Origin of the sequence: Pseudomonas sp. FW305-25 (genome assembly GCF_017351415.1) — a bacterium.
Classification (GTDB): Bacteria; Pseudomonadota; Gammaproteobacteria; order Pseudomonadales; family Pseudomonadaceae; genus Aquipseudomonas; species Aquipseudomonas chlororaphis.
The window spans coordinates 55,391-112,388 of record NZ_JACNDE010000004.1; the positions used below are offsets into that span (position 1 = coordinate 55,391).

Genomic DNA, 56,998 nt, shown 5'->3' on the forward strand with positions numbered 1-56,998 from the left:
CAGCCCAGGGAAATATCGAAGGCCGCGACGTGGGTCGGCAGGCCCAGCTTGTCCTGGACGATGGCGGCGGTGTGCGGCAGGCCTTCTTCGTCGCCGTTCTGGGTGACGACGATCAGCGCGTCGATCGACTCGCGCGACAATTGCGGGTTGTTGGCGAACAGCGCATTGACTGCTTCGACACACAGGTCCGAGGTTTCCTGCGTGGCGTCTTTACGCGGCAGGAAGGCCGAACCGATCTTGCCCAGGATGAACTCTTCATCCTTCTCGAATTTTGCACCTTGTGCGTAATTGTCTACGCCGGCTACAGGCACGTAGCTCGCAATGCTCTTTATGCCAATCATTACGGCTTCCCAATAATAAACAGCTGAATACCCCGACCACCGGACCGGGGCTGCCGACAAACAGACATCCTGGCGCCCCTGACAGGCGACAGCGGGAAGAATAAAAGGCTATCACTGCGCCGTTTACCGGCCAGGCGCCATCTCCCCGATCAATACAATACAGTGAAGATGCGCGTTATGACTCGCAGGTCACGCTATTTTGCCGAATCTGCCCTACAAACGGCTATTCGACAAATGCCCAATCCAGTGCGGTACCGCGCTTGAGGGCCTGGCGCGCGCAACGCCCGAGGACCGCATCGATGTGTTTGGGGGCCAGCCCCAGGCCCGGACGGATGGCCCTGACGTTATCGCTGCTGAACACCTCCCCCGCCGACATATCGCGGGTGACATAGAGGGAACGACGGTACAACACCGACTGCCGCTCGGCCTCGGTCGCGCCGTAACGCACCTGGCCCAGGGCCTGCCAGGCACGTTCGGTTTCCAGCACCAGGCTGTGCAGCTCCGCCGGTTCCAGGGAAAAACTCGCATCCACCCCGCCGGCGGCGCGGTCGAGGGTGAAGTGTTTCTCCACCACAGTGGCGCCCAGCGCCACGGCGGCCACGGAAACCCCGACACCCATGGAGTGGTCGGACAAACCGACCTCGCAGCCGAACAGCTGGCGCAGATGGGGAATGGTCAGGATGTTGCTGTTTTCCGGCGAAGCCGGGTAGGTGCTGGTGCATTTGAGCAGCACCAGATCCTTGCAGCCGGCCTCCCGGGCGGCGCGCACGCTTTCGTCCAGCTCGGCGATGCTGGCCATGCCGGTGGAAATGATCAGCGGCTTGCCGGTGGCCGCGACCCGACGGATCAGCGGCAGGTCGGTGTTTTCGAAACTGGCGATCTTGTAGGCCGGCACGTCGAGGCTTTCGAGGAAGTCCACCGCGCTCTCATCGAACGGCGTGGAGAACGCCAGCATCCCCAGTTCCCTGGCGCGGGCGAAGATCGGCGCGTGCCACTGCCAGGGGGTGTGGGCCTTTTCATACAGGGCATACAGCGAAGAGCCGGCCCAGAGACTGGCCGGATCCTTGATGAAGAACTCGCCGTGGTCCAGGTCCAGGGTCATGGTGTCGGCGGTATAGGTCTGCAACTTCAAGGCATGGGCGCCGGCCTTGGCCGCGGCCTCGACGATCTGCAGGGCAACGTCCAGCGACTGGTTATGGTTGCCGCTCATCTCGGCAATGATGAACGGCGGCGAGCCGGCGCCGATCGAGCGCGAGCCGATCTTGAAACTAGTCATTGGGGTTTTCCTTCGATTCACGCGTAAATTCGCCAATGGCCGGTCCATCACCGGCACAAGGCAATGGGTTGCCAGTCATCTCGAACAGGGCTGCCGCCACCCGCGATGCACCCTGCCCGTCCACCAGCTGCCGGGAGCGCTGCGCCAGGCTCTGGCGCAACGGGTAATCGCCAACGAGCGCTGCGACCGCCTGGCGGATCTGCTCGACACTCACCTGCTCGCTGGGCCCCAGGTAGACATGCACGCCCGCCTCGGCCAGCAGCCGGGCATTGGCCTCTTGATTGCCGGCCACGCTGATGCACAGGGTCGGCAGGCCCAGGGCGGCGCGCTCCCAACTGGTGCCGCCACCGGCGCCGATAAACAAGTCCGCCTCGGCCATCAAGCGGGAAAAATCGCTGACATAGGCGTGCAAACGCCAATGCCCGCGACCGGCCGCCAGTTCCTGCATCTGCGCCCAGGCCGGGTTGCCGGCCCCGGCGACAAAATCCACCCGCAGGTCGTCGAACGCACTCAAGGCCAGCATCGCCTTGTGGGTCTGGCTGGCCGCATCGAAACCGCCGAAATTCACCAGCACCCGACGCGCTTGCTCGCGAATGGCGATCGGCGGACAACGGAACTCCTCGCGCAGCAAGGCGAAGTGCGGCCCCAGCAGCGCCCGGCACTCGGCGTCGATCAGGCCGGCATAGGCCTGGGGCGTGCCGCTGAAGTTCTGGTCGAGCAACAGATCGACCCCGTGCCGCCGGTTGGCCAGGTCATCGATGGCGGCAATCCGTGGCGCCCATTGCCGCGCCGCCTGCTGCCACTGCCGGTCGAGGCCGTAGTGATCGACCAGCACCCAATCGAATCGCGGCTGATCCTGCAACGCTGCCCGCAAGGCGGTGATATCCGCCTGCCAGGGCAGCGGCGCCTCAATGTCCTGCGCGCATTCCCCCGAATAACTCGCCGGCAGGGCGAACGTCTGAAAACCCAGTCCGGCCAGGCGGTCCAATGGCTGCCCGGGCAAGCTTCGGCAAGCGAAAGCCACTGTGGCGCCCTGCTCGCGCAAGGCCCAGGCCAAGGTCAGGCAGCGGGCGATATGGCCGCTGCCAATGGCCGGTGAGGCGTCGGCCCGGATCAGCACTCTCACTCCAGCTCTCCACCGGCTTTCAGCGCCCTGTAGAGATATTGCGCGCGCAACCAGTCTTCTTCGGTGTCGATGTCCTGGACCAGATGGCGCGGCAGGATCACCGGCAGGCTGAGCGAGGAAAACATCAGGTCGCCGCGCAACCAGGCCTCACTGCGCCCCCAATAGAACTGCCCGGCGTCCTGATAGGCCGTCGGCAGGTCCTGAGAGCGGGTACCGCTGAACTCCGGGTGGAGCGCCGTCAACGAGCCTTGGTCATCGAAGACCAGGGCCCGCTGCACCGGGAAGGCAAAGCTGCAAATGGAAAAGGCAAACGACTTTCCAGGATGAGCATCCAGCGCTACGAAACCCTGGCGCAAGTAACGTGCCTGCAACAAGGGGGCGGTGGCGTAGATGCAGCAGGCGTAATCGAACACCTCGCCGCGCTCTTGCAATACATTCAAGGCATGCACGATCACAGGTGCCGTGCCGATGAAATCGTTTGCCAGCTCCGCCGGCCGCATAAAGGGCACTGTAGCGCCGCAAGCCTGGGCCAGTTCTGCGATTTCCGGATCGTCGGTACTGACCAGTACCTGATCGAATAACCCCGACGCCTGCGCCGTGGCTATCGATCGCGCAAGCATTGGCACACCATTGAAAGGTTTGAGGTTTTTGTTCGCTATACGCTTGCTGCCGCCTCGGGCGGGAATGATCGCGATGGCACTCAAGACTCGACATGCTCCAGAACAAGCTGGCGTAATTGCTCCACCACATACTCCTGCTGTCCATCGTCCAGCGCTGGAAACAGCGGCAGGCTGATGGCCTCGGCGTAGTAGCGTTCAGCTTCGGGAAAGTCACCCGCGGCAAACCCCAGGTCACGGTAGTACGGATGCAGATGCACCGGAATGTAATGCAAGTTGACCCCTATCCCGGCCTCGCGCAACGCCTCGAATACCGCGCGATGGGAACGACGGATACGCTCGGGCTGCAAGCGCACCACATACAGGTGCCACGACGACTGCGCCTGCTCCTGAGCCTGCGGCAGCGTCACCGGCAGATCGGCCAGCAGACGGTCATAACGGGCGGCTAGTTGTTGGCGCCGGGCGAGGAAACCATCGAGCTTGTCCAGTTGGGACAGCCCCAACGCCGCCTGCAGGTCGGTGATACGGTAATTGAACCCCAACTCGATCTGCTGGTAGTACCAGGAACTGTGGCAGGGCTCGGTCATCTGCGCCGGATCGCGGGTCATGCCGTGGCTGCGTAAACGCCGCAGGCGATTGGCCAGTTGTGGACTGTTGGTCATCACCATGCCGCCCTCGGCGCTGGTGATGATTTTCACCGGGTGGAAACTGAATACCGTCATTGCGGCGAACTCGCCACAACCCACCGGGCGTCCGGCATAGGACGCACCCACAGCGTGGGCAGCATCCTCGATCAGTACGAAGCCATAACGCTGCGCCAGTTCCGCCATCGTCCGCATGTCGCAGCTTTGTCCGGAGAACGCCACCGCCACCACCACCTTGGGCAGTCTGCCCGTGCGCTCGGCGGCCTCAAGCTTGTGCGCCAATGCCCGGGCATCCATGTTCCAGGTGTGCGGGTCGATATCGACGAAGTCCACCTCGGCGCCGCAATAACGTCCGCAGTTGGCCGAGGCGAGGAAGGTATTGGGCGTGGTCCACAGCCGGTCCCCCGGCCCCAGACCGGCGGCCAGGCAGGCGATGTGCAAGGCCGCCGTGGCATTGCACACCGCCACGCCATGGCCGGCCTCGCAGCGAGCGGCCATGGCCTGCTCGAAGCGCTCGATGGTCGGTCCCTGGGTCAGCCAATCGGACCGTAGTACCGCCACCACCGCGTCGATGTCCGCCTGGTCGATACTCTGGCGTGCGTAGGGAATCATACTGACAACCCGACACGCAGCCCGGCAATCCGGCCCACCGAAAGGAAATGCGGGTCGCGCACGGACATCACCCGCTTGGGTTGGTATTGCTCCAGCAGACTCCGGATGAAATTGCGCCCGTGGCAACCGGTGCCGCCGGAGATGAGAATCGATTTACCGTTGAACATGCTTTGAATCCTTTTACCTGTCAGCCAGGCTTATGCAATCAGTTGCGCCCAGTCGACACTGGCAGGAGCGCCAGGAGTGAAGCCCTTGCCGGTCCGGCTCAGGTTCTGGTTGTAGGCCACATCGTGTTCGAAGCGCGCCTGCCATTTGTCACGCAGCGCCGCCGCGACCTGGGTATCGTCCGCCAGGATGCCCGGATGGAGGATCTGCACCTGCGGGGTCCAGACCGTCAATAGGCCGGCATCGGCCACTTTCAGGCACAGGTCGACATCAGCGAATGCCTCGGCGAAGTGTTCTTCGTCCAGGCCACCGACGGCGTTGTAGACCTCCTTGCGAATCATCAGGCAGGCGCCGGAGACCGCCGAATAGTTCTGCTCGGCGAGCAAGCCGTTCAGGTAGCCGCTGGCGCCTTTCGGCTCACCGGCGAACGCCGCCCCCAGATGCCCGTTCAACCCGAGAACCAGGCCAGCCGAGGTGGTCGCGCCCTTGGCGTCGACCAGGCGCGCGCCGACAATCCCCACCTCCGGCCGCTGCGCCTGATTGAGCAGGCTCTCCATCCAGTCGGCATTGACCACTTCGCCGTCGGCCGCCAGCAGCACCAGGTATTCGCCCCGGGCCTCCTGGCTCGCCGCATTGTACAGCGCCGAGGCGCTCAGGCGCCGCGGGCTGCGCAGCACGCGGATACGATCGCCCTTCTGCTCCAGGCTGGCGAGCCAGCTGGCCAACTCTTCGGACTGGCTATGGTTGTCGGCGATGACCACTTCGTAGCGCTGGTAGCGCGTGCGTTGCAGCACGCTGACCAGGCAACGCTGCAGCTGCTCCAGGTTGTCCTCGCTGCGCAGGATGATCGAGGCCAGCGGACGCTCGGCATGGCCGTAGTTGATCTGGTAGACCCCAGGCTGCGCCGCGCTGACCTGGGCCCGGTAGCCACGGTTGCCCAGATGACGGGTCAACGCCTGGCTTTGTTGGGTGTTCTCCTCCACCTCCGCGGCCTGGCCGATCAACAGCGGCTCGGCCAGATGGGCCAGGCCGGCCAGCCCGCCGTCTTCGATCAGGCGCAGCAGCAGGTCGTACTCCATGGCCTGTGGAAAGGCTGCCGAATAACCGCCGGCAGCCACCAGTACATCACGGCGAATCAGCCAGTGGCCGGCCATCAGGTCCGGCACGCTTTGTAGCAGGTCGAGGTTGACGCCCGGGCGGAACACATCCTTCAGCGTGCCATCGGCGCCGTAGTGGATTTCATCCATGGCCACCGCGCGGCAACCTTCGGCGTCGAGCAGTTCCAGGCTGGCGCGCAACAGGCCGCTGGCGGTGAAACGCTCGCCGGCACGGGCCAGGAGCAACCAGTCACGGGAGGACTGCGCCGCGACCTGGTTGATGCGCTCCACATAGTTGCTGGTGCTGACCTTGACGAAATGCACGGTGTCCTGGGCGGTGGTGGTCGCCGGCAGGTCGCCCGTGGTGAAGACCACCACCTGGAAGGACCGACAATGGCCGTTGACCAGGCTGTCGAAGGTCGCCTGCAGCTTGACCATGTCCGCGTCGAGGTCGAGCAGCAGGATGCCGAAGCTCGGACCACCGTTGTGCCGGGCCAGGTGCTCGTTGATCGCCTTGAGCTGCTGCGCCTCGGGGTTGCGCGCCTCCAGCCATTTCAGCAGGCGCCCCGAAGGCATGTTCTCCAGCAGCCCCGGGCTGTCCTGGAAAGGCAGCGACGCCAGGCGCTCGGCCCAGGCCTGCAATTTGCGGGCATCGTTCTGCTCCTGCAGGTCCAGCCCCTCGCAAGCCTGCAGCGAGGCCGCCAGACGCTGGACCACCTCAAGGTTGAACAGGTTGCACGACAGCGCCTCCCACAGGCGGCTGCGCAGGGTACGGTCGGTGTCGTTGGGTTGTACCTGCATCAGTTCCTGCTGCTTGAGCAGCACGCTTTCGAGCTCCTGCAGTTGCAGGCGGCCGGCCGGCATCCCATGCATGAGGAATTCGAACTCGGTCAACAAGTCGAACATCGGCTTGTTGTAGAACGGCATCTCGACGAACTGCTCCGGGCCGAACGAACGCACCGGCTCGGCCCCCGGCTCGGCCCCCGGCTCGACCCAGGCCGAACGGAAAATCATCTTGCCGTTGAGCGAGCGCCCGGTGAGCAGGCACTCGGCCATGGCCCTGAAGCTGTCCAGGGCAAGCTGCTTGGCCTGTTGCGGCCCCTGGGCGCTCAAGCCGGTGGGCAACGACGCCAGGAACCCGGCGAACGCCTCGCGCTGGGCCACCGACTTGGCGTCGCCGTAGGTCAGCACCGTCAACACATCGGTGTTGTGCTCCGAGGCGTTGTAGTTGACCTCCCGCACGGCGAACGGGATCGGCAGGATCCGTGCCTTGGCCGAGGCCAGCAGGAAGAAGGTATGGCCGATTTCCTGCCATTCGAAGCTGGTCCCCGGCGGCAGCAGGCTGTACCACTGTTGCAGCAGGTCGGTGCGGGTCACCGCGTAGAACGGCGGCAGGAAATGGCTCATGAACGCCATGACCCGCTCGCCGGCATCTTCCGAGGCGTAGTCCTCGATCACCCGGCAATCGCGCCGGTAGTAGTTCACCTCGGCGGCGCGGGCCAGGTACATCATCCCGTAGCCATGGCACAGGCCGTAGTCGGGGTTGGCTTCGAGAAACTCCACCGACTCGGTCAGCGCGCCATGGAGCAGGAAGTCGTCGTCGGCGGCAAATACCATGTACGGCGTGGTCACCTGCCCGACACCGTAGGTGAGCTTGTCCTGCAGGCCCTTGTAGGTGTACTGCGGCAGATGCCGGTAGTCGACCTGGGGGAACTGCTCGGCCAGGCTTTCGTCGGCGTACTGCGAAGAGTCCAGCACCAGGATCTTGCAGGGGTAGGTGCTGTAGTACTGCAAGGTACGGCGCAAGAACGCCTTGCGATTGTGGGACATCACCACCAGCGTGAAACGCCCGCTCAACGGTGCGCTAGTGTTTTGAGCCTTGTCTTGAACCTGCATCAGTGTTTCCCCACAACCGGCAAAGTGCTGTTACCTGCAAACCATTGAATTCAACGAACGCGACGCAGATAGCCATCCGGCGCCACGGTGATCAGCAGCTTGTTCTGCATCTGGTAGTCGATCTCGAAGTCGCGATTCTCTTCCAGGTAGGCCCAGACCGCGGTTTTCGGGTTGTCGCCCGGGCCCCATGGACGGTCCGGGAAGAAGTCCGCCGGCATGTCCTCGACCACGGTGTCCATCACCACGCAGTAGCTGTCCACCGACACCAGCGGCGCGTACAAACGCAGCTCCTCGAGCACGTGCTCGTGGGTGTGGTTGGAGTCGAGTACCAGAATCACTTTTTTGCCTTCAGCGGCGGCGCGCACCTTGGCGGCGATTACCGGATCGATGCTCGAGCCTTCGATCATCTTGATGCGCTTGCTCATCGGATGGCTTTCGATGGCTTCGCGGTTATGGGCGCGGATATCCAGGTCGATGCCCAGCACTTCGCCGTGGCCCTGCAGTTCGAGCAGCGAGGCGTAGTAGATGATCGAGCCGCCGTGGGCGATGCCGCATTCGATCACCAGGTCCGGCTTGACCCGCCAGATGATCTCCTGCATGGCCATCATGTCCTGGGGCAGCTGGATGATCGGGCGGCCCATCCAGGAGAAGTGATAGCTGTACTTGTGGCCGGCGGACTCGTTGAAGAAGTCGCGCGCCAGGCCCTTGAGTTTCTGGTCTTCGCCCTGGGCGCGGATCTGCTCCTGACACTCGGCTTCGAAGGCTTGGATAATGCTGTTGTCGGTCATGGTCGGGTCTCAATAAACATCATTTGAACCAAGCGCTGTCGACTGCGTGATAGACATAACGCCCATCGGTCATGCGCTTGATTTCGTCGAGATAGTTGGAATTCATCACAAACAGCTGGGCGCCCTCGGGCAAGGTCGCCATGGCCTCTTCGGGGGACGACACACGGGCGCCGCTCAGGGGCAGATAACGGCCCTGCTTGGCCGGATTGATATCCACCACCTGGTCCACCGAAACGCCCGCGCGCTGCAGGAACAACGAATAGATCACACCCTTGGAAGACGCGCCCCAGATCGCCGAGCCCGATTCGGGTTGGGCCTGGATGATCTGCTTGGCGCGCTCGAGGCTGGCGGTGAAATCCAGCGGCATCTCCAGGCGCTCGACCGGTGTCTCGCCGGGCTCGCGCAAGGTGCCGAGGTCGGCCACCACGTACAGGTACTGGCCGCCAAACAGGTGGCCGGCTTCGTGCACTGTGCCGAACATCCGGCGCAGGTCGTCCAGGCGGAAGTAGTTGACGTGCTCGTAGAACACGTCGAACCAGGCGCGATGCTCGACGATCCAGTCGAAGCACGGCACTTCGATGTAGATCTGCCCGCCCTGGTTGGCCTCGGCCATCTGTGCCAGGAACGCCCGCGGGTCGGCGATATGCTCCAGCACATGGCGCAACACCACGGCATCGGCCGACAGGCCCAGGCCAGAGGTAAAGGGCGCCTTGATCACATCGGCGTTATCGCCTTCGTAGGCCGGGTCGATGCCGGTGATGCGATAGCCCCGCTCACGCAGCAGCTCAAGGAAATAGCCCTTGCCGCAACCGACCTCGATCAGCTCGCGGCCCTTGAAATGCCGGGCGATGATGCCCTCGACATCCAGCAGGTGACGCTGGAACTGCGCCGAATGGGCCTGCTCGTTCTGGTAGTCGCTGTCGTAGCTCAACTTGTCGGGGTCGAAGGCCTGGTTGAAGATCAGGCCGCTCTCCTCGTCCTGCACCAGCACCATGTCGGCACAGGCCGACGCCCTGGCGCTCTGCGCGTCGGCGAAGGTGCGATTCTGCAGCACCGGCAGGTCCATGACCCGATACAACTCATGCCCCATGTTCTGCTCCCAATAGTTGTTGCAGGCGCTGGTTCGCCCCCCAGAACGCCATGGGCTCGTGGGCGGGATAGGGGTAATGCCCCAGGTTCAGGCGGATCATCGAGCCGCGCTCGCGCACTCGTCGTTCGACCAGCGCACGAACCGATATCGGCTGGCCGCTGGAACAGTTGACCACCCCGGAAAAATCCCGCCGCTGCAGCAACGCCGCCAGGCTGGCGGCGGCGTCTTCGATGGCCAGGTAATCGCGCAGCTGTTCGCCGGCGGACATGTCGAACACCGCATCGCCGGCGTCGATCGCCCGGTCCAGGGCGGCCAGCAGGCTGTTGGGGTTCTGCCCGGCGCCATGCAGGTAGAACAGCCGCGCCCATTGCAGGGTGAAAGGCCGTTGCTGCTGCAGGTTTTCCAGGAACAGCCGCAGGCTGTGCTTGGCCAACCCATAGGGATTGCTCGGCTGCGCCGGCGTCTGCTCGTCGAGCGGACCGCTCTGCATACCGTATTCGAAACAGGTGCCGGTGATCATGACCTGGGGCACGCCCGCTTCGACTGCCGCCTTGATGAACCGGTAGTCGGCCATCAGGTTGTGCTCGAAGTGGAACAGCGCCTTGTAATTCGGCAGCCCCGGCCAGGCCAGGTGCGCCAGGGCATCGACGCCCTCGACCAGAGCGGCGATATCGGTGTCGGCGGCATGCACGTCCGCGGCCACCCGCTCCACCGCTCCAGCCCAGGGCATGGCGACCAGCTTTTGTGGGTCACGGGCCAGCGCCCGCACCTGGCAGCCGCGGGCCAGTAAGGCGGCGACCAGATGCCGGCCGACAAACCCGCTGGCCCCGGTGACCAGTACCTTCAGGCCACTCACAACAGCTTCAACTCGGGCACGGCGATCACGAAACGTCCGCCCCACTGGCGAACGTGGGCCAGTTGCTCGCTGACTTCCGACAGCAGGTTCCACGGCAGCACCAGTACATAGTCCGGACGCTCGCTGTCGATACGCTCGGGCGCGACTACCGGAATTCGGCTGCCGGGCAGGAACTTGCCCTGCTTGTGCGGGCTGGCGTCGGCGACCCAGGCCAGCAGGTCCGGCTTGATCCCGGCGTAATTGAGCAAAGTGTTGCCCTTGGCCGCGGCGCCGTAACCCACCACGCGCTTGCCTTCGGCCTTGGCCTGGAGCAGGAAGCGCAACAGGTCATGCTTGATGCGTTCCGCAGCGGGTGCCAGCGTGGCGTAGAACTCGGGGGTCTTCACGCCCGCGTCGAACTCGGTTTGCAACTGCTGCTGCACCGCCGGTTGCACGGCGCGGCGTTCGCCGTCCTTGCGCTGGACGAAAACCCGTAGCGAACCACCATGGGTGGTCAACTGGCTGACGTCGAAGACTTCCAGTCCGTTGCGCTCGCACAGTGCCTGCACGGCGGTCAGGGACAGATAGGAATAGTGTTCGTGATAGAGCGTGTCGAACTGCGCGCCGGCCATCAGCGTCAGCAGTTGCGGGAATTCGAAGGTGGCCACGCCGGTCGGCTTGAGCAGCGTCGCGAAACCGCCGAGGAAATCGTTGATGTCCGGTACATGGGCCAGCACATTGTTGGCCGCCATCAGGTCGGCGGCCCAGCCTTGGTTTTTCAGCTGCGCGGCAGTGTCGCGACCGAAGAACAGCTCACGAATCTCCAGGCCTTTTTCCCGCGCGGCTTGCGCGGTGCTGCGGGTCGGCTCGACGCCCAGGCACTTGATCCCGCGAGCGGCCACGTACTGCAACAGGTAACCGTCGTTGGCGGCGACTTCCACCACACGGCTGTCAGCCATCAAGCCAAAGCGCTCGACCATCTCGGCCACATAGCGCTCGGCGTGGGCCAGCCAAGTGCTGGAGAACGAGCTGAAGTAGGCGTACTCGGCATCGAACAGGCTTTCGGCGCTGGTGTAGTCCTCGGTCTGTACCAGCCAGCAGGCCTGGCACACCTGGACTTTCAGCGGCACCCACTGCTCGGCCTGCTCGAGTTGTTCGGCCCGCAGGTAGGCGTTGGACGGCGGCGAGGTGCCCAGGTCGATCAGAGGCAGGCGTAGCGGGGAGCCACAACCGCGGCAGTTCATAAACGCACTCCAGCGAACTCGGCATCGAGCCAGGGATGGCTGGCATCCCTGGCCGACAGATTATTGACAGGCAGCGGCCAGCTTATCGCCAGGCGCGGGTCGAGCACCGACAGCCCGGCCTCATGCTCCGGGGCGTAATCGGCGCTGTGCAGATAGAGCAGCTCGGCGTCGTCGGTGAGGGTCTGAAAACCGTGGGCGAATCCGGCCGGGATCAGCAGGCTACGGCCATCGCCGGCCTTCAAGTGCTCGGCGTGCCAGTGCAGAAAGGTTTCGGAGTCCGGACGCAGATCCACCGCCACATCCCACACCTCGCCGCGCAGGCAGGTAATCAGCTTGGCTTCCGGCGCATTGGCGTTCTGGTAATGCAGACCGCGCACACTGCCCTTCTCACGGGTACAGGAATGGTTGATCTGGCGGATATGAAACTCGCTGCCGAATGCACTCAGACTGCCTTCGCAGAACAGCCGGGCGAAATGTCCGCGCTGATCTTCGAAGCGCTTGTGCTGGACGCTGAACAGCCCGGCCAGCGGCAGCTGCTTCAAGGAAAACTCGCTCACAGCGCCCCCCGATAGAGGTTCAACTGGTCCAGGGTGACGGCGCGCATGTCGTCGCCACGCTGCCAGGCCAGGTGCCAGTCCAGGGTCTGCGCCAGGCATTGCTGCAGCGACCAGCGCGGTTGCCAGGCCAGCAGCTGGCGTGCGCGGCTGCTGTCCAGGCGCAGCAGGCCGGCTTCGTGCAGCTCGCTCGGTTCGATGCGCAAGCCTGGGGCCGCCGGCCAGCGCGCGGCCAGCAACTCGACCACTTCGCCGACGCTGCACATGTCCGCTTCGCTTGGCCCGAAGTTCCAGGCCCCGGCGAACCGCGGCCCTTGTTCGTAGAGCCCGGCGGCCAGTTGCAGGTAGCCGGCCAGTGGCTCCAGGGCGTGCTGCCATGGGCGCACCGCCTGCGGGTAGCGCAGAGTTACCGGCTCGTCGGCCGACCAGGCCTTGAGCACATCGGGAATCAACCGTTCAGGAGCAAAGTCGCCACCGCCCAGCACGTTGCCGGCGCGCGCCGTGGCCAGGGCCAGGCCATGCTCGGCATGGCGCTCGGCCGGGAAGAATGAAGCGGCATAGGACTGCGCCAGCAACTCGCAGCACGCCTTGCTGCTGCTGTAGGGGTCATGCCCGCCCAGGGCTTCGTTTTCACGGTACGGCCACAGCCATTCCTGATTGGCGTAGACCTTGTCGGTGGTCACCAGCACGCAGGCACGCACGCCGCCGACCTGACGGATCGCTTCCAGCAGGTTGAGGGTGCCCATCACGTTGCTGGAGTAAGTACCCAGCGGGTCGCGATAGCCTTCGCGCACCAGCGGCTGCGCCGCCAGGTGCAGGACGATTTCCGGCTGCGTCTCGGCGATCAGCTCCAGCAAGGCGCCGAGGTCGCGCAGGTCGCCACGCTGGTCGTTGATACCCTCGGCGACCCGCGCCAGCTCGAACAGGCTCGGCTCGGTCGCAGGGTCCAGGGAGAAGCCACTGACTTCGGCCCCCAGGCTGTGCAGCCACAGGCTCAGCCAGCTGCCCTTGAAACCGGTGTGGCCGGTCAGCAAAACCCGCTTGCCACGCCAGAATTGCGCGCTCAGGCCCACTGCTTCCATGGGGCCTCCCCGCTCTGCCAGAGCTGCTCCAGGTGGTTCTTGTCACGCAGGGTGTCCATCGGATGCCAGAAGCCGTCGTGCTGGAAGGCATGCAATTGGCCTTGCCGCGCCAGGGTGGTCAGCGGCTCGGCTTCCCACACCGTGTCGTCGGCCGTCAGCAGCGGCAACACCTTGGGTGACAGCACGAAAAAGCCGCCATTGATCCAGCCACCGTCACCACGGGGCTTTTCGGTAAAGCCCAGGACGCTGTCGCCGTCGCGCTCCAGGGCGCCGTAACGGCCAGGCGGCTGCACCGCCGTGACGGTCGCGTGCTTGCCATGGGCCAGGTGGAAGTCCACCAGGGCGCCGATATTCAGGTCGGAAACGCCGTCGCCGTAGGTAAAGCAGAAGGCTTCTTCGTTCTCCAGGTAGCGCCCGGCCCGGCGCAGACGGCCACCGGTCATGGTTTCCTCACCGGTGTCGATCAGGGTCACGCGCCAGGGCTCGCTGTAGTTCTGGTGAACGTCCATGCGGTTTTCCCGCATGTCGAAGGTGACGTCGGAGGTGTGCAGGAAGTAGTTGGCGAAGAAATCCTTGATCGCGTACCCCTTGTAGCCCAGACAGATCACGAAGTCGTGAATACCGTGGGCGGAGTACTGCTTCATGATGTGCCAGAGAATTGGCTTGCCGCCGATCTCGATCATCGGCTTGGGCTTGAGATGGGACTCTTCGCTGATGCGCGTGCCCAGGCCACCCGCCAAAATAACTGCCTTCATCGTCTCCCCTCTTGTTCCTCACAGGGCCCTGCCAAGCTGCAGCGAGCTTTTTGCGGGCCTTCTGGATAAAACCTTGTGCCGTTGGCGGCGCCTTCCTTTCAGCGGAAACGCTCGTTTTATGGCGATATCGAGGGGGGCTTGCAGGAAACGCGCCAGCTCCTGGCGGGGCTGACGCATGACCTCGGCGTCGCGAATCAGAGTGGGTAACGCAACGGATCGTAGGCTTGAGCAGCAAAAAACCGGGATAACCGCCATAAAAAAGCCAGGCATCGAAAGCCTGGCTTTTTGTCCCCGCAGACCCTGTCAGTCCGGCAACCAGCCCTTCATCCACAGATTCAGGTTATTGCCCCGCAACATGTAATCGCGCAGCACGTGCTCACGCAGCGCATCGCCCATGCGGTAGCTGGCAGCGGGATCGGCCAGGTGCATGCGGATCGCTTCGATCCATTCCTGGGTGCTGTTGCTGACGACCTTGGTACACGGCAGGTAGCCGCGATAGGCCGCGGTGTCGGTGCAGATCACCGGATAACCGCAGGCGCCGTATTCCAGCAGGCGCAGGTTGCTCTTGCAGTCGTTGAAGATGTGGAACTCCAGCGGCGCCAGGGCCAGGTCGAGGTTGAGGCTGGCCAACCTGTACGGGTAAGCCTGCAGACTGATCAAGGCGTGGAACTCGTGGACATACGGCCGCAGTTCGTCCGGGCACATGCCGAAGAACACCCATTCGACTTCATTAGCCAGTTCGCGCACCACCTCGGCGATGACTTCCAGGTCGCCGGTGTGGCTGGTCCCCCCTCCCCAGCCCACCCGCGGCTTGCTTGAGGTACCACGGCGGCTGGTCAGGCTGCCCCAGGGGTCGACCGGCAGCATGTTCGGCACGATCCGGATGTCGCTGTGCATGCCCGACAGCGCATCGGCCAGCGGCTGCGTGGTGACCACCACCCGATCGCACAGGGCGATGCCCTGGCGCAGCATGGCTTCGGTGTTGCCCGGCTGGTTGCGCGCGAGCATGTTTTTCTTCGGCGCGCTGACCACATAGTCGTCCAGCTCGAATACCCGCAGGGCGCTGGAGTACTTTTTCATGCGCAGGATGTCGCTCGCCGCCCCGTCGCTGTAGCGGCACTGCAAGATGATCGAGTCGGGATCCAAGCGCTGGATTTCCACGTTCGCGGGAGACTCATGGGCCACTCGACCGATCAGCCGCCCCTCCTCCTCCAGCGCCGTCAGCGGCGCCATTACCCGATAATGGCCCACCGCCTGGTTGTTCACCGGCAAGCCGAGCACCAATGGCAAGGCCCGGGTCGAGAACGGATTCCAGTTATCGCGCAGCCCCACTTCCAGGCTGAAGCTGGAATAACCCAGGCTCAGGGCCGGGTTGTAGGCCGGGTCACGGGCGACCTGGGGCATCCAGCTGCGATAGAAGGTGTCTTCCTGTGCCTCCAGCTCTTCGGGCTCCTGCGGCGGCGTTTCGACCGGTGCCAGCACCAGGCTGGCATAGGGCGTCCAGACCACCAGGTAGCCGTCGCGATTGATCCGCAGGCACAGGTCGACATCACTCAGGCCCTGGGAATAGTTGACCTCATCCAGCCCGCCGACACTGTCGAATACCTCCTTGCGCACCAGCAGGCAGTCGCCGCTGACCGCGCTCCAGCTCTGCGGCACTTGCAAGCGCTGCATGTAACCGCGGGCGCTGGCGGCCTCGCCATGGAACGGCGAACTGGCGGCTCCAGCCAGGCCGAGGATCAACCCGGCATGCACGATCGAGCCGTCCGGCCCGAGTATTCGCGCGCCCACCACCCCCACTTCCGGGCGCCGGGCGTGGTTGAGCAGTTCGTCCAGCCAGTCGCCGGAGCAGATCAAGGCATTGGCGTCGAGCAACAGCAGGTATTCGCCGCGCGCCTGTTGCGCCGCGTAATTACGGACCGCCGCCGCAGTGCCGCGGCCGGCAAACGGCAACACCCGCAACATGTCGGCACCGAGCTGCGCCATGGCCTCCAGCCACGCGGCCATGGCCGGGTCGCGGCTGCCGCTGTCGACGATCAGGATCTCGTAATGGCTGTAGGCGGTCTTTTCGATCAGGCTTTCGGTGCAGCGCTGCAAGGCCGCCAGCGAATCGCCAGCCTGGATGATGATCGACACCAACGGCCGCTGCGGGAACAGGTAATCGATGCGGTTGAGCAGCGGCAATTCGTCGTGGCTGATGCGGTGCTCCACGCCAATCCTGTCCAGATGCGCACCGACCAGGCCGGCGTTGCCCTCGATCACTACGGGCAGCGACAGCCAGTCGGCGAAATTGAACGGGCTCTCGACCTGGATTTCGGCAATGTGTTCGATGGTCTGCGGCCCCGCCTCTTCCACCAGGCGCCACAGCACGTCATGGGGGGCCAGTTCGCCAAAGGCAGGGTCGAAACCGCCCTGGGTCAGAAAGCGCTGGCGCTCGAATGCCAGCGTCCGGCCGACGTAGGGGTAACCGCGCATCAGGTCGAGGTTGAAATCAGGCTTGAACACCGGATCGCTGGAGTCGCCTTTGACCAGCGCGCCTTCGTCGCTGTAGACGCACAGCGCGCCCGGGCTCGCGGCAATGCGTTCGGCAAGGATCAGCAGCGCCGACTCCTTCAAGGTGTCACCCGCGCGCAGCAAGTAAAACCAGTGGCAACCTTCCAGCTGCGGCACCAGCGCATTGAGCTGCTGTGGCCACTGCGCCTCCAGCGGCAGTTGCAGCACGCGTTCGTGCTCCGCGCACTCGGCATTGGACAGGACCAGGATCGCCTGCGGCGCATACAGCTGCCGCGCCAGGCTCTGCAGGGTCGACTCCAGGGCCACGCCATCGGCGTCCACGTCGATCACGACGGGCACGATCTGCGGCCGTGTCGGCCAGCTGGCGATGCGCTGTGGCAGGTGGCGTTTCTCGGTGTCGGTAAAACGCCGGATCGCCAACCACTCCTTGTAGAACTCGGCGTAACTTTCACTCTCGCCGCCGACTCGGCCATTGACCACCGTACTGCGGTTGCCCAGTACCCGGGTCACGCACAGCTCGTCCCACTGCCAACCGGGCTGCGCCATGTTCTCTAGGTCCACATAGCGTACCCAGCCCTCGGCCGGGGCCGACTCGCCGCTGCGCGCAGCGAGCATCTGCGCCAGCCAGTCCCACTCAAGTTTCGCCACGCGCTGCACTTGCGGCTGTTTGCTCAGGCGCTCCAGGTACAGGCGCTCGGTGCTCAGCACGGTATTGAGCAGCGCCAGGTTGCCACGCCGCATCAGGCACACGAACAGCGCCAGATCCAACAGCGCGACAAACCCCGCGCCCTCTTGCGTCAGGGCTGGCAACAGCTCCAGCACGTCGACACGGCGCATCAGGGTCGAACTGAAATTACCGAGGAAGTGGCGCGGCGTGCTCTCGAGGATCGCCAGCATGTCGTCGCCCTTGAGCATCGCGTCGTTCGGCGACAGCCGGGCATTCTCGACCCGCGGCGGCAGAATGAAATTGCCAGCGTCGCTCAACACCCGCAAACCGCAGACCAGATTGATCTCGGGGTGATCGGCCAACACCTGCGCCTGCATGGCAATGCAGGGAGCGAACAGACGGTCATCGTCGCAGAGGATCTTGATCAGTTCGCCCCGCGCCTCTTCGACACAGCGCAGCAGGTTTTTCTGCATGCCCAGGCACTGCGGGTTGCGCAGATAACGCACCGGATGGGGCGGCTCGACGATGGCCTCGACCGCCTGACGGATCTCATCGCCAGCCGAGTCGTCGCAGATGACGATTTCGATCCGCTCCCAGGTCTGGGCCAGCGCACTCTCGAACGCCTGGCTGAAGAAGCGCGGATTGAAGGCAGGGATGACGATGCTGACTAGCGGGCGTTGATTCACGACAGGAAACTCTCGAGCGGCGGGCCCGGCCTGGTCAGGCGGGCCGCGGAACCGCTTAATGAAGACGGTTGGCGGCTCGGCGGTGCGGCCGCGCTCACAGGAGCGCGACCGGGCTCAGGCTCAGACCTTGTTGAACAGGCCCAGCTGGGCAATCTTGCTGAAGGCCAGTTGCGAGGCTTGCAGCATGGTCTGTTGCAGGGTCAGGCGGGTCATCACCTCGGCCGGGTCGGAATCGCGGATTGCCGACTGGGTCTGGGTATTGGCGGCGCTCAGGCTCATGTTGGTTTCGTTCTGAATCTCCAGCGCCGACCCACGACCACCGATATCGCTGACCGCGCTCGCCACCTGGTTGGCGCCGCTGGCCAGGTTGGCCATCCCCGCCTGCAACCCCGCGTTGAGTTTCTGGATGGCGATCGGATCACCGTTGGTCGGTGTATCCAGCACCGTACGCAGTTGGCTGATGGTGTCGAGGACGTTCTGGGTCTGGTGGTTGTTGACCGCCACCACATACTGGTCGCCCGCCGCCGGCGTACCGCTGAAGGTGAAGCCCACGCCAGACGCCGTGGCAGTGGAGCCGGCCATGGTGCCGGTGGAAACCGGCTTGCTGTCGGCGGTCAACGGCGACGCGTACAGCTCGTAGTCGGTGGCGCTGGTGAACTTGAGGATCGCACCACCGCTCGGGAAGCTGGCGTTGTAGGCGTTGCTGTTGCTGACGCTGGCACCGGTCACCACCGCGGTCGACGGGTTGCCCGGGCTGCGCGAGACGTTGAAGGAGTCAGGCTTGGCCGCCAGGGTGAAGCTGTGACCGGCGATCTCCGTGTTCGGGGGGATAGCATCGCCAGGTTTCAGGTTGATGCTCAAACGCATATCGACGCCACGGAAACTGACGGTCTGCGCTTCTGCGCCTTTGCTGGAGCTGAAGGAGCCATTCTGGCTGGCCTCGGACGTCACGTCGTTGCCGGCGCTGTCAGTGATCTTGAACTGAGTGCTGCTGAGGAAGCTGATGGTGTACGGCTCGCCGCTGCGGAACTCGCTGTTGTACTTCGGATTCGAAGACACCTGCCCGTTGGACAGCGTCACCCGGCCATCATCCACCGTCGGCGCGGTCATGCTGACCTGGCTGCGGCTGGTATTGATGGCTTGCTGGAAGGCGGCCCAGCCGGTGGTATTGGTGGCCATGGACATGGTGTCGCCCACCGGCAGGTTCAGCGTGGTCTGGTCGCCGTTGTAGCTGTAGGTGCCGTCGGAGTTGCGGGCAAACGGCACGGTGTCGCCCTGGGAACCGGCAAAGATGTACTTGCCGTTTTCATCCTGGGTATTCATCAGGCTCAACAGCTGCTCTTCGATCTGCGCCAGTTCGGCGGCGTTAGCCTTGCGGTCGGCGTCGGTGTAACCGGCGCTGCCGGCTCCGCTCGCCAGTTCCTGGGCACGCGCCAGAACGTTGGTGATGCTGGTCAGGACCGATTCGGCCTGGCCCAGGGACGCCTTGATCGAAGTGGTGTTGGCCGAGTACTGGCTCAACAGCGAAGCCTGCTGGCCCAGTTGCAGCAGGCGCGAAGCGCCTACCGGATCATCGGCCGCGGTGTTGACGCGAATCAGGCTGCTAGCCTCTTCGCTGCTCTTGACCGCATTGGCGAAGTTCTTCTGGTAGTTGGCAGCCGAGGACTCGTAAAACTGGGCGGTGGAAATACGCATGGACTACGACTCCTTAAAGGCTGTTGATCAGGGTGGCGAAGGTTTCCTGCGCCGCCTTGATGATCTGCGAGGACGCGGTGTAGTACTGCTGGTACTTGACCAGGTTGCCGGTTTCCTGATCCAGGTCGACCCCGGACAACGAATCCCGCGCGCCCTTGGCGTTGGCCAGCATCGTCTCGGTGGCCGCGCTGTCGAGCTTGCCCTGGCTGGCCTTGGCACCGACGTTCTCCACCAGCTTGCCGTAGGCGTCGACCAGGGTGATGCCCTTGCTGGCCGAACCGGTATCCACGGTCTGCTTGGTCTGTAGCCCCGCCAGGGCGGTGCCGTTGCGGTTATCGGTGGAACCGGCACCGTTGAACTTGACGTTCAGCCCTTCGCCTTCCTTCGGCGAACCGGCGACGCTCATTTCCACGGTGAAGGTTTTCTGCACCGGCGGTGTGCCGCCGTCGGTGATCGGGTTGCCGCTGGCATCGACCATCTTGATCTGCAGGTTCAGGGTGTTGTTCTGCCCCGGGACGATCGAACCGGTGCCCATCAACGTGCCCTTGGCATCGTAGTACTTGTAGCCCTGGCTGCCGCCCGCGGGGGCGTCGAAAACCAGCTTGACCGGCACCGAGTTCTTGATCGCGGTCTGCATCTCGGTTTTGGCGGCCGAGTTGTAGATGTCCAGCGCCGGCTTGACTGTTGGCAGGCCCGGAATACTCAGCGAACCGGTGGCCCCCGGCAGTACCTCGGCATTCAGCGGCGCGGCGATGGCCAGGCGCTTGGCGTCGGTCAGCTCGGTCTTGATAGTGGTCGCCGCGTTACGGGTCGGGGTGATCTTGAAACTGTCGCCGGCGCTCATCGCGCCGCCGTTGAGGCTCAGGGTGAAACCGTCGATCACCGGTGGCGGCGTGGTGGTGGTGCTGAACGCGCCCAGGCTGGTGCCGTCGGAGCGCTTGACCGTGTAGTCGGTGGCGCTGGTGAAGGTCACCTGGTAGTCGCTGATGGTCAGCTTGCCGGTGTCCTTGATGGTCACGTCGAGGTTGCCCGAGCCTGCGCTGTTGTTGCCGTTGGCAATGCTGCGCTGGCTGATCAGGGCCGCACTGTTGATGTTGTTGAACAGTGCCGCGCCGAACTCGCCGTTCTTGTCGATGCCTTGTCCGAGCTGGCTGTTGACCTGGTCGGCGATCACCAGGGCCACACGCCCCAGTTCGTTCATCGCCGGGTCCAGCACCTCGTTGCGATAGCGCAACAGGCCGCCGATCTCGCCACCGGTGACCACCGAGGTCACATCGATAGTGCTCGAGCCGCGATTGAGTTGCAGCGAGGAACGGGTCGGGTCGGTCTTGCCGGCGACCACTTCCAGCTTGCTGGTGGTGTTACCCACGACCAGCGGCTGGCCGCTGCCCAGGTACAGGTCGACGCTCGAGCCGCGCTCCGAGACATCCACTTTGACGAACTGCGACAGCTGGCGCAGCGTCTCGTTGCGCGCGTCGAGCAGGTCGTTGGGCATGCCACCGCCACTGGAGACTTCGGAAATCTTCTGGTTCAGCAGGGCGACAGTGGCCGCCAGCTTGTTGACCTGGTCAGCCATGCTGCTCAGGTTGCCGTTGATGTTGGCGTTCTGCTCGTTCAACTGGCTGGAAACGGAATTGAAGCGGTTGCTCAGGGCTTGCGCGTCGCTGAGCAGTAATTGGCGCGAGGCATCGTCGGCCGGCTTGGCGTTGACGTTCTGCATCGAGGCAAAGAATTTGGTCAGCGCGCCGGTGATGCCGGTGCCGCTGTCCGACAGCAGCTTGTCCACCGGGGTGATCTGCCCCTGGTAGGCGGCGACATCGCTGTTCAGCGAGGTGGTGGTCTGCAGCTGGGCGTCCAGGTAGCTGTTGTACACCCGGCGCACGTCGGCCAGGGTGGTACCGCTGCCGATGAAGACGTTGCCGTACTGGTTCGAAGCCTTGCTGCCCTGCACGGTCTGCTGGCGCGAATAACCGGCGGTATCGGCGTTGGCGATGTTATTACCCGTGGTCATCAACGACGTTTGGCTGGCTGACAGCCCCGACATCCCGATATTGAGCAAACTCATGATTCAGACCTTATAAATTCGTGGAAGCGCCCGCCGCAGCGTAGTTCTCGTAGCTCTTCATCTGCTTGGCAATCTGCGAAATCTTGCTTGCGTAGTCCGGGTCGGTTGCATACCCGGCCTTTTGCAACTCGCGTACAAACTGTTCTGGGTTATCGGCCGACTTCAGCACTTCTTGATAGCGATTGTTGCTCTGCAACAAGGTCACCAGGTCGTGGAAGCTGTCCTGATACGAGGCATAGGAACGGAACTCGGCCGTCTCCTTGACCATCTGGCCATTTCTGAATTCGCTGGTGATCGCCCGCGCCTGGTCGCCCTTCCAACTGCTGCCGGCCTTGATGCCGAACAGGTTGTGGCTGCTGCTGCCGTCCTGCTGGCGCATCACCGATTTGCCCCAGCCGGTTTCCAGCGCGGCCTGGGCGACCAGGTAGCGCGGATCGACACCGATGCGGTCGGCAGCCTGCTGCGCCATCGGCAGCATGGTGGCGACGAATTCGTCCGCCGAGCTGAAGGCTTTCTTCGCCGGCGCCAACGGTGGCTGGGCCACGGCGCGACCGTAGATCTGCATGCGTCCGTGGGGCACCGCGGCAAAGCTGCGCGAGCTGTTCTTGACCAGCGCGTCGGTAGCGGCCGTGGTGCGTTCCGGCAAGGCCGTCCGGTTGGCGGCGGCACTGTCGGCCGACGGCACGATGCCCGCCAACAAGCGATCGGTCAGCTTGCTTGGCAGGGAAATACGCCGCTGGTTGAGCAGCGCCATATCGTTATGGGTACCGCTGTCGGCGGCGCGCTGCGGTTCCAGCGCACGAGAGGCCCACAACGGACGCTGGCCATTGACCCGCGACAACGGCCCGCCCAAAGCGGTGGTGCCGGCAGCGATGGCGGTTGGCGTCGCGACCTTTTCAGTCAGCGCGACCTTTTCAGCCTGGGCGCCGGGCAGGGTCGCCGCCGCGGCAGGATTAGTAGATTTGTTCTTCGACATCTGGCGCATCAGCACATCGGCCAGGCCGATACCACCACCCTCGCGGGACATGGAAACCGCCAACTGCTGGTCGTACATTTCCTGGTATTGCTTGGCCGCCGGGGTATTGAGCGGGTTGTCCTTGCCCAGCGCTTCGGTGGCCGAGCGCATGGACTTGAGCATTTCGTTGAGGAACAGCGACTCGAACTCCTGCGCCACCTTGCGCATGTTGGCGTCGCTGTTCTTGTCGCCGACCTTGAGCTGGTTAAGCCGGTTGAGGTCCGAGTAGGAACCCGAATCGCCGCTGCTGACCAGACCGCTCTTGCGAATATCCATAGCCCCTACCTCAAATCACGATCAGGTCGGCTTGCAGCGCGCCGGCCTGTTTCAAGGCTTCGAGGATCGCCATCAGGTCGCCCGGTGCCGCGCCGACCTGGTTCACCGCACGCACGATCTCGTCGAGGGTGGTGCCCGGGCCGAACTTGAACATCGGCTTGGCTTCCTGCTCGGCGTTGACCCGCGAGCGTGGCACGACCGCGGTCTGGCCGTTGGACAGCGGGCCAGGCTGGCTGACGATCGGGTCTTCGGTGATGGTCACGGTAAGGCTGCCGTGAGTCACGGCGGCTGGCGACACCTTGACGTTCTGGCCGATGACGATAGTGCCAGTGCGCGAGTTGATGATGACCTTGGCCACCGCCTGCCCCGGATCGATTTCCAGGTTCTCGAGGATCGACAGATAGTCGACGCGCTGGCTCGGATCGAGCGGTGCGGTAACGCGGATCGAACCGCCGTCGATGGCCTGGGCCACGCCCGGGCCGAGCATGTCGTTGATCTTGTCGACGATGCGCTTGGCGGTGGTGAAATCGGAACGGTTGAGGTTCAGGGTCAGGCTGTTGCCCTGGTTGAAACCGCTCGGTACCGCGCGCTCCACCGAGGCACCGCCAGGGATGCGACCGGCCGACGGAACGTTGACCGTGATCTTCGAACCGTCACGGCCTTCGGCGTCGAAACCACCCACCACCAGGTTGCCCTGGGCGATGGCGTAGACGTTGCCGTCGATCCCCTTGAGTGGCGTCAGCAGCAAGGTGCCGCCACGCAGGCTCTTGGAGTTGCCGATGGAGGACACGGTGATATCCACCTGCTGCCCCGGCTTGGCGAACGCTGGCAGATCGGCGCTCACCGATACCGCCGCGACGTTCTTCAACTGCACATTGCCGGAACCCGGCGGCACCTTGATGCCGAACTGCGACAGCATGTTGTTGAAGGTCTGCAGGGTGAAGGGTGTCTGGGTCGTCTGGTCGCCGGTGCCGTTAAGCCCGACCACCAGGCCGTAGCCGATCAACTGGTTGGAACGCACGCCGGAAATGCTGGCGATGTCCTTCAGCCGTTCGGCTTGAGCGTGGCAGGCCGCCGAAAGCAACAGCGCGGCCAGCATGAGGCGTTTGAAATTCAACGTAGCCACCTAGAAAGGGAACAGCGGGCTGAGGAAGAAACGGTCGAACCAGCCCGGCTGGCTCGCATCGGCAAAGGCACCGGTGCCCGAATAGGTGATGCGGGCGTCGGCGACGCGGGTCGAGGAAACCGTGTTGTCGGTGGCGATATCGTCGGCGCGCACCAGGCCGGCAATCCGCACCAGCTCGTCGCCGGTGTTGAGGGTCAGCCACTTCTCGCCGCGCACGGCGATGATGCCGTTGGGCAGCACGTCGGCCACCGTCACGGTGATCGAGCCGGTCAGGCTGTTGCTCTGGCCGGACTTGCTGTCGCCCTTGGTGGCCCGGTCGCCGCTGTAACCGACGTCCAGGCTCAGGTCGCCGCTGCCCACCGGGTTATTGGTGCTCAGGCCACCACCGAAAAACGAGGTCAGGCCGATGCCGGTCTTGCTGTTCTTGTCGACCTGCGAGTTGGCGTTCTTGCTCGCCTGGGTCCGCTCGTTGAGGGTGATGGTGATGATGTCGCCCACGCGGAACGCCTTGCGGTCGCTGTAGAGGTTCTGCTCGAAGCCAGCCTGGTAGATCGAGCCGTTGTTGGCCGCAGCCGGCAACGGAGTACGTGGCAACACCGGAGCGTAATACGGGTCATTGGGCTTCGGCGTCGGGGCCACGCAGCCTCCGAGCACGACGAACCCACTCAGTGCGAGAACAGATACAAAGCGATTCATGACCCTACCTCATGGTGTTGCAGGCGGCCGCAGGGCCGCCCCAGGACTTGATTACAGATTCTGCGTGACGAACGAGAGCATCTGGTCGGCGGTGGAGATCACCTTGGAGTTCATCTCGTAGGCGCGCTGGGTGGTGATCATGTTGACCATCTCCTCAACGGTACTGACGTTGGAGGTTTCCAGGGTGTTCTGCAGGGTGGTGCCGAAACCGTTGAGGCCCGGGGTACCGACTTGCGGCGCGCCGCTGGCGGCGGTTTCCAGGAACAGGTTGTTGCCCGTCGCTTGCAGGCCGGCCGGGTTGATGAAGTCGGCGGTCTGCAGGTTGCCGATCACTTGCGAGGCCGGGTTGCCGGCGGTGGTGATCGAGACGGTGCCGTCCTGGCCCACGGTGAAGGTCTGGGCGTCGTTCGGCACGACGATCGCCGGCTCCAGCGCGAAGCCGTTGGCGGTGACGATCTGGCCATTGGAGTCCAGGTGGAAGGTGCCGTCGCGGGTATAGGACGTGGTGCCGTCCGGTTGCAGGATCTGGAAGAAACCGCGGCCGTTGATGGCCATGTCCAGCGGCTGCTCGGTGGTCTGCAGGCTGCCGGCGGTGAAGTTCTTCTGGGTACCGACGATGCGCACACCGGTACCCAGTTGCAGGCCCGACGGCAGCTCGCTGTCCTGGGTCGACTGGGCGCCAGGCTGACGCTTGATCTGATACAGCAGGTCCTGGAACTCGGCGCGATCACGTTTGAAACCCGTGGTCGAAACGTTCGCCAGGTTGTTGGAAATGGTGGTCAGGTTAGTGTCCTGGGCAGACAGACCTGTTTTGGCAACCCACAGAGCCGGAAGCATTCGATTCTCCTCGTGCGCCTGTTTTACGGCGCGACGTACTGGTAATTAGCTGATCTGCAAGACCCGAGCCATGGCCTGGTCGTCTTCTTTGGCGGTGTTCATCATCTTGATGTGCAGTTCGAACTGCTTGGAGAGCGCCAGCACCGAGGTCATTTCCTCGACCGCATTGACGTTGCTCGACTCGAGGAATCCCGAGACCAGTTGCACATTGGCGTCAGCCGCTGCCGGCTGGCCGTCCTTGGTATGGATCGAACCGTCCAGACCCTTGGTCATGTTCTTCAGGTCCGGGTTGACCAGCTTGATGCGGTCGACCTCGGCCATCACCCGCGGGCCTTCGCCCATGGCGCGGATGCTGATGGTGCCGTCCTGGCCGACTTCCACCTGCTGCTCCGGCGGCACGGCGATCGGGCCGCCGTTGCCGATCACCGGCATGCCGTTGCCGGCGCGCAGCACGCCCAGGGCGTCGATATTCAGACTGCCGGTGCGCACGTAGCTTTCACCGCCCTCCGGGGTCTGCACGGCGATCCAGCCATTGCCGCTGACCGCCACGTCGAGGTCGCGACCGGTTTCCACCAGCGAACCCGGGGTGAAATCGGTAGCCGGCCGTTCGGACATGGCAAAGGCCCGCGCCGGAAAGCTGTCACCAAACACCGGCATCGAACGCGCCTGCTCCAGGTCGCGCTGGAAACCGTTGGTGGAGATGTTCGCCAGGTTGTTGGCATGCGCCTTTTGCGCCAGCGCATTCTGGCTGGCACCGGTCATGGCCACATAAAGGTACTTGTCCACAGTCTTTCCTCTGCATGTCGGACGTTTGCCGTCCACCGCTGTACTGCTGAGCCATAAGCAATAAGCGCACCAACTTGTTTTTCGGGCGGCCGAAGGCAGGAAATCCGGGAACTTGAGGGCGTTCGAAGGGAATCGGGCGATTGTGTCAAAGACGAAAAACCGGCGCAGATATGCCGCTTACGGCAAGCCTCGGCCTCCAGGGCACGCCCCTGCCTCGCCGCTGCTCCTGTAGCCGCTGCCGCAGGCTGCGATCGAGGCCGCAGGACTTGCAAGGCTGGCAACGCATGACCTCGACCCGATCGCAGACTTAAGGCCTGGCGCCTGCTGCGCAGCCGATCGCAGCCTGCGGCAGCGGCTACAGGATTCAGTTTTCGTCGGTGTTTTTGCCGACTTCGTATTCGCGCAGTTTGTTGGCGATGGTGGTGTGCGACACGCCCAGGCGCTTGCCCAGCTGACGGCTGCTGGGGTGCTCGGAATACAGGCGTTCGAGCACCGCCTTTTCGAAGCGCCCGACGATGTCGTCGAGCCCGCCTTCCAGGGAGAAGTCACCAAGGGGTTGGCGCACGCCATAGTCCGGCAGGCGGATGTGCTCGGCCTTGACCGTGCCGCCGTCGCACAGGGACACCGCCTGGAACAGCACGTTTTCCAGCTGCCGCACGTTGCCCGGCCAGTGGTAATGGCTGAGACGCTCCATGGCCGCCGGCGCCAGCCTGGGCAAGGCGCAGCCGATCTGCCGGCTGGCCTGGTCGAGGAAGTGCTCCACCAGCGGTGTCAGGCCGTCGAGGCACTCGCGCAGCGGCGGGATGTGCAACGACAAGACGTTGAGGCGGTGATACAGGTCCTGGCGGAACTCGCCGCGGGCGCACAGCTCGGACAAATCGACCTGGGTCGCACAGATCACCCGCACGTCCAGGTACACCTCTTCGTCGCTGCCGACCCGGCGGAAGCAGCCGTCCTGCAGAAAGCGCAGGAGCTTGACCTGCAAGCGCGGGCTCATCTCCCCCACCCCGTCGAGAAACAGCGTGCCGCCAGCGGTCAGTTCCAGCAGCCCGAGCTTGCCTTCGGCCCGCGCCCCTTCGAAGGCCCCCGGCCCGTAGCCGAACAGCTCGGTCTCGGCCATGGATTCCGGCAGGCCGGCGCAGTTGAGCGCCATCAGCGGCGATTGCCCGCGCGGGCTGGCCAGGTGGCAGGCGCGCGCCAGCAGTTCCTTGCCGGTGCCGGTCTCGCCCTCGATCAGCAGCGGCGCGTCCAGCGGTGCCATGCGCCGCGCTTCGCGGACCACCGCGGCCATGACTTTCGAACTCTGGAAGATGCTGTCGAAGCCGCGCAACTCCTGCTTGCGCACGTTATAGATGCGCTCGCCGACCCGGTCCGCGCGGTGCAGCGTCAGCACCGCGCCGGCCATGGCCTCACTGTCGTCGTGCTCCGATTGCAGCGGCGCGATGTCCGCCAGAAACACGTCACCCTTGACCTTGACCCGCAGGCCGTTGATCCGCGACTTGTTGGCCCGTACCAGCTCCGGCAGGTCGAAATCCTCGGCATAGCGCGACAGCGGAATCCCCGGCACCTCGTCCACCCGCACGCCCAACAGCTGCGCCGCCGCGCGGTTGGCGGCGACGATGGAACCGCCCATGTCGATGGACAACACCGGAAACTCCAGGGCCCCAAGCAGCGCATTGAGTTCCATGTGCCGCCGCTCGCTGGGCATCAGCCCGACCCGCTTGACCCCGAACACCCCGGCGATCGACTCGAACTTCGGCCGCAATGCCTGGAACTGCAGATTGATCAGGTTCGGGCAATGCAGGTAGATGGCATTGCCATGTTCGCCGCCCACCTCACCCCGGGCGACGTTGATGCCGTACTCCACCAGCAGGTTGAGAATGTCGCGCAGGATGCCGATGCGATTCTGGCAGTGGACTTTGATACGCATAGAAGGAAGGCCCGAGACAGGTAATGGAGGGCGTGAATGCCAGAAAGCGGCGTTTTTGACACCGCCCGACAGGAACTTTCTGCGGTGTGACGCAGATAATCGTCAAGATTATGTGACAGTCACCGGCCTTTTCAAATCGACTATTCTCAGTATTAGCGGCCTCGTGGCGCTTTCGTAACGAAAACTTTACGAAATCAGCCCTGATTCGCCCATTACGTTCACGTCAACCTGCTGCATGGGCTGCAACCTTGGGTTATCTCTAGCGTCAACTGATAACAAGAAGCAGCCCCTGACAGGAGAGCAGCATGAAGCAGACGCAGTACGTGGCCCGCGAGCCCGACGCGCAAGGTTTTATCCACTACCCCGATGAAGAACACGCGGTGTGGAACACCCTGATCACCCGTCAACTGAAAGTGATCGAGGGTCGCGCGTGCCAGGAATACCTGGACGGCATCGAGAAACTCGGCCTGCCCCACGACCGCATCCCGCAGTTGGGCGAAATCAACAAGGTGCTGGGCGCAACCACCGGCTGGCAGGTCGCTCGGGTGCCGGCGCTGATTCCCTTCCAGACCTTCTTCGAATTGCTCGCCAGCAAACAGTTTCCGGTCGCGACCTTTATTCGTACCCGCGAAGAACTGGACTACCTGCAAGAGCCGGACATCTTCCACGAGATCTTTGGCCACTGCCCGCTGCTGACCAACCCCTGGTTCGCCGAATTCACCCACACCTACGGCAAGCTCGGCCTGCAGGCCACCAAGGAAGAACGGGTGTACCTGGCGCGCCTGTACTGGATGACCATCGAATTCGGCCTGCTGGACACCCCGCAAGGCCAGCGCATCTACGGCGGTGGCATCCTCTCCTCGCCGAAGGAAACCGTCTACTGCCTGTCGGACGTGCCCGAGCACCAGGCCTTCGACCCGCTGGAAGCGATGCGCACCCCGTACCGCATCGACATTCTGCAACCCATCTACTTTGTGCTGCCCAACCTCAAGCGCCTGTTCGACCTGGCCCATGAAGACATCATGGCCCTGGTGCACCAGGGCATGCAGATGGGCCTGCACGCTCCCAAGTTTCCGCCCAAACCCAAGGCGGCCTGAGCGCCCTGCCCTCACGCGGCGCTCATAAAACCCGTAATTTCCAACAAGAACCGATTTCAGGAACCCACCATGACCGCTCTCAACCAAGCCCATTGCGAAGCCTGCCGCGCCGATGCTCCACAAGTCAGCGACGAAGAACTGCCGGTACTGATCAAGCAGATCCCCGACTGGAACATCGAAGTGCGCGATGGCGTCATGCAACTGGAAAAAGTCTTCCTGTTCAAAAACTTCAAGTTCGCCCTGGCCTTTACCAACGCAATGGGTGAAATTTCCGAGGCAGAAGGTCATCATCCTGGCCTACTCACCGAATGGGGCAAGGTCACCGTGACCTGGTGGAGCCACTCCATCAAGGGCCTGCACCGCAACGACTTCATCATGGCCGCTCGCACCGACGAAGTGGCCAAGACCGCAGAAGGACGCAAGTAATGCATTTCGACGCCATAGGCCGAGTACCCGGCGACCCGATTCTTGGCCTGATGGAGGCCTATGCGTCGGACAGCAACCCACGCAAGTTCGACCTCGGCGTCGGTGTCTACAAGGATTCCCAGGGCCTGACGCCGATCCCTCGATCAGTCAAGCTGGCCGAGCAGCGCCTGGTCGACCGGCAGACCACCAAGATCTACATCGGCGGCCACGGCGACGCGGCCTTTGGCAAGGTGATCAATGAACTGGTGCTGGGCGCCGATTCGCAACTGATCGCCGAACGCCGCGCCGGCGCCACCCAGACCCCGGGCGGCACCGGCGCACTGCGCCTGAGCGCCGACTTCATCGCCCACTGCCTGCCGGGCCGTGGCGTGTGGTTGAGCAATCCGACCTGGCCGATCCACGAAACCATCTTTGCCGCCGCCGGCATCCAGGTCAGCCACTACCCTTACGTCGGCAGCGACAACCGCCTCGACGTCGAGGCCATGCTGGCGACCCTGAACCAGGTGCCCAAGGGCGACGTGGTACTGCTGCACGCTTGCTGCCACAACCCCACCGGTTTCGACCTGAGCCACGACGACTGGCATCGGGTGCTGGACGTGGTGCGCAGCCGCAACCTGCTGCCGCTGATCGACTTCGCCTACCAGGGCTTCGGCGACGGCCTGGAGCAGGATGCCTGGGCGGTACGGCTGTTCGCGGCCGAACTGCCCGAGCTGCTGATCACCAGTTCCTGCTCGAAGAACTTCGGCCTGTACCGCGACCGCACCGGCGCGCTGATCGTCTGCACCCGGGACGCGGAAAAGCTGCTGGACGTACGCAGCCAGTTGGCCCACATCGCCCGCAACCTGTGGTCCACCCCGCCGGATCACGGCGCCGCGGTGGTCGCCACCATCCTCGGCGACCCGGAGCTGAAAAGCCTCTGGGCCGACGAAGTGGAAGCCATGCGCCTGCGCATCGCCCAGTTGCGTTCAGGCCTGGTGGAAGCGCTGCAACCCTTCGGCCTGGCCGAGCGCTTCGCCCATATCGGCGTGCAACGCGGGATGTTCTCCTACACCGGTCTGACGCCGGAGCAGGTCGGCAAACTGCGCGATCAGCACAGCGTGTACATGGTCAGCTCCGGCCGGGCCAACGTCGCCGGTATCGACGCCACCCGCCTGGATTTACTGGCCGAAGCCATCGCCGAAGTCTGCAAGTGACACCCTGATCGCGAGCAAGCTCGCTCCTACAAAAGCACCTGCCTGTAGGAGCGAGCTTGCTCGCGATGCTCTTCAACGATCCCCCGCCCGATGAAACTCCTTTCATCCTAAAAGCCGTGATAAAAATCTTTTTGTCATTTCCAGTGCTGTATCCTGCCCAGGCTTTTTAAAAGCGCGGATCTACCCAGCGATTTAAAAAACAGACCTTGCGAGGAGCAACGAACATGCACGAGATTCCTAATCTCCCCTTCCCAAGCCTGCACGAAACTGAGCAGACAACCCCGCAACAAGCCGGCGCCCAACAGCCCGAGCCGAAAGAAGCCGCACCCGGTCACAAGGCCGACAGCGAAGACTGACCGCAACACCCAGACAGTGTGGAAAGCGCTCTTTGATGCGCTTTCCACACCGCCTGAAACCCGCTTTCGAGAACCGCCTCCATGACCGACGCCTTCAGCGAAACCCAAGCCAGCGTGCTGATCGGCACCGCCGAAAAGATGATCGAGATCTGGAACCGCCTGACGCCGGAAAAACAGGCCGCCCTGCTGGCGCGCTTCGGCACCCAGGAAAACGCCCTGGCCGCCCTGGTCACCACGCAACTGCTGGCCCCTGTAAAAGCCTGAGCCTGCCGCGCGCAAAAAAGTGCGGATGGGCATCGATTTCTCCACCTGAATCGTTTCAACCCTCGGTATCATAAGCAGCCTATCTATCTCTGCCGCGTCCGTGGACCTTTCCCATGCCAGATACCCAGCGCCCCTTGGCGGTCACGCTGCAAGTCGTCTCCATCGTCCTTTTCACCTTTATCGGCTACCTGAACATCGGCATCCCCCTGGCCGTGCTGCCGGGCTACGTGCACAGCGAACTGGGCTTTGGCGCGGTGATCGCCGGGCTGGTGATCAGCGTGCAATACCTGGCCACCCTGCTCAGCCGCCCCTATGCCGGGAAGATCATCGACAACCTGGGCAGCAAGCGCGCGGTGATGTACGGCCTGGCCGGCTGCGGCCTGAGCGGTGTGTTCATGCTGTTGTCGGCATGGCTGCACAGCTTGCCGGTGCTGAGCCTGGCCAGCCTGCTGATCGGGCGCCTGGTGCTGGGCAGCGCCGAGAGCCTGGTGGGCTCGGGCTCCATCGGCTGGGGCATCGGCCGCGTCGGCGCGCAGAACACCGCCAAGGTGATTTCCTGGAACGGCATCGCCAGCTATGGCGCGCTGGCCGTCGGCGCGCCGCTGGGGGTGTTGCTGGTGGATCGCCTGGGGCTGTGGAGCATGGGCGTGAGCATCATCCTCCTGGCGCTCCTCGGCCTGGCGCTGGCCTGGCCGAAACTGGCGGCGCCGATCGTCGCCGGCGAGCGCTTGCCATTTATCCATGTCCTGGGCCGGGTATTCCCCCACGGCTGCGGCCTGGCCCTGGGCTCGATCGGCTTTGGCACCATCGCCACCTTTATCACCCTGTATTACGCCACCCAGAACTGGTCCAACGCGGTGCTGTGCCTGAGCCTGTTCGGCGCCAGCTTTATCGGCGCGCGCCTGCTGTTCGGCAACCTGATCAACCGCCTCGGCGGCTTTCGCGTGGCAATCGCCTGCCTGTCGGTGGAGACTCTCGGCCTGTTGCTGTTGTGGCTGGCGCCGGATGCCCATTGGGCGCTGGCCGGCGCGGCGTTGAGCGGCTTCGGCTTCTCCCTGGTGTTCCCGGCGCTGGGGGTGGAAGCGGTCAACCTGGTTCCCGCCTCCAGCCGTGGCGCGGCGGTGGGTGCCTATTCGCTGTTCATCGACCTGTCGCTGGGAATCACCGGACCGCTGGCCGGGGCGATCGCCGCCGGTTTCGGTTTTGCCTCGATCTTCCTGTTCGCCGCCCTCGCCGCCTGCAGCGGTTTGCTGCTGAGCCTCTACCTGTACCGCCAGGCGCCGAAGTATCGCGAGGAGCGCGGCGAGCGTTAGTAGTCGACCTTGCCGCGGCCGGCCTTGATGTTGCCGCGCTTGCTCTTGGATTCCAGGCGCCGGGTCTTCGAGCCCAGGGTCGGCTTGGTCGGCCGGCGCTTCTTCTCCACCTTGATGGCGCCGAGGATCAGCTCCACCAGACGCTCCAGGGCATCGGCGCAGTTCTGTTCCTGGGTCCGGTATTGCTGGGCCTTGATGACAATCACCCCGTCGCTGGTAATGCGACTGTCGCGCAGCGCCAGCAACCGCTCCTTGTAGAACGGCGGCAGCGACGAGGCCGGGATGTCGAAGCGCAGGTGCACCGCGCTGGAGACCTTGTTGACGTTCTGCCCACCCGCGCCTTGCGCGCGAATGGCGGTCAATTCGATCTCGGCATCCGGCAGATGCACGTTGTTGGAAATCACCAGCATGGAAAAGACATCCGCTTTCAGGGCGCTCAGGATACCGCGAATCGCACTGCCTCCCGTAGGAGCGAGGCTTGTTCGCGATGGCGCCCGTGCTGGATGGCCGCTTCGCGGATCGCGGGCAAGTCGGATCGCCGCCCGCTCGCTGCCAAGCAATCCTGGCGCCCACAAAAAACCCGGCCAAGGCCGGGTTTGTCGTTGTCGCGCTGGCGTTACTTCGCCGAAGAACTGGCGACCTGCAGCGCGTGCTGCGCGCTGCGCTTGTTCTTGATGCCGTAGCAGACCCACATGAAAGCGACCCACACCGGAATCGCGTACACCGAGATCTGGATACCCGGAATCATCAGCATGATGCCGAGGATGAACACCACGAACGCCAGGCAGACGTAGTTGCCGTAGGGGTACCACAGCGCCTTGAACAGCGGCGATTGTTTCGTGCGGTTCATGTGCTGGCGGAACTTGAAGTGCGAGTAACTGATCATCGCCCAGTTGATCACCAGGGTCGCGACCACCAGCGACATCAGCAGCTCCAGGGCGTGCTGTGGGATCAGGTAGTTGAGCACCACGGCAACGAAGGTCACCACCGCCGAGGCCAGGATCGACATCACCGGCACACCGCGCTTGTCGATCTTCGCCAGGACTTTCGGCGCGTCGCCCTGCTCGGCCATGCCCAGCAGCATGCGGCTGTTGCAGTAAGTGCCGCTGTTGTACACCGACAAGGCCGCGGTCAGGACCACGAAGTTGAGGATGTGCGCCGCGGTATCGCTGCCCAGCATCGAGAACACCTGGACGAACGGGCTGCCGCTGTAGGCATCGCCGGAGGCATTCAGGGTCTCCAGCAGGCTGTTCCATGGGGTCAGGGACAACAGCACGACCAGGGCACCGATGTAGAAAATCAGGATGCGGTAGATCACCTGGTTGATGGCCTTGGGAATCACGGTCTTCGGCTTGTCGGCCTCGGCCGCGGTAAACCCGAGCATCTCCAGGCCGCCGAAGGAGAACATGATGATCGCCATGGCCATTACCAGGCCGCTGACGCCATTGGGGAAGAACCCGCCGTGCTCCCACAGGTTGCTCACCGAAGCCTGCGGGCCGCCGTGACCGCTGACCAGCAGGTAGCTGCCCAGGGCGATCATGCCGACGATGGCCACCACCTTGATGATCGCGAACCAGAACTCGGCTTCACCGAAGACTTTGACGTTGGCCAGGTTGATCAGGTTGATCAGCACGAAGAACGCCGCGGCCGAGGCCCAGGTCGGCACGTCCGGCCACCAGTAGTGCACGTACTTGCCGACCGCGGTCAGCTCCGACATACCCACCAGGATGTACAGAATCCAGCAGTTCCAGCCCGACAGGAAACCGGCGAAACCGCCCCAGTACTTGTGCGCGAAATGGCTGAAGGAACCGGCCACCGGCTCTTCGACGATCATCTCGCCGAGCTGGCGCATGATCATGAAGGCGATGAAGCCGCAGATGGCGTAGCCGAGGATCATCGACGGCCCGGCCGACTTGAGCACGCCGGCGGAGCCCAGGAACAATCCGGTACCGATCGCGCCGCCCAGGGCAATCAGTTGAATATGGCGATTTTTCAGGCCGCGCTTCAGCTCGCCTGAATGCGAGTTTTGTCCACTCATGAAAAGGGTCTCACGCAAGGTTTGATGATGTTCGATAGACGTTGCAGCCGACAGCAGGCTTAAGCAGCGCGGATCAAACCCCAGCGCAGGCACCAGGAGTTCAGCGTTTGTTTAACGGTCATGCGTCACCTGTTTGTTTTTATCTGTGACGAAATCGAACCCACCACGCTTGTGACGCGGCGGAGTGAACAAGGCGGATAGCCTTGAGATTATTGGCCTTGGGAGCGTGTCTCGAGCATTCGAGCCAGGGCTCGTCACGCGTCGAAACCAGTCGTTGGGGCGCAAAATGCGCGGATACGCAGTTGGGTCACAGTTAAAACGCCGCGCATTGTACACCCCTGACTCCCTGCCGCCAGACGCGGCTTATCAGCGCGTCGGGTGCCGGAATCGCACGGGGCCAGCTCGATGCTCGGCATCGGCGGCAAGGTTCGGGACAGACCCGTCGGGGTCGTCGACGAAGGTACGACAGCAATCGCCCTTCGGAGGGAATCGGTTGAGGTGAGCCACGGCGTTCATTGCGCCTCCTTCTTGTTATGCACCTGCACACAGGCATGGGCTGCATCACACCTGCCTTGAGGCCGCGGAACAAGCGGCTTGGAGCCCGGCGGCGGGCTGTATCGAGGCAACAACGGAAGGTTTTTCTTACAGCGCCGAACAAGGGTCGATTCGATGAATCGATAGCGGATTTTTCGTAAGTATTTCTTTACAAGGCGGAACGTATTTTTTCCACTTCAGATCAGTGACATCGGCGACTGCAAATTGACGGCCAGCGCTTTTTTATCTGTCTGCTCGCTCAGCTTTTTGTTTTTTTTTGATAATTTTCCAGCACAAAAACAGAACAAAAAGTTCAATAAAAATAATTCAATTATTTTTTTGCATTTCAAAAAACCCTGGACTAGGTTTCCAGCCACTTGCCGGACCACACCCCCGGCAAGCCGAGCGGCCACGTTGAGCAGTTGGGGCTTTCAAGCACTCCCCGTAGAACGCCCGAGCCGTCTCACCGACTGCTTATCCGAAACTGCTTTTATCCGAAAAGTCATCTAGGAGATTCACGATGCAAGCACTGGAAAAAGACTTGGACACTGAACTGCAACTGGACGATTGGTTTGAAGCAGCGACCCACGAGGCCGCGGTGGAAATGATGCAGGCCGACGCGGTAGTACCGTTCGGCACGGCGATGTGGCCTTTGTAAAAAGGGCCTTTAGGCAGGAGCGGCCCGGCGGTCGCCCCTGCCTCCGTCCGCTGTCTGTCAGGGAGGATCCATGGACAACACCGCTGCCATCCGACATTTCCTTTACTACCTCGAACACCACCCGGCCCTGGCCGAGCGCCAGAGCGCCAGGGTCCTGATCGGCCACACCGCCGAATATGCCGCCACCAGCGCCGCCATCATCGAGCAGGCCGGTGAGCCCTTCAGTTTCACAGCCCTGCGTCTCGACCTCGAACCCACCTCGGCGCTGGCCCAGGCCATCGCCGACTGCGATCTGTATATCTTCTTCTACGACTCCTCCACCCTCTCGCCGCCCCGCCCGCAAGGCCCGGAGTTCATCCAGGCGCTGCAGGGCGTGATGGCCGAGAACTGGAAGAAGTCGCTGCTGTTCAAGGACTACGGCGACTACTTCTACGACACCTTCAGCGTCGAGCCGCAACGCATCGCCGAGCTCAACGCGACCCTGATCCAGCATATGTCCGAAGCCACCACCCTGAGCTTTCGCGACGACCACGGTTCGTACTTCGAAGCGCCGCTGGACAGCATCAAGAAGTGGACCAACATCAACGGCGTGGGCAACTACGACCTGGCACCCGGAGAAATCGCCAGCCACAGCGAGGCCATCAATGGCCGGGTGAAATTCGTCGGCACCTTCCTCGGCACCATCCCCTTCGCGCGCAAGTACGGCGTGCTGCAATCGCCGCTGGAATTGTGGATCGAGAACTCCACCATCAGCCGCATCGCCACCGACGTGCCGGGGCTGGCGGACGACTTCAACAAATACCTGGATGCCAACCCGTCCAACCGGCGCATCGAGGAACTGGGCATCGGCACCAACGAAGGAGTGAAAGACCTCTACGCGCGCAACTCGGGTTTCGAGGAGCGCCATTGCGGCCTGCACCTGGGGCTGGGCGGTGGCGCCAAGGGCAGCCATCACCTGGACCTGATCTTTGCCAGCGGGGTGCTGGCGCTGGACGACAAGCCGGTGTTCGATGGCAGGTTTGTGTTCTGAGCCTGTAGCCGCTGGCGCAGCCTGCGATCGGCTGCGTAGCAGTCGCAAGATGCCGGAACGCGAATAGCCCGCCAGACCTCTGTTGACGGCTTTTACGGCCGCTACGTCGGAATGCCGTCCAGCCCGATCGCAGGCTTCGCCAGCGGCTACATAAGAGGCAAAAAAAACGCCAACCCTGAGGTTGGCGTTTTTTCTTGTCGCTTACAGCTTGCAGCTCAAGGCTGCCTCACTCGGGCTTGCGGCGACCGAACCCCGGGCGCTGGCCGGAACCGGCCGGAGCGCCGCGGCGCTTGCCCGACGGTGCGTCCTTATCGACCAGGACAATGCCCGGACGCTTGGACTTCGGCGCTGGCTTGGCCGGGCGCTTGGTGTCGCTCGGACGATCCGCCACTGGCGTACCACGACCCGATTCACCCCGACCGGCAGCCGGACGCGGCGCCCGTGGAGCGCGCTCGCCATCCTGGCGTGGCGCAGGCTTGCGGCCTGGACGCTCGCCTTCGATCTGCGGCTCGCGCGACGGGCGCGGGGCACCGGCGGCAGGCGCGCCATGAGCTGGACGCAGAGTCCGCACGCGCTCGCTCTTGCCGACCGGGCGCGAGGATTTGCGCTGCATGCGTTCCAGCTTGTCCTTGCTCTTGGCGTTGAGCTGCGGCATCGCCACCGGCGTCAGGCCAACCTCGGCACTGAGGACGTCCACTTCGTACTGGCTCATTTCGCGCCAGCGGCCCATCGGCAGGTCGGAGTTGAGAAACACCGGACCGAAACGCACGCGCTTCAGGCGGCTGACCACCAGGCCCTGGGATTCCCACAGGCGACGCACTTCACGGTTGCGGCCTTCCATCACCACGCAGTGGTACCAGTGGTTGAAACCTTCACCACCGGGCGCCTGCTGGATGTCGGTGAACTTGGCCGGGCCGTCTTCGAGCATCACGCCGGCTTTCAGGCGCTCGATCATCTCGTCGTCGACTTCGCCACGCACACGTACCGCGTACTCACGGTCCATTTCATAGGACGGGTGCATCAGGCGGTTGGCCAGCTCACCGTCGGTGGTGAACATCAGCAGGCCGGTGGTGTTGATGTCGAGGCGACCGATATTGATCCAGCGGCCTTCTCGCGGACGCGGCAGCTTGTCGAACACGGTCGGACGGCCTTCCGGGTCGTCACGGGTGCAGATTTCGCCATCGGGCTTGTTGTACATGATCACGCGGCGGACCGATTCGGACGCCTCTTCGCGCTTGATCACCTTGCCATCGATGGAGATGGCGTCGTGCAGGTCGACGCGCAGGCCAAGGGTGGCCTCTTTGCCATTGACCTTGATCCGGCCCTGGCTGATCCAGGACTCTACGTCACGGCGCGAGCCGACGCCGATACGGGCGAGGACTTTCTGCAGCTTTTCGCCTGCTGGGCCGATTTCCTGTTGGTCTTGCTGATCTTCACTCATCTGGGCACCTCCCGGTGTGTCGATTCAGGCTTGAGCGGCCTGAACAGTAATAAAAACAGGTCTTGTGGCGAAGGGATCGCCAAAGGGTCGCGAATCATACGCTCATGGCGCCGGTTGCGCATCAGAGACTAGCCGATAAGTGGTGGCCTACCGATTTTTCCGCTGGCCGGTGGCAGCGCAGGCACCTGGGCGACCGAGGCGTCTCAATCGTCTTCGAGCAGGCGTCTTTCGTTCTCGATGGCCTCGGCCAGCGCCAGGGCTTCGGCCTCTTCGTCGCTCAGTTCCGGAGTCGGCGGTTCCAGTGCCGCCACGGCGGCCAGCAGCTTGGCGCGGGCTTCGGCGACGCCGAGCACATCGTCATCGACTTCCTGTTCGTCGTCGGCGTCCGCTTCGAGTTCGGTATCGTGCTCGACTTGTACTTCGGCTTCGGCTTCGGCTTCGGCTTCGGCTTCGGCTTCGGCTTCGGCTTCGGCTTCGGCTTCGGCTTCGGCACGAGTGTGCGCTTCGGCCCAGATCTCGGTGTCCACCTCGGTGCCGGCAATCACATCGTCCCCGGACGAATCGACCGCGCCATCGCGATGCAGATCGTCGAAGTCGGTCTTGATCCCCTCCTCCATCGAGTCCAGCTCCAGCAGCAAGGTGTGGAAACTGGTCTCTTCCTTCGGTTCTTCCGGCTCGGCGCTGGCGTCGGCCAAGGCTTGCAGGCTGGCGGGCACCGGCGCGTCATCGAAGTCGAGGACCGGCTCGGTCTCGATCTCGCGCAGCTCGGCCAGCGGCGGCAGGTCGTCGAGGTTCTTCAGGTTGAAGTGATCGAGAAACGCCTTGGTGGTGGCGAACATCGCCGGCTTGCCCGGCACGTCACGGTAGCCGACCACCCGAATCCACTCGCGCTCGAGCAAGGTCTTGACGATCTGGCTGTTGACCGCCACGCCCCGCACATCCTCGATCTCGCCACGGGTGATCGGCTGGCGGTAGGCGATCAGCGCCAGGGTTTCCAGCATCGCCCGGGAGTAGCGCTGGGGCCGTTCTTCCCACAGCCGGCCGACCCAGGGCGCGAACTTTTCCCGCACCTGCAGGCGATAACCGGAGGCCACTTCCTTGAGTTCGAAGGCCCGCCCCTCGCAGGACTTGCCCAGAATGGTCAGGGCCTTCTTGAAGACCGCGGGGTCCGGCCGCTCGCCTTCCTCGAAAAGCTCGAACAGGCGCTCCATGGATTGCGGTTTTCCCGAGGCCAACAGAAAGGCTTCAAGCAGTGGCGCCAGCTCGCGGGGTTCATTCAGATTCATTGTTTCAGCTCGTTATTCGGCTCGCGCCCGCACATGGATAGCCGTGAAGGGCTCATTCTGTACCAGCTCGACCAGGGATTCCTTGACCAGTTCGAGGATCGCCATGAAGGTCACCACCACCCCCAGGCGTCCTTCTTCCGCGGTGAACAGCTCGACAAAGGGCACAAAACCACCGCCCTTGAGCCGCTCCAGCACCTCGCTCATGCGCTCGCGGGTGGACAGCGCCTCGCGGCTGACCTGATGGCTTTCGAACATGTCGCCACGGCGCAACACCTCGGCCATGGACATCAGCACCTCTTCCAGGGCGACATCCGGCAACAACTTGCGCGCCCGGGCTTCCGGGGCGTCGAGCTTGGGCACTATGACGTCGCGACCGACCCGGCTCAGGCCGTCGATGCCTTCGGCGGCGGCCTTGAAGCGCTCATACTCCTGCAGGCGACGGATCAGTTCGGCGCGCGGGTCTTCCTCTTCCTCTTCCACCTCGGCCGAGCGCGGCAACAACATGCGCGACTTGATCTCGGCGAGCATGGCCGCCATCACCAGGTATTCGGCGGCCAGCTCCAGGCGCACCGACTGCATCAACTCGACATAGCCCATGTACTGGCGGGTGATTTCCGCCACCGGGATGTCGAGGATGTCGATGTTCTGTTTGCGGATCAGATACAGCAGCAGGTCGAGCGGGCCTTCGAAGGCTTCGAGAAAGACTTCCAGGGCGTCCGGCGGGATGTACAGGTCCAGCGGCATTTCCATGACCGCCTGGCCATAGACCATCGCAAAGGGCAGCTCCTGCTGCGCTCCGGCCTGGTCGTCGACGTGTTCCACTGCGGACATTCAGGCCTCGACCATGAAGGGAGCCGGGTCGCCGCAGCCGATACGGATCACTTCCGGCTCGCCATCGGCCAGGTTGATCACGGTGGAGGCCATGATGCCGCCAAAACCGCCATCGATGATCAGGTCGACCTGATGCTCGAGCAGTTGGCGCATTTCATAAGGGTCGTTCATCGGCTCGGTTTCGCCGGGCATGATCAGGCTGACGCTCATCAGCGGCTCGCCGAGTTCGGCCAGCAGCGCCAGGGCGATCGGATGGCTCGGCACCCGCAGGCCGATGGTGCGTTTCTTCGGGTGCAGCAACAGCCGTGGCACTTCGCGGGTGGCGTTGAGGATGAAGGTATAAGGCCCAGGCAGATGCGCCTTGAGCAGGCGAAAGGTGCCGGTATCGATCTTGGCGAACAGGCCCAGCTGCGACAGGTCGCTGCAGATCAGCGCGAAGTTGTGTTTGTCATCCAGTTGCCGCAGGCGCCGCACGCGCTCGACCGCACTCTTGTCGCCGATCTGGCAGCCAATGGCGTAGGACGAGTCGGTCGGGTAGATCACCACGCCCCCTGAGCGGATGATTTCGACAGCCTGTTTGATCAGGCGCGGTTGCGGGTTTTCCGGATGAATCTGGAAAAATTGACTCACATTCTCTACCTGTTCAGACGGCGGCAATAATTGGGTCATGTTTGAACCGACACCAGAGCGGCGGCAGATCCTCCGGAACCGGGCGATACTCGCCTATCTCGGACCAGCCTCCAGGGCCATGAAAATCACTGCCGGCGCTCACCAGCAGACCGAACTCCCGAGCAAGGATGGCCAGGCTGCCCACCTGCTCGGCGGGTTGATGGCCGTTGACCACCTCGATCGCGTGGCCACCTGCTTGAATATAGTCGGCAATCAGGCGGCGACGTTTGCTGCGGGTGAAATCGTAATGCCAGGGATGCGCCAAGCTGACCCAGGCCCCCGCCGCGCGCAACGTCTCGACGGTTTCCTCGAGGGTCGGCCAGTGCTGCTTGACGTCGCCCAGCTTGCCGGCCCCCAGCCATTTGCGAAAAGCTTCGGCGCGGTCCTTCACGAAACCGGCGCGCACCAGGTAATCGGCGAAGTGCGGCCGGGCCGGCGCATTGCCGCTGTCGCCCAGTTCCTGCTGGATCGCCCGGGCCCCTTCGAGGGCGCCCGGCATGCCTTTGAGCGCCAGCTTGCGGCTTATTTCTTCGGACCGCAGCCAGCGACCGTCATGCAATTTGCCGATGGCTTCGACCAATGACGGCGCATTGACGTCGAAGCCGTAGCCCAGCACATGAATGGTCGCCCCACCCCAGGTGCAGGACAATTCGACGCCATTGACCAGTTGCATGCCCAGTTCATGGGCCGCCAGGCGCGCCTCGTCGAGGCCTTCCAGGGTGTCATGATCGGTCAGGGCCAGGACTCGCACGCCTTTCTCGAACGCACGCGCAACCAGAGCCGCGGGCGCCAGGGCGCCATCGGAGGCCGTGCTGTGGCAGTGCAAATCAACATTCACGGGACTGTTCAACCTCAAGTCAGCTGGCGCTTTCGCTACCATGGATGTTTGTTATTATGCCGCCACATCCTGCTTCTGGCTGCCACTGTGAAACAATTCATCGACTTCATCCCGCTGTTCCTGTTTTTCATCGTCTACAAAATCGATCCCCGAGTCGTCGACATTGCCGGCCAACAACTGACCGTAGGCGGTATCTACAGCGCCACGGCGGTGTTGATCATCAGTTCCCTGGTGGTCTACGGCGCGCTGTTCATCTCCCAGCGCAAGCTGGAGAAAAGCCAGTGGCTGACCCTGGTCGCCTGCCTGGTGTTCGGCAGCCTGACCCTGGCCTTCCACAGCGAGACCTTCCTCAAGTGGAAGGCGCCGGTGGTCAACTGGCTGTTCGCCCTGGCCTTTAGCGGCAGCCATTTCATCGGCGACCGCCTGCTGATCAAGCGCATCATGGGCCACGCGCTGAGCCTGCCGGATCCGGTCTGGACCCGCCTGAACATCGCCTGGATCGCCTTCTTCCTGTTCTGCGGCGCCGCCAACCTGTTTGTCGCCTTCACCTTCCAGAGCATCTGGGTCGACTTCAAGGTCTTCGGCAGCCTGGGCATGACCGTGCTGTTCCTGGTCGGCCAGGGCATTTACCTGTCGCGCCATCTTCACGACACCGAACCCACCACGTCGAAAACCGAGGACTGACATGCTTTACGCAATCATTGCTACAGACGTCGCCAACTCCCTGGAAAACCGCCTGGCCGCGCGCCCGGCGCATCTGGAGCGGTTGCAGCAGCTCAAGGCCGAAGGTCGCGTGGTACTGGCCGGGCCACACCCTGCCGTCGACAGCAATGATCCTGGCGCCGCGGGTTTCACCGGCAGCCTGATCGTCGCCGAATTCGACTCGCTGAACGCCGCCCAGGCCTGGGCCGACGCCGACCCTTACGTCGCCGCCGGTGTCTATGCCAACGTCGTGGTCAAGCCGTTCAAGCAAGTCCTGCCGTAAATCCTCTCCCCCGCGGTGAACCTTATCGGTTCATCGCGCTCTCAATCGCTCATTATTCTCGTTTGACTGCCGACAACCTGCCCAACACTCGATTGGAATCAGGAGTTGCGATGCGCCAAGGTCTGTTGTGCCTGTTGTTGGTCATGTTAACGATCGGGGCGAGCGCCTCCGCCGAAGAAACCACGGCCCCTGGGCATTCGACGCCTTTGTCCCTGAGTGCCGGCAGCCAGATCAACGAATTGCAGCAGCGCCTTAAAGACAGCGAGCGCCAGCGTGAAGAGCTGACCCGGCAATTGCAGGGTGCCGACAGCGAGCGCGAAAGCGCCCAGCTGAGCCGCCTGCGCCAGGAGAATCAGCGCCTCAAGCTGCAACTGCGCGAAGTCCAGGCCAGTTCCGTGCCGCGCCTGCTGACCGATCAGCAACAGTGGTTCGTCACCGGCGCCGGGGTAGCGCTATTGGCCCTGCTCTGCGGTATCTTCGCCAGTGGTGGACATAGAAAGCGTCGACAATGGCTAAATTGAGTGATTCATGAGCGACCTGTTACTGATTGACGATGACCAGGAGCTCTGCGAGCTCCTGACCAGCTGGCTGGGCCAGGAGGGTTTTCAGGTACGGGCCTGCCACGATGGCCTGAGCGCCCGTCGCGCCCTGGCCGATCACGCCCCGGCGGCGGTGGTGCTGGACGTGATGCTGCCCGACGGCAGCGGCCTGGAACTGCTCAAGCAACTGCGCAGCGACCACCCGGACTTGCCGGTGCTGATGCTCTCGGCCCGCGGCGAGCCCCTGGACCGCATCCTCGGCCTGGAGCTGGGCGCCGACGACTACCTGGCCAAACCCTGCGACCCGCGTGAACTGACCGCCCGCCTGCGCGCTGTGCTGCGCCGCAGCCACCCGACCGCGGTGTCCAGCCAGATGGAGCTGGGCGACCTGTGTTTCAGCCCGGTGCGCGGCGTGGTCAGCATCGACGAACAGGACATCACCCTCACCGTTTCCGAAAGCCGCCTGCTGGAAGCCTTGCTCAAGCAACCGGGCGAACCGCTGGACAAGCAGGAACTGGCGCAGATCGCCCTGGGCCGCAAGCTGACCCTGTACGACCGCAGCCTGGACATGCACGTCAGCAACCTGCGCAAGAAGATCGGCCCGCACCCCGACGGCCGCCCGCGCATCGTCGCCCTGCGCAGCCGCGGCTACTACTACAGCCTCTGACTCTGAACTGATCCCTGGTCCTGCAGCCGCTGCCGCAGGCTGCGATAGGGCCGCCGCCGTCCTGCATTCGCAAGATCCCCGCGAGCGTACCGGTCGTTCGCCGCCTCGCGGGCTCGGCAGCGGCTACAGGGGTTATGTCAGTTTCGCCAAAAAACGTCTTTACCCAAGCTTTACCCTTCGCTGACCGCCGCTGACCTTGCTCTGCGTAATCTGCACACATCCGGAACTGACCGGGAATGAGACAAGGAGATACACCATGCGCAAGACCCTGATCGCTCTGATGTTCGCCGCCGCCCTGCCGACCGTGGCCATGGCCATGCCGGAAGGCGCAGGCCCCATGGGGCCGATGGATGGCCCGCGCCACAGCGAACACATGCGGGGCAAAGGCCCTTACAGCCAGCTGGACCTGAGCCACGAACAGCGCCAGCAGATCCGCAAGCTGATGGGTGAGCAGATGCACGAGCGCAAGCAGCTGGTGCAGAAGTACCTGGAAAAACTGTCGCCGGCCGACCAGAAAGCCATGAAGGACGAGATCGCCGCCAAGCGCCAGAAAACCGAAGCCGATATCCGCGCCCTGCTCAAGCCGGAACAGCAGAAAGAGTTTGACGCCATCCAGAAGAAACACGCCGAGCGCCGCGCCGAATGGGCTGAGTTCAAGGCCTGGAAAGCGCAACAGCCGCAAAAAGCGCAATAATGTTTTAGCGCTTATCCCACAGCCCAGTGGCGCTCCCACTGGGCTTTCCTTGTTTGAGGACTTCCCGTGCGTTCATTGTTCTGGCGCATCCTCGCCAGCTTCTGGCTGGCTATCACCCTGGTTGCAGGGCTGTCGATTCTGCTTGGCCACATGCTGAACCAGGATGCCTGGATCCTCAGTCGCCATCCGGGCCTCAATACCCTGGCCGAAGAGTGGACGCGCACCTACGAAGAACAAGGCGAAGACGCCGCCCAGGAGATTCTGGAGCAGCGCAAGCACCAGTATCACGTCAACGTGCAAGTGCTCAACGACGCCGGCGACCCGGTGGTCCGTGGCACCTTCCCGCGCCGCGCGGCCGCCTTGGAGGCCCGGCAGAACAACGATGACCGGCGCCTGCCCTGGCGGCGCCTGACCGCCGAATACACCAGCCCGAAAACCGGCGAAACCTACCTGCTGATCTACCGCATCCCCCATCCGGAACTGGACGCCTGGCACCGCGACAGCCTGCTGTGGCCGCTGAGTGCCCTGACCATCGCGCTGGTGGTGCTGACCCTGTTCAGCCTGCTGGTGACCCTGTCCATCACCCGCCCCCTCAGCCGTTTACGCGGTGCGGTGCATGACCTGGGACAGGCCACCTACCAACAGAACAGCCTGGCCCGCCTGGCCGCCCGCCGCGACGAGTTCGGCGTGCTGGCCAAGGACTTCAACCGCATGGGCTCGCGCCTGCAAAGCCTGATTGGCAGCCAGCGCCAACTGCTGCGCGATGTCTCCCACGAGCTGCGCTCGCCGCTGGCGCGCCTGCGCATCGCCCTGGCGCTGGCCGAGCGGGCCACGGTCGAGGAGCGCGAGCGCCTGTGGCCGCGCCTGACCCGCGAGTGCGATCGCCTGGAAGCGCTGATCAGCGAAATCCTGGTGCTGGCCCGGGTCGATGCCGACAACGCCAGCGCCGAAGAGGTGGACCTCAACGCCCTGCTCGATAACCTGCAGAAGGATGCCCAACTGGCCTGCCCGGAACAGCCGGTGAACATCCAGGCCGAATCGCAACTCAGCCTCAAGGGCTGGCCGACCATGATCGAGCGGGCGGTGGACAATCTGCTGCGCAATGCCCAGCGCTTCAACCCGGCCGGACAGCCGATCGAAGTACAGGCATTGCGTCAGGGGGACAGGATTGTGCTCAGCGTCCGCGATCACGGCCCCGGTGTGGAGGCCGAACATTTGCGCCAGCTGGGGGAACCCTTCTACCGCGCCCCGGGCCAGACCGCGCCGGGTCACGGGCTGGGCCTGGCCATCGCCCGACGCGCCGCGGAACGCCATGGCGGCAGCCTGACCCTGGACAATCATCCGCAGGGTGGTTTTATCGCCAGCCTGGAGTTGCCGTTGGTGCCAGGCGTTACTGCCCAGGCCTGAGCAGCCTCAGGATCAGGCCTTGCCCGACCAGGCGCTGACGAACTCCGCCGTGTCCACCTTGGGCGCGACCCGTGGCTCGTTCAGCGGTGTGCCCAGGTACAGGAAGGCGATGATCTCTTCACCTTCGCCCAGGCCAAGGCCCTTGGCGACATGGGGCGAATAGGACAGCTCGCCGGTACGCCACACCGCACCGATACCCTGGGCATAGGCCGCCAGCAGGATGCCATGGGCGGCACAGCCGGCCGCCAGCCGTTGCTCCGACTTCGGTACCTTGACGTGTTCCTGCAGGCGCGCCACCACAACCACCACCAACGGCGCGCGCAATGGCATGGCACGGGCCTTGTCCAGGGCCGCCTGGGTCACTTCGCCCCCCTGCAATTGCACCGCTTCCACCAGCAGCTCGCCCAACTGCTCGCGGGCCGCGCCTTCCACCGTCAGAAAGCGCCACGGCCGCAACTGGCCATGATCCGGGGCGCGCAATGCCGCCGCGAACAGCGCTTCGCGTTGCGCCGCCGTCGGCGCCGGGTCCACCAGACGCGGTACGGAAACACGGTTGAGCAATGCGTCGAGAGCCTCCATCGGCCACCTCCTGAAAAAAATGTCCGGCCATTCTACCGGGAAGTGCCTTCCGGGTGCCGGTTTACATGCTCTGCGCCGCAGGTAGAATGGCGCCCTCCTTATCAGCCCCGAGCGGACCTCATGGCGTTGCCGACCCTACGGATCATTGGTTTCATCATCGGCATTTTCCTGATCACCCTGGCCATCGCCATGGTCATTCCGATGGCGACGCTGGTGCTGTTCGAACGCACCGGCGACCTGCCGTCGTTCCTCTGGGCCAGCATGATCACCTTCGTCGCCGGCCTGGCCCTGGTGATACCGGGGCGCCCGGAACATGTGCACCTGCGTCCGCGGGACATGTACCTGCTGACGGTGTCCAGCTGGGTGGTGGTGTGCATCTTCGCCGCCCTGCCGTTTTTGCTGACCCAGCACATCAGCTACACCGACTCGTTCTTTGAAAGCATGTCCGGCATCACCGCCACCGGCGCCACCGTGCTCAGCGGCCTGGACAACATGTCGCCGGGCATCCTGATGTGGCGCTCCCTGTTGCACTGGCTCGGCGGAATCGGCTTCATCGGCATGGCGGTGGCGATCCTCCCGCTGCTGCGCATCGGTGGCATGCGCCTGTTCCAGACCGAATCCTCGGACCGTTCGGAAAAGGTCATGCCGCGTTCGCACATGGTGGCGCGGCTGATCGTGGCGGCGTATGTCGGCATCACCATTCTCGGCAGCCTGGCCTTCTGGTGGGCCGGGATGAGCCTGTTCGACGCGATCAACCACGCGATGTCGGCGATTTCCACCGGCGGCTTCTCCACGTCCGACAGCTCGCTGGCGCACTGGCCGCAACCGGCGGTGCACTGGGTGGCGGTGGTGGTGATGATCCTCGGTAGCCTGCCGTTCACCCTGTACGTCGCCACCCTGCGCGGCAACCGCCGGGCGCTGATCAAGGACCAGCAGGTCCAGGGCCTGCTCGGGATGCTGTTGGTGACCTGGCTGGTGCTCGGCACCTGGTACTGGTGGACCACCCAGCTGCATTGGCTGGAAGCCCTGCGTCACGTTGCGCTGAACGTCACCTCGGTGGTCACCACCACCGGTTTCGCCCTGGGCGACTACAGCCTGTGGGGCAACTTCTCGCTGATGCTGTTCTTTTACCTGGGCTTCGTCGGCGGCTGTTCCGGCTCGACCGCCGGCGGGATCAAGATCTTCCGCTTCCAGGTCGCCTATATCCTGCTCAAGGCCAACTTGAACCAGCTGATCCACCCGCGCGCGGTGATCAAGCAGAAGTACAACGGTCACCGCCTCGACGAGGAAATCGTCCGCTCGATCCTGACCTTCTCGTTCTTCTTCGCCATCACCATCTGCGTGATCGCCCTGGCGCTGTCGCTGCTGGGTGTGGACTGGATGACCGCCCTGACCGGCGCGGCCAGTACGGTGTCGGGGGTCGGCCCGGGCCTGGGCGAAACCATCGGCCCGGCCGGCAACTTCGCCACCCTGCCGGACGCCGCCAAGTGGATTCTGTCCCTGGGCATGCTGCTCGGCCGGTTGGAAATCATCACCGTATTCGTGCTGTGTATTCCGGCATTCTGGCGTCACTGACAGCGGCCCCGGACTCCTGCAATCGCGCCCGGTATTCGCCGGGCGTGGCATCGAACCAGCGGCGGAAAGCGCGGAAAAAATTGCTCGGGTCGGCAAACCCCAACAGATAGGCAATCTCCAGCAGGGTCATGCTCGGCTGCGCCAGGTACTGCTCGGCCAGCTCACGCCGGGTGTCGTCGAGCAGGGTCTGGAAACTGGTGCCCTCCTCCTGCAGACGCCGTTGCAGGGTGCGCTGGGACAGGTGCAGGGTCTGGGCCACGGCTTCGCGCTTCGGCTCGCCCTGGGGCAACAACCGGCACAGCGCCTGGCGCGCCTTGTGCGTCACCCGGCTTTCGGAGAAGCGCGCCAGGTACTCACCGGCGAAGCGGTCATGCAGCCGCGCCATGGCTTCATTGGCGGTCGGCAACGGCGCCTCCATATCGGCCCGCTCGAAAATCAATCCATCGTAAGGCGCGTTGAACACCAGCGGCGCATGAAACGCCTGCTTGTAGGGCTCCAGATCAACCGGCACCGCCCCCTGCATCAGGACCTGGCGCGGCTGCAGCGTACGCCCGGTCAGCCAGCCACACAGCGCCAGCGCACAGGCCAGCGAAGCCTCGGCACTTTGCCGGGTCGGCGGCAGATGATCGCCGTGCACCGTCAGAATCAGCGCATAACCTTCAGGTAAAAGTCGGAAACTCAGATCAGCGCTTTCCGCGATGATCCGCTGATAGCGCACCAAACGCTGGAAACCCTCGGCCAGGGTACGACTGGACATCAGGGCATACCCGGCCACGTTGAAGGAAGCCGGTCGCACCACCTTGCCCATGTTCAGGCCGATCGCCGGGTTGCCGGACTGCTCCACCGCACGCCGCCAGAGACGCGTCATCGAATCCTGGGGGAAGCGTGCGTCCGGGTCGTCCAGCGCGGCATAGTCGAGCCCGATCTGCTTGAACAATGCACGGCAATCCAGGCCGTCCATCTCCAGAGCTTTGACAATTCCCATCGCCCAGCTTGCAGAAGTCGTTCGTTCGCTCATGGTGGGTTCTTTTACATGATGAGCCGCATGCTACGGCCGATTTCCCAAGGATACTAAAGTGGCGCCTATTGTCACTGGCCCCAGCTATTGATGACTCTAGACTCAAATAAGCTCCCCGCAGAGCATCCGCTGGCAGAACAACAACCACAGAGATCGCAGTCGTGGATAACATCAAGCAATTCAACAGCTTCGCCGAGTTCTATCCGTATTACCTGAGCGAACACAGCAACAGCACCTGCCGCCGCCTGCACTTCGTGGGCACGACCCTGGTGATCTTCATCCTCGCCTTCGCCATCGGCAAAGGCGCCTGGCTATTGCTGCTGGCCCTGCCGGTGGCCGGCTACAGCTTCGCCTGGGTCGGTCATTTCTTCTTCGAGAAGAACCGCCCGGCCACCTTCCAGCATCCGCTCTACAGCCTTGTGGGCGATTTCGTCATGTACCGCGACATGCTGACCGGCAAGGTGCCGTTCTAGGCCTCGCCGGACAGCAAGCCGTCCTGCACAGCCAGTGCAGGATTGGATCCAAGGCATAGACTCCCATCGTTGCGCAGAAAACAACAAGAGGATGGCCGATGAACGCTCACGCCCGTTTCACCCACATGAAGGATGGCACCCAGGAAGACTGGGCGATCATCGCCGCGGATTTCAGTGCCTACGCCAAGCAGTTGCCGGCGCGCATCGTGGCGCACCTGAAGTTGCTCGAGGGCGATTTTGGCGGCTTCCCGGTGGACCGCCTGACCCACTCGCTGCAAACCGCCAGCCGGGCCTGGCATGACGGCCGCGACGAGGAATACGTGGTCTGTGCCCTGCTCCACGACATCGGCGACACCCTGGGTTCCTACAATCACCCGGACATCGCCGCGGCGATCCTCAAGCCCTTCGTCAGCCCCGAGAACCTGTGGATGGTGGAGAAGCACGGGATCTTCCAGGGCTACTACTTCTTCCATCACCTGGGCATGGACCGGCACCTGCGCGAACAATTCAAGGACCACCCGCTGTATCTGCAGACCGCCGAGTTCTGTGCCAAGTACGACGCCGCGGCGTTCGATCCAGACTACGACAGCCTGCCCCTGAGCTTTTTCGAACCCATGCTCGAACGCCTGTTCGCCCAGCCGAAAAACTCGATCTACAAGGCGGCCATAAAGGAACACGCACCGGCCTGAGGACAGCTGAGCGGCCATCGCGAGCAAGCTCGCTCCTACAGGGGGATCTCCGTTTTTGTAGGAGCGAGCATGCTCGCGATACTATTCAGGCCAGCTCCGCGACCTTGGCCAGTTCGGCCTTGCGCTGTGCCTCGCGCGCCTGGGCGTCGGCCAGGCGATACAGCTCGATGGTGCCATCCCAATGCTCGATCAGGGCGGTGCACGACTCGACCCAATCCCCACAGTTGAGGTAGTCCACCTCGCCTACCTTACGGATCTCGGCATGGTGAATGTGCCCGCACACCACGCCGTGCAGCTCGCGCTTCACGCATTCGTGAGCGATGGCTTCCTCGAAGTCGCTGATAAAGCTGACCGCAGTCTTGACCTTGTGCTTGAGGTAGGCCGACAACGACCAGTAACCGTAGCCGTAGCGCGCCCGCCAGTGATTGAGCCAGCGATTGAGGGTCAGGGTGAACTCATAGGCCGAATCGCCGAGAAAGGCTAGCCAGCGATGGTAGCGGGTGATGACATCGAACTGGTCGCCATGGATCACCAGCAGGTGCCGGCCGTCGGCGGTGACATGCACCGCCTCGTCCACCAACTGGATATTGCCCAGGATCAGCTTCGAATAACGGCGCAGGAATTCGTCGTGGTTGCCGGTGACATAGATCACCTCGGTGCCTCGCTTGCTCATGGTCAGCAGGCGGCGGATGACGTTGGTGTGTGCCTGGGGCCAGTACATGCCGCCGCGCAGCTTCCAGCCGTCGATGATGTCGCCGACCAGGTAGATCCGGTCGGCATGATAGCCTTTGAGGAACTGCGACAGATGCTCCGCCTGGCAGTCCCGGGTGCCCAGATGCACATCGGAAATCCACAGGGTGCGCACGCGTTGTTTACGGCTGGGTCTGGCGAGTTCGGCACTGGTCATGGGCACGCTCCTGCATTTTCTGCGAGCTTGCGCCCCAGCGATTAATCGCCTGTGACAGAAATACGGCAGTCCGATGACAACGCTGAAGCCCGGGCCGCCGGTGTAGACTGCCGTTCTGCCAAGGAGACTGCGATGAGACCGATCCTCACGCTACGCCAATACAGCCACGACCTGATCGTCCACAGCCACGAACACGCGCAACTGGTGTTCGGCCTGTCGGGCCAGCTCGACTTCGAGGTCGACGGCCAGGGCAGCCAGGTGGTCCAGCAGAGCTTCGTGGTGGTGCCTTCCGGCGCCCATCATGCCTGCGGCAGCCCCAACGGCAGTCGCTGCCTGGTGCTCGACGTGCCCGACGAACATTGGCTGCTGCAGTCGCTGGGCGATCACGCCGATGCCAGTCGCCGCCTGCTCGACAACCCTGGGCGCCTGCCCCTGGATACGGCGCAGAGCCAGCTGGTCAACTGGCTCGCCGGCAGCCCGGTCAACGACCCGCTGATTGCCCAGCAAGGCGCCGTGCTGTTGCTGGCCAGCCTCAACCAGGCCAGCCCCGCCAGCGTCGGCGGCCGACGCCTGCCCTATGCCGCCTTGAATGCCCATATCGATAAACACGCCGCCCATCCGCTGCAAGTGGCCGACCTGGCGCAAATCGCCGGGCTGTCCAGCGCTCGCCTGCATGCGCGGTTTGTCGCCGAATGCGGGCAGACGCCGATGGACTACATCCGCAGCCGGCGCCTGCACATGGCCGCCGGGCTGTTGCGCGATTCGGCACTGCCCATCGGCGAAATCGCCAGCCGCGTCGGCTACAGCTCCCAGAGCGCCTTCGCCGCCGCGGTGCTGCGCGAGTTCGGCGTCTCCCCCGGCAAGCTGCGGCGCGCGACGGGCCAGCGCTAGGCTGTCGACAAAAAACGCGAGGATCGCGACAGACCGGGTCCTGCCCAGGCTTTTAGACTGGCACCGCTCCGCTCAACCGTTTTGAAGGATTGAAATGACTCCGCGTACTGCCCTTGGCGCCCTGCATATCGGCGCATTGATGTTCGGCCTCACCGGTGTATTCGGCAAACTCGCCGCCGCTTCGCCGGCCATCATCGTCTTTGGTCGCGCGGCGTTCGCGGTGCTCGCCCTGGCGTTCTTCGCCCGCTGCGCCAGCAGCATCCGCTGGCAACGGCTGCAGGCCACGGACTGGTGGCGCCTGTTGCTCAGCGGCCTGCTGCTGGCCGGGCACTGGGTGAGTTTCTTCATCGCGGTGAAAGTCGCCGGCGTGGCCATCGCCACCCTGGGTTTCGCCAGCTTCCCGGCCTTCACGGTGATCCTCGAGGGGCTGATCTTTCGTGAGCGGATCCGCCTCAACGAGATCGTCCTGGTGGCCCTGGTCAGCGTCGGCCTGGTGCTGGTCACGCCGGACTTCGACCTCGCCAGCGAAGCCACCAGCGGGCTGCTCTGGGCTGTGGGATCGGGCCTGCTGTTCGCCCTGCTGTCACTGAACAACCGCGCCAGTTCCGCGCGCATCCCGGCGGTGCAGGCGGCACTGTGCCAGAACGTGGTGGTTGCCTTGTGCTTGCTGCCGGTGGCGGCCCCAGGGCTGAGCGAGGTCCGGGCCCTCGACTGGTTGTGGATCAGCCTGCTCGGCATCTTCTGCACCGGCCTGGCCCACAGCCTGTTCGTCGCCAGCCTCGCGGTGATCAAGGCCCGCACTGCGGCGGTGGTGTTCGCCCTGGAGCCGGTCTACGGGATCACCGTGGCCTGGCTGCTGTTCAACGAGACGCCGACGCTGCGCATGCTGATCGGCGGCGTCTTGATCATCCTCGCCATCGTGGTCTCCAGCAGCCTGTCCGGCTCAAGCAAAAAAGCGCCAGTGGCGGAAGTCGCGTCTCACTGAGTGCGGTCGTTGTGGCCGAGGTCGCGCTGCGGATCGATCTGGTCGCGCACCCGCTGCTTGAGTACCTTGGCTTCGGGAAAACCGCCATCGGCCTTGCGTTCCCAGATCTGTACGCCGTCGCAGGTAATGCGGAACGTGCCGCCGGTGGCCGGCTCCAGGGACACCTTGCCCAGGTCGTCGCTGAAGGTGCTCAGCAGTTCCTGGGCCAGCCAGGCGGCGCGCAGCAGCCACTGGCACTGGATGCAATAGGTGATGACCACTTCGGGTTTACGTTCTGACATGGTGCTGCCGACTCCTGGGCTCAAGGGCGTCGTTATAATAGCCGCCTTTATCGCTCGCCCCGAGATCCATGATGCGTCGTTTGCTGTCCTGCCTGCTCCTGTGTTTGCTCCCCGTGTTCCTGCACGCCGCCGAAGCGCCACGGCCGAAGATCGGCCTGGTGTTGTCCGGCGGCGCCGCCCGTGGCCTGGCGCATATCGGCGTGCTCAAGGCCCTGGAGGAGCAAGGCGTGAAGATCGATGCAATTGCCGGCACCAGCATGGGAGCGGTGATCGGCGGGCTGTACGCCTCGGGCTACAAGATCGACGAGCTGGAAAAACTGGCCCTGAGCATCGACTGGCAACAGGCGCTGTCCGACGCGCCCCCCCGGGAAGACATACCGTTTCGTCGCAAGCAGGATGACCGCGACTTCCTGGTGAAACAGAAACTCAGCTTCCGCGACGACGGCAGCCTCGGCCTGCCGCTGGGGGTCATCCAGGGCCAGAACCTGGCGCTGCTGCTGGAAAGCATGCTGGCCCACGCCAGCGATACCCGGGACTTCGACAAGCTGCCGATCCCCTTCCGCGCGGTCGCCACCGACATCGCCAGCGGCGAGAAAGTAGTGTTCCGCAAGGGCCACCTGCCCCGGGTGATTCGCGCCAGCATGTCGATCCCGGCGGTGTTCGCCCCGGTGGAAATGGATGGCCGGCTGCTGGTGGACGGTGGCATGACCGACAACATTCCGCTGGATGTGGCCCGCGACATGGGCGTGGACATCGCCATCGTGGTCGACATCGGCACCCCGCTGCGCTCGCGCCAGCAGTTGGCGACCGTGGTCGATGTGCTGAACCAGTCGATCACCCTGATGACCCGGCGCAACTCCGAGGAACAACTGGCGACCCTGCACAAGAATGACGTGCTGATCCAGCCGCCCCTGGCCAGCTTCGGGGTCACCGACTTCGGCCGCGCCCAGGAAATGATCGACGCCGGCTACCGCGCCACCCGCATCCTCGACGCCCGCCTGGCGCCGCTGCGCCGGGCCGAACCGATGGATGCCGAACTCAGCGCCGCGCGCACGCCAAGCCAGCGCACCCCGATCATCACCGCGATCCGGGTGGAAAACGATTCGAAGGTCAGCGACGACGTGATCCGTTACTACATCCGCCAGCACATCGGCGAGCCTCTGGACCTGGGCCGGCTGCAGACCGACATGGGCACGCTGTACGGCCTGGACTACTTCGAGCAGGTGCAATACCGCGTGGTCCACAAGGGCAATGACCACACCCTGGTGATCAACGCCCGGGGCAAACGCAGCGGCACCGACTACCTGCGCCTGGGGCTGAACCTGTCCGACGACATGCGCGGCGACAGCGCCTTCAACCTGGGCGCCAGCTACCGGGTCAACGGCATCAACAGCCTCGGCGCCGAATGGCTGACCCGGGTGCAGATCGGTGATCAGCAGGAGCTCTACAGCGAGTTCTATCAACCATTGGATGTCGGCTCGCGCTACTTCATCGCGCCTTACATCGGCATCGAGTCGCAGAACATCGAAGCCGTGCTGGATAACGACCCGATCGCCGAATACCGCCTGGAGCGCTACGGTTTCGGCCTCAATATCGGGCGCCAGATCGGCAACAGCGGCGAGATCCGCTTCGGTGTCGGCGAGGCCTGGGGCAAGGCCGATGTGCGCGTCGGCGACCAGGACCTGCCCAGCGAAAGCTTCAACGAGGGCTACTACGAACTGCGCTACTCGTTCGACTCCCTGGACAATGTCTACTTCCCCCACGCGGGCGAGGACATCGGCCTGTCGCTGCGCCAGTTCGAACCCAGCCTGGGCTCGGACAAGCGCTACCGGCAGTGGGAGTTCAAGCTGGACAAGGCCCTGAGCAGCGGCCCGAACACCTTTATCCTCGGCGGTCGGTATGGCCGGACCCTGGATGAGGCCGAAGTGGTGACCTCAAGCTTCGTGCTCGGCGGCGCCCGCCAGCTGTCGGGTTTCCGCCAGGATGCGCTCTCGGGCCAGAACGTCAGCCTGATGCGGGGCGTCTACTACCGGCGGCTGACACCCCGCTCCTACCTGCCCCTGGACTTCCCGCTGTATATCGGCGGTTCCCTGGAGCGAGGGCGGGCCTGGAACAACGACAACGAGTTCGACAGTGGCTACATCAACGCCGCCAGCATCTTCCTTGGTTTCGACACGCCGCTGGGGCCGCTGAATTTCAGTTACGGCATCAACGACGACAACCAGAAAGCGGTCTACCTCAACTTGGGCCAGACGTTCTGAGGCTTGGTGTCCGACTCGGCTTCGGCCTTGCTGCCGGCGCCCGGTTCGTCTGGCTCCTCCAGGCGCCAGACGATCGAATCGGCATTGAATGGCGCCGGTGCTGCGGTAGGAGACGCCGGAGCGCTCAAGGGCTCGGAAGGTGCGATCAGGTCCCAGTCGACATCGATCGACGGCTCGCGATCAGCCAACCGATCTCCTGCCACGGGCTGTACCGGAGCGACAGGGGGCGTTGATCTGAACGACTCCTGGGCTGCCACCGTCGTCACAGCACTGGCCAGCGTTCGTGTGGGCCGACTCTCGGGGGCCGTCTGTGCCTCCGGTACGGCGGCGGACTGACGACGGCGACGCACGACCAACACCACCAGCCAGGCCGTCAACAGCAAGGCAGCAAGCATCAGCCAGGGATTCGAGCCTTCATCAGTCTCCGGAGCCTGTTCGGCTGGCTGGGGTGGGCTGGCGGCGGTGGGTGTCGCGGCCCCGGGCGCCGGGGCAGGATTATCGGCAGGCTTGCTCCGGGCTTCGGCCAACTGACGTTGCAACTCCACCAGCTGTTGCTGCTGGCGCGCCAGTTGTTCGTCCCGCTGCTGCAATGTGTTGCGCAGCTCTTGGGCCTGGTCCTGCAATTGCTGGTTGGCCTGCAGGGCTTGCGCCAATTGTC

53 protein-coding genes and 2 pseudogenes (2 of these 55 cut by a window edge) are annotated in these 56,998 nt (G+C 63.7%); 20 read left to right on the plus strand and 35 right to left on the minus strand.

Features of this window, described 5'->3' with window-relative positions; all coding sequences use genetic code 11:
• The 23 genes and pseudogenes from J4E58_RS05645 to J4E58_RS05755 all read right to left on the minus strand — a co-directional run.
• A protein-coding gene (locus J4E58_RS05645) for a ketoacyl-ACP synthase III (RefSeq protein WP_009042726.1) crosses the window boundary here: on the minus strand, nt 1-341 show its start. 586 nt of this gene lie to the left of the window's left edge; 341 of the gene's 927 nt are visible here — the first part of the coding sequence; it begins with the start codon at nt 339-341; its stop codon lies off the left edge, out of view.
• A 223-nt stretch (nt 342-564) separates the two neighbouring features.
• Nucleotides 565-1,617 (minus strand): pseudaminic acid synthase, encoded by a 1,053-nt coding sequence (gene pseI, locus J4E58_RS05650; RefSeq protein WP_087088896.1) that lies wholly within the window; start codon nt 1,615-1,617, stop codon nt 565-567.
• Between the two features lie 85 nt (nt 1,618-1,702).
• Nucleotides 1,703-2,743 (minus strand): annotated as a pseudogene (gene pseG / locus J4E58_RS05655) (UDP-2,4-diacetamido-2,4,6-trideoxy-beta-L-altropyranose hydrolase); the annotation flags it as partial.
• Nucleotides 2,740-3,447, minus strand: coding sequence for a pseudaminic acid cytidylyltransferase (gene pseF / locus J4E58_RS05660; protein ID WP_087088900.1), 708 nt, complete (start codon nt 3,445-3,447; stop codon nt 2,740-2,742). The gene pseF and the pseudogene pseG, both read right to left, overlap by 4 nt.
• Complete coding sequence (gene pseC, locus J4E58_RS05665; RefSeq protein ID WP_087088902.1) at nt 3,444-4,616, minus strand: UDP-4-amino-4,6-dideoxy-N-acetyl-beta-L-altrosamine transaminase; 1,173 nt, start codon at nt 4,614-4,616, stop codon at nt 3,444-3,446. The genes pseF and pseC overlap by 4 nt, the downstream gene beginning before the upstream one ends.
• 65 nt (nt 4,617-4,681) lie before the next feature.
• Nucleotides 4,682-4,783: pseudogene (locus tag J4E58_RS05670) on the minus strand (UDP-N-acetylglucosamine 4,6-dehydratase (inverting)); the annotation flags it as partial.
• 30 nt (nt 4,784-4,813) lie between these two features.
• Entirely contained in the window at nt 4,814-7,774 is a 2,961-nt protein-coding gene (locus tag J4E58_RS05675; RefSeq protein ID WP_087088904.1) for a TIGR00180 family glycosyltransferase, read from the minus strand.
• Between the two features lie 50 nt (nt 7,775-7,824).
• On the minus strand, nt 7,825-8,562 hold the full coding sequence (locus tag J4E58_RS05680; RefSeq protein ID WP_087088906.1) for a cephalosporin hydroxylase family protein: 738 nt from the start codon (nt 8,560-8,562) through the stop codon (nt 7,825-7,827).
• A gap of 19 nt (nt 8,563-8,581) precedes the next feature.
• Nucleotides 8,582-9,652, minus strand: coding sequence for a class I SAM-dependent methyltransferase (locus J4E58_RS05685; RefSeq protein ID WP_087088908.1), 1,071 nt, complete (start codon nt 9,650-9,652; stop codon nt 8,582-8,584).
• Nucleotides 9,642-10,499: an NAD(P)-dependent oxidoreductase gene (locus J4E58_RS05690; RefSeq protein ID WP_172962982.1), complete on the minus strand. Its 858-nt coding sequence runs from the start codon at nt 10,497-10,499 to the stop codon at nt 9,642-9,644. The genes J4E58_RS05685 and J4E58_RS05690 overlap by 11 nt, the downstream gene beginning before the upstream one ends.
• Nucleotides 10,500-10,504: 5 nt before the next feature.
• Entirely contained in the window at nt 10,505-11,731 is a 1,227-nt protein-coding gene (locus J4E58_RS05695; RefSeq protein WP_087088912.1) for a class I SAM-dependent methyltransferase, read from the minus strand.
• Nucleotides 11,728-12,288 carry a dTDP-4-dehydrorhamnose 3,5-epimerase family protein gene (locus tag J4E58_RS05700; protein ID WP_087088914.1) on the minus strand — a complete coding sequence of 187 codons (561 nt, stop codon included), beginning with the start codon at nt 12,286-12,288 and terminating at the stop codon, nt 11,728-11,730. The genes J4E58_RS05695 and J4E58_RS05700 overlap by 4 nt, the downstream gene beginning before the upstream one ends.
• Nucleotides 12,285-13,367 carry a CDP-glucose 4,6-dehydratase gene (gene rfbG / locus J4E58_RS05705; protein ID WP_087088916.1) on the minus strand — a complete coding sequence of 361 codons (1,083 nt, stop codon included), beginning with the start codon at nt 13,365-13,367 and terminating at the stop codon, nt 12,285-12,287. The genes J4E58_RS05700 and rfbG overlap by 4 nt, the downstream gene beginning before the upstream one ends.
• Nucleotides 13,349-14,122: a glucose-1-phosphate cytidylyltransferase gene (gene rfbF / locus J4E58_RS05710; protein ID WP_053260103.1), complete on the minus strand. Its 774-nt coding sequence runs from the start codon at nt 14,120-14,122 to the stop codon at nt 13,349-13,351. The genes rfbG and rfbF overlap by 19 nt, the downstream gene beginning before the upstream one ends.
• A gap of 303 nt (nt 14,123-14,425) precedes the next feature.
• A complete protein-coding gene (locus J4E58_RS05715; RefSeq protein WP_087088918.1) occupies nt 14,426-17,989 on the minus strand; it encodes a glycosyltransferase in 3,564 nt (1,187 codons plus the stop codon).
• Between the two features lie 120 nt (nt 17,990-18,109).
• Nucleotides 18,110-19,684, minus strand: coding sequence for a flagellar hook-associated protein 3 (locus J4E58_RS05720; protein WP_087088920.1), 1,575 nt, complete (start codon nt 19,682-19,684; stop codon nt 18,110-18,112).
• Between the two features lie 13 nt (nt 19,685-19,697).
• A complete protein-coding gene (flgK, locus tag J4E58_RS05725; protein WP_087088922.1) occupies nt 19,698-21,749 on the minus strand; it encodes a flagellar hook-associated protein FlgK in 2,052 nt (683 codons plus the stop codon).
• 10 nt (nt 21,750-21,759) lie between these two features.
• A complete protein-coding gene (gene flgJ, locus J4E58_RS05730) occupies nt 21,760-23,040 on the minus strand; it encodes a flagellar assembly peptidoglycan hydrolase FlgJ (RefSeq protein WP_087088924.1) in 1,281 nt (426 codons plus the stop codon).
• 10 nt (nt 23,041-23,050) lie between these two features.
• Nucleotides 23,051-24,139, minus strand: a complete 1,089-nt coding sequence (locus tag J4E58_RS05735) for a flagellar basal body P-ring protein FlgI (protein ID WP_080748366.1) — start codon at nt 24,137-24,139, stop codon at nt 23,051-23,053.
• 27 nt (nt 24,140-24,166) lie between these two features.
• On the minus strand, nt 24,167-24,862 hold the full coding sequence (gene flgH, locus J4E58_RS05740; protein ID WP_053260098.1) for a flagellar basal body L-ring protein FlgH: 696 nt from the start codon (nt 24,860-24,862) through the stop codon (nt 24,167-24,169).
• 51 nt (nt 24,863-24,913) lie between these two features.
• Entirely contained in the window at nt 24,914-25,699 is a 786-nt protein-coding gene (flgG, locus tag J4E58_RS05745) for a flagellar basal-body rod protein FlgG (RefSeq protein WP_009047672.1), read from the minus strand.
• Between the two features lie 45 nt (nt 25,700-25,744).
• Nucleotides 25,745-26,485: a flagellar basal body rod protein FlgF gene (locus J4E58_RS05750; protein ID WP_007922703.1), complete on the minus strand. Its 741-nt coding sequence runs from the start codon at nt 26,483-26,485 to the stop codon at nt 25,745-25,747.
• Between the two features lie 364 nt (nt 26,486-26,849).
• Nucleotides 26,850-28,415, minus strand: a complete 1,566-nt coding sequence (locus J4E58_RS05755; RefSeq protein WP_007930099.1) for a sigma-54-dependent phenylalanine hydroxylase transcriptional regulator PhhR — start codon at nt 28,413-28,415, stop codon at nt 26,850-26,852.
• Between the two features lie 305 nt (nt 28,416-28,720).
• Here J4E58_RS05755 and phhA point away from each other — a divergent pair, with 305 nt between their 5' ends.
• From phhA to J4E58_RS05780, 6 genes are all read left to right on the plus strand, one after another.
• The gene (phhA, locus tag J4E58_RS05760; RefSeq protein ID WP_007930098.1) at nt 28,721-29,512 is read left to right on the plus strand and encodes a phenylalanine 4-monooxygenase; all 792 of its coding nucleotides are present in this window, start codon (nt 28,721-28,723) and stop codon (nt 29,510-29,512) included.
• 69 nt (nt 29,513-29,581) lie between these two features.
• Nucleotides 29,582-29,938 (plus strand): 4a-hydroxytetrahydrobiopterin dehydratase, encoded by a 357-nt coding sequence (locus J4E58_RS05765; protein ID WP_007930096.1) that lies wholly within the window; start codon nt 29,582-29,584, stop codon nt 29,936-29,938.
• A complete protein-coding gene (locus tag J4E58_RS05770) occupies nt 29,938-31,131 on the plus strand; it encodes an amino acid aminotransferase (protein ID WP_087088926.1) in 1,194 nt (397 codons plus the stop codon). The genes J4E58_RS05765 and J4E58_RS05770 overlap by 1 nt, the downstream gene beginning before the upstream one ends.
• A 224-nt stretch (nt 31,132-31,355) precedes the next feature.
• Nucleotides 31,356-31,487, plus strand: coding sequence for a hypothetical protein (locus J4E58_RS31890; protein WP_007930094.1), 132 nt, complete (start codon nt 31,356-31,358; stop codon nt 31,485-31,487).
• Nucleotides 31,488-31,568: 81 nt separating this feature from the next.
• The gene (locus J4E58_RS05775; protein WP_007930093.1) at nt 31,569-31,751 is read left to right on the plus strand and encodes a hypothetical protein; all 183 of its coding nucleotides are present in this window, start codon (nt 31,569-31,571) and stop codon (nt 31,749-31,751) included.
• A gap of 113 nt (nt 31,752-31,864) precedes the next feature.
• Entirely contained in the window at nt 31,865-33,064 is a 1,200-nt protein-coding gene (locus J4E58_RS05780) for an MFS transporter (protein WP_009042700.1), read from the plus strand.
• Here the strand turns inward: J4E58_RS05780 and arfB are convergent.
• On the minus strand, nt 33,061-33,474 hold the full coding sequence (arfB, locus tag J4E58_RS05785; protein WP_087088928.1) for an alternative ribosome rescue aminoacyl-tRNA hydrolase ArfB: 414 nt from the start codon (nt 33,472-33,474) through the stop codon (nt 33,061-33,063). The two genes, J4E58_RS05780 and arfB, sit on opposite strands and share 4 nt — an antisense overlap.
• A gap of 206 nt (nt 33,475-33,680) precedes the next feature.
• On the minus strand, nt 33,681-35,102 hold the full coding sequence (locus J4E58_RS05790) for an amino acid permease (RefSeq protein WP_053260092.1): 1,422 nt from the start codon (nt 35,100-35,102) through the stop codon (nt 33,681-33,683).
• 1,054 nt (nt 35,103-36,156) lie between these two features.
• On the opposite strand from J4E58_RS05790, the gene J4E58_RS05795 reads away from it, so the two are divergent.
• Together J4E58_RS05795 and J4E58_RS05800 are read left to right on the plus strand one after the other, a co-directional pair.
• Entirely contained in the window at nt 36,157-36,294 is a 138-nt protein-coding gene (locus J4E58_RS05795) for a hypothetical protein (protein WP_007930088.1), read from the plus strand.
• Between the two features lie 70 nt (nt 36,295-36,364).
• Nucleotides 36,365-37,324 (plus strand): leucyl aminopeptidase, encoded by a 960-nt coding sequence (locus J4E58_RS05800; RefSeq protein ID WP_087088930.1) that lies wholly within the window; start codon nt 36,365-36,367, stop codon nt 37,322-37,324.
• A gap of 226 nt (nt 37,325-37,550) precedes the next feature.
• Here the strand turns inward: J4E58_RS05800 and rluB are convergent, their stop codons facing one another.
• The 5 genes from rluB to J4E58_RS05825 form a co-directional block, all read right to left on the minus strand.
• Nucleotides 37,551-38,765: a 23S rRNA pseudouridine(2605) synthase RluB gene (gene rluB / locus J4E58_RS05805; protein WP_007930085.1), complete on the minus strand. Its 1,215-nt coding sequence runs from the start codon at nt 38,763-38,765 to the stop codon at nt 37,551-37,553.
• A 203-nt stretch (nt 38,766-38,968) separates the two neighbouring features.
• A complete protein-coding gene (gene scpB / locus J4E58_RS05810) occupies nt 38,969-40,051 on the minus strand; it encodes an SMC-Scp complex subunit ScpB (protein ID WP_087088932.1) in 1,083 nt (360 codons plus the stop codon).
• Nucleotides 40,052-40,063: 12 nt separating this feature from the next.
• Nucleotides 40,064-40,762, minus strand: a complete 699-nt coding sequence (locus J4E58_RS05815; protein ID WP_172962981.1) for a ScpA family protein — start codon at nt 40,760-40,762, stop codon at nt 40,064-40,066.
• Between the two features lie 120 nt (nt 40,763-40,882).
• On the minus strand, nt 40,883-41,512 hold the full coding sequence (locus J4E58_RS05820) for an L-threonylcarbamoyladenylate synthase (RefSeq protein WP_009042694.1): 630 nt from the start codon (nt 41,510-41,512) through the stop codon (nt 40,883-40,885).
• A gap of 13 nt (nt 41,513-41,525) precedes the next feature.
• Complete coding sequence (locus J4E58_RS05825) at nt 41,526-42,389, minus strand: PHP domain-containing protein (protein WP_007930079.1); 864 nt, start codon at nt 42,387-42,389, stop codon at nt 41,526-41,528.
• A gap of 87 nt (nt 42,390-42,476) precedes the next feature.
• Between J4E58_RS05825 and J4E58_RS05830 the strand changes: the two genes are divergently transcribed.
• The 6 genes from J4E58_RS05830 to J4E58_RS05855 all read left to right on the plus strand — a co-directional run bounded on the left by J4E58_RS05830 (nt 42,477) and on the right by J4E58_RS05855 (nt 46,681).
• A complete protein-coding gene (locus tag J4E58_RS05830; RefSeq protein ID WP_087088934.1) occupies nt 42,477-43,073 on the plus strand; it encodes a septation protein A in 597 nt (198 codons plus the stop codon).
• A 1-nt stretch (nt 43,074) separates the two neighbouring features.
• On the plus strand, nt 43,075-43,374 hold the full coding sequence (locus J4E58_RS05835; RefSeq protein ID WP_087088936.1) for a YciI family protein: 300 nt from the start codon (nt 43,075-43,077) through the stop codon (nt 43,372-43,374).
• A 110-nt stretch (nt 43,375-43,484) separates the two neighbouring features.
• Nucleotides 43,485-43,895 (plus strand): translation initiation factor 2, encoded by a 411-nt coding sequence (locus J4E58_RS05840; RefSeq protein WP_087088938.1) that lies wholly within the window; start codon nt 43,485-43,487, stop codon nt 43,893-43,895.
• A 7-nt stretch (nt 43,896-43,902) separates the two neighbouring features.
• Nucleotides 43,903-44,580 (plus strand): response regulator transcription factor, encoded by a 678-nt coding sequence (locus tag J4E58_RS05845; RefSeq protein WP_007930075.1) that lies wholly within the window; start codon nt 43,903-43,905, stop codon nt 44,578-44,580.
• A gap of 256 nt (nt 44,581-44,836) precedes the next feature.
• Nucleotides 44,837-45,274 (plus strand): Spy/CpxP family protein refolding chaperone, encoded by a 438-nt coding sequence (locus J4E58_RS05850; RefSeq protein ID WP_016702278.1) that lies wholly within the window; start codon nt 44,837-44,839, stop codon nt 45,272-45,274.
• 66 nt (nt 45,275-45,340) lie between these two features.
• Complete coding sequence (locus tag J4E58_RS05855) at nt 45,341-46,681, plus strand: HAMP domain-containing sensor histidine kinase (RefSeq protein ID WP_087088941.1); 1,341 nt, start codon at nt 45,341-45,343, stop codon at nt 46,679-46,681.
• A gap of 12 nt (nt 46,682-46,693) precedes the next feature.
• On the opposite strand, the gene J4E58_RS05860 is transcribed toward J4E58_RS05855, so the two are convergent.
• The gene (locus tag J4E58_RS05860) at nt 46,694-47,260 is read right to left on the minus strand and encodes a nitroreductase family protein (RefSeq protein WP_007929740.1); all 567 of its coding nucleotides are present in this window, start codon (nt 47,258-47,260) and stop codon (nt 46,694-46,696) included.
• 120 nt (nt 47,261-47,380) lie between these two features.
• Here J4E58_RS05860 and J4E58_RS05865 point away from each other — a divergent pair, with 120 nt between their 5' ends.
• Nucleotides 47,381-48,835, plus strand: coding sequence for a TrkH family potassium uptake protein (locus J4E58_RS05865; protein ID WP_007929741.1), 1,455 nt, complete (start codon nt 47,381-47,383; stop codon nt 48,833-48,835).
• On the opposite strand, the gene J4E58_RS05870 is transcribed toward J4E58_RS05865, so the two are convergent.
• On the minus strand, nt 48,792-49,853 hold the full coding sequence (locus tag J4E58_RS05870) for an AraC family transcriptional regulator (RefSeq protein ID WP_087088943.1): 1,062 nt from the start codon (nt 49,851-49,853) through the stop codon (nt 48,792-48,794). The two genes, J4E58_RS05865 and J4E58_RS05870, sit on opposite strands and share 44 nt — an antisense overlap.
• A gap of 161 nt (nt 49,854-50,014) precedes the next feature.
• Here J4E58_RS05870 and J4E58_RS05875 point away from each other — a divergent pair, with 161 nt between their 5' ends.
• Both J4E58_RS05875 and J4E58_RS05880 read left to right on the plus strand, forming a co-directional pair.
• The gene (locus J4E58_RS05875) at nt 50,015-50,326 is read left to right on the plus strand and encodes a DUF962 domain-containing protein (RefSeq protein ID WP_025805147.1); all 312 of its coding nucleotides are present in this window, start codon (nt 50,015-50,017) and stop codon (nt 50,324-50,326) included.
• Between the two features lie 98 nt (nt 50,327-50,424).
• Nucleotides 50,425-51,015, plus strand: coding sequence for an HD domain-containing protein (locus J4E58_RS05880; RefSeq protein WP_087088946.1), 591 nt, complete (start codon nt 50,425-50,427; stop codon nt 51,013-51,015).
• An 85-nt stretch (nt 51,016-51,100) separates the two neighbouring features.
• On the opposite strand, the gene J4E58_RS05885 is transcribed toward J4E58_RS05880, so the two are convergent.
• On the minus strand, nt 51,101-51,922 hold the full coding sequence (locus tag J4E58_RS05885) for a UDP-2,3-diacylglucosamine diphosphatase (RefSeq protein WP_009042684.1): 822 nt from the start codon (nt 51,920-51,922) through the stop codon (nt 51,101-51,103).
• 132 nt (nt 51,923-52,054) lie between these two features.
• Between J4E58_RS05885 and J4E58_RS05890 the strand changes: the two genes are divergently transcribed.
• Together J4E58_RS05890 and J4E58_RS05895 are read left to right on the plus strand one after the other, a co-directional pair.
• A complete protein-coding gene (locus tag J4E58_RS05890; RefSeq protein WP_053260082.1) occupies nt 52,055-52,813 on the plus strand; it encodes an AraC family transcriptional regulator in 759 nt (252 codons plus the stop codon).
• 94 nt (nt 52,814-52,907) lie between these two features.
• Complete coding sequence (locus J4E58_RS05895) at nt 52,908-53,798, plus strand: DMT family transporter (RefSeq protein WP_007929748.1); 891 nt, start codon at nt 52,908-52,910, stop codon at nt 53,796-53,798.
• Here the strand turns inward: J4E58_RS05895 and J4E58_RS05900 are convergent.
• On the minus strand, nt 53,792-54,079 hold the full coding sequence (locus J4E58_RS05900; protein WP_087088948.1) for a SelT/SelW/SelH family protein: 288 nt from the start codon (nt 54,077-54,079) through the stop codon (nt 53,792-53,794). The genes J4E58_RS05895 and J4E58_RS05900 overlap by 7 nt on opposite strands.
• A gap of 71 nt (nt 54,080-54,150) precedes the next feature.
• On the opposite strand from J4E58_RS05900, the gene J4E58_RS05905 reads away from it, so the two are divergent.
• Complete coding sequence (locus J4E58_RS05905) at nt 54,151-56,340, plus strand: patatin-like phospholipase family protein (RefSeq protein WP_053260080.1); 2,190 nt, start codon at nt 54,151-54,153, stop codon at nt 56,338-56,340.
• Here the strand turns inward: J4E58_RS05905 and J4E58_RS05910 are convergent.
• On the minus strand, nt 56,313-56,998 hold the 3' portion of the coding sequence (locus J4E58_RS05910; RefSeq protein WP_087088950.1) for a FimV family protein. Its footprint extends 550 nt past the window's final position; only the last 686 of its 1,236 coding nucleotides appear in the window; its start codon lies off the right edge, out of view — the gene reads right to left on this strand; its stop codon occupies nt 56,313-56,315. The two genes, J4E58_RS05905 and J4E58_RS05910, sit on opposite strands and share 28 nt — an antisense overlap.

Bases quoted from the DNA above. Each gene is read 5' to 3' on its own strand.
- pseI (WP_087088896.1), bottom strand. From the start codon at position 1,617: ATGACTAGTTTCAAGATCGGCTCGCGCTCGATCGGCGCCGGCTCGCCG.
- pseC (WP_087088902.1), bottom strand. From the start codon at position 4,616: ATGATTCCCTACGCACGCCAGAGTATCGACCAGGCGGACATCGACGCG.
- J4E58_RS05675 (WP_087088904.1), bottom strand. From the start codon at position 7,774: ATGCAGGTTCAAGACAAGGCTCAAAACACTAGCGCACCGTTGAGCGGG.
- J4E58_RS05680 (WP_087088906.1), bottom strand. From the start codon at position 8,562: ATGACCGACAACAGCATTATCCAAGCCTTCGAAGCCGAGTGTCAGGAG.
- J4E58_RS05685 (WP_087088908.1), bottom strand. From the start codon at position 9,652: ATGGGGCATGAGTTGTATCGGGTCATGGACCTGCCGGTGCTGCAGAAT.
- J4E58_RS05695 (WP_087088912.1), bottom strand. From the start codon at position 11,731: ATGAACTGCCGCGGTTGTGGCTCCCCGCTACGCCTGCCTCTGATCGAC.
- rfbG (WP_087088916.1), bottom strand. From the start codon at position 13,367: ATGGAAGCAGTGGGCCTGAGCGCGCAATTCTGGCGTGGCAAGCGGGTT.
- rfbF (WP_053260103.1), bottom strand. From the start codon at position 14,122: ATGAAGGCAGTTATTTTGGCGGGTGGCCTGGGCACGCGCATCAGCGAA.
- J4E58_RS05720 (WP_087088920.1), bottom strand. From the start codon at position 19,684: ATGCGTATTTCCACCGCCCAGTTTTACGAGTCCTCGGCTGCCAACTAC.
- flgK (WP_087088922.1), bottom strand. From the start codon at position 21,749: ATGAGTTTGCTCAATATCGGGATGTCGGGGCTGTCAGCCAGCCAAACG.
- flgJ (WP_087088924.1), bottom strand. From the start codon at position 23,040: ATGGATATTCGCAAGAGCGGTCTGGTCAGCAGCGGCGATTCGGGTTCC.
- J4E58_RS05735 (WP_080748366.1), bottom strand. From the start codon at position 24,139: ATGCTGGCCGCGCTGTTGCTTTCGGCGGCCTGCCACGCTCAAGCCGAA.
- flgH (WP_053260098.1), bottom strand. From the start codon at position 24,862: ATGAATCGCTTTGTATCTGTTCTCGCACTGAGTGGGTTCGTCGTGCTC.
- flgG (WP_009047672.1), bottom strand. From the start codon at position 25,699: ATGCTTCCGGCTCTGTGGGTTGCCAAAACAGGTCTGTCTGCCCAGGAC.
- J4E58_RS05755 (WP_007930099.1), bottom strand. From the start codon at position 28,415: ATGCGTATCAAAGTCCACTGCCAGAATCGCATCGGCATCCTGCGCGAC.
- phhA (WP_007930098.1), top strand. From the start codon at position 28,721: ATGAAGCAGACGCAGTACGTGGCCCGCGAGCCCGACGCGCAAGGTTTT.
- J4E58_RS05765 (WP_007930096.1), top strand. From the start codon at position 29,582: ATGACCGCTCTCAACCAAGCCCATTGCGAAGCCTGCCGCGCCGATGCT.
- J4E58_RS05770 (WP_087088926.1), top strand. From the start codon at position 29,938: ATGCATTTCGACGCCATAGGCCGAGTACCCGGCGACCCGATTCTTGGC.
- J4E58_RS31890 (WP_007930094.1), top strand. From the start codon at position 31,356: ATGCACGAGATTCCTAATCTCCCCTTCCCAAGCCTGCACGAAACTGAG.
- J4E58_RS05775 (WP_007930093.1), top strand. From the start codon at position 31,569: ATGACCGACGCCTTCAGCGAAACCCAAGCCAGCGTGCTGATCGGCACC.
- J4E58_RS05780 (WP_009042700.1), top strand. From the start codon at position 31,865: ATGCCAGATACCCAGCGCCCCTTGGCGGTCACGCTGCAAGTCGTCTCC.
- arfB (WP_087088928.1), bottom strand. From the start codon at position 33,474: ATGCTGGTGATTTCCAACAACGTGCATCTGCCGGATGCCGAGATCGAA.
- J4E58_RS05790 (WP_053260092.1), bottom strand. From the start codon at position 35,102: ATGAGTGGACAAAACTCGCATTCAGGCGAGCTGAAGCGCGGCCTGAAA.
- J4E58_RS05795 (WP_007930088.1), top strand. From the start codon at position 36,157: ATGCAAGCACTGGAAAAAGACTTGGACACTGAACTGCAACTGGACGAT.
- J4E58_RS05800 (WP_087088930.1), top strand. From the start codon at position 36,365: ATGGACAACACCGCTGCCATCCGACATTTCCTTTACTACCTCGAACAC.
- rluB (WP_007930085.1), bottom strand. From the start codon at position 38,765: ATGAGTGAAGATCAGCAAGACCAACAGGAAATCGGCCCAGCAGGCGAA.
- scpB (WP_087088932.1), bottom strand. From the start codon at position 40,051: ATGAATCTGAATGAACCCCGCGAGCTGGCGCCACTGCTTGAAGCCTTT.
- J4E58_RS05835 (WP_087088936.1), top strand. From the start codon at position 43,075: ATGCTTTACGCAATCATTGCTACAGACGTCGCCAACTCCCTGGAAAAC.
- J4E58_RS05840 (WP_087088938.1), top strand. From the start codon at position 43,485: ATGCGCCAAGGTCTGTTGTGCCTGTTGTTGGTCATGTTAACGATCGGG.
- J4E58_RS05845 (WP_007930075.1), top strand. From the start codon at position 43,903: ATGAGCGACCTGTTACTGATTGACGATGACCAGGAGCTCTGCGAGCTC.
- J4E58_RS05850 (WP_016702278.1), top strand. From the start codon at position 44,837: ATGCGCAAGACCCTGATCGCTCTGATGTTCGCCGCCGCCCTGCCGACC.
- J4E58_RS05860 (WP_007929740.1), bottom strand. From the start codon at position 47,260: ATGGAGGCTCTCGACGCATTGCTCAACCGTGTTTCCGTACCGCGTCTG.
- J4E58_RS05865 (WP_007929741.1), top strand. From the start codon at position 47,381: ATGGCGTTGCCGACCCTACGGATCATTGGTTTCATCATCGGCATTTTC.
- J4E58_RS05870 (WP_087088943.1), bottom strand. From the start codon at position 49,853: ATGAGCGAACGAACGACTTCTGCAAGCTGGGCGATGGGAATTGTCAAA.
- J4E58_RS05880 (WP_087088946.1), top strand. From the start codon at position 50,425: ATGAACGCTCACGCCCGTTTCACCCACATGAAGGATGGCACCCAGGAA.
- J4E58_RS05885 (WP_009042684.1), bottom strand. From the start codon at position 51,922: ATGACCAGTGCCGAACTCGCCAGACCCAGCCGTAAACAACGCGTGCGC.
- J4E58_RS05890 (WP_053260082.1), top strand. From the start codon at position 52,055: ATGAGACCGATCCTCACGCTACGCCAATACAGCCACGACCTGATCGTC.
- J4E58_RS05895 (WP_007929748.1), top strand. From the start codon at position 52,908: ATGACTCCGCGTACTGCCCTTGGCGCCCTGCATATCGGCGCATTGATG.
- J4E58_RS05900 (WP_087088948.1), bottom strand. From the start codon at position 54,079: ATGTCAGAACGTAAACCCGAAGTGGTCATCACCTATTGCATCCAGTGC.
- J4E58_RS05905 (WP_053260080.1), top strand. From the start codon at position 54,151: ATGCGTCGTTTGCTGTCCTGCCTGCTCCTGTGTTTGCTCCCCGTGTTC.